The organism is Variovorax sp. TLI9-5A (assembly GCF_056867935.1).
Window position 1 is genome coordinate 3462789 of sequence record NZ_CP200310.1, and the last position, 54693, is coordinate 3517481.

At 68.2% G+C, this 54693-nt stretch carries 55 protein-coding genes (2 of these 55 running past the window's edge); 28 read left to right on the forward strand and 27 right to left on the reverse strand.

The features are described 5' to 3' along the window. The 4 genes in view from AC1VNX_RS16395 to AC1VNX_RS16410 are tightly spaced (at most 11 nt apart) and all read right to left on the reverse strand, a layout consistent with a single transcriptional unit that may run on beyond the window. Positions 1-86, reverse strand: the start of a protein-coding gene (locus AC1VNX_RS16395; RefSeq protein ID WP_093202265.1) for a Trm112 family protein. Its footprint begins 97 nt before the window's first position; only the first 86 of its 183 coding nucleotides appear in the window; the start codon lies at positions 84-86; its stop codon lies beyond the left edge, outside the window. Next, the gene (gene lpxK / locus AC1VNX_RS16400) at positions 67-1092 is read right to left on the reverse strand and encodes a tetraacyldisaccharide 4'-kinase (protein ID WP_483157645.1); all 1026 of its coding nucleotides are present in this window, start codon (positions 1090-1092) and stop codon (positions 67-69) included. The genes AC1VNX_RS16395 and lpxK overlap by 20 nt, the downstream gene beginning before the upstream one ends. Beyond that, the gene (locus tag AC1VNX_RS16405) at positions 1093-1518 is read right to left on the reverse strand and encodes an ExbD/TolR family protein (protein ID WP_483161964.1); all 426 of its coding nucleotides are present in this window, start codon (positions 1516-1518) and stop codon (positions 1093-1095) included. A gap of 11 nt (positions 1519-1529) precedes the next feature. After that, the gene (locus tag AC1VNX_RS16410) at positions 1530-2162 is read right to left on the reverse strand and encodes a MotA/TolQ/ExbB proton channel family protein (protein WP_126024055.1); all 633 of its coding nucleotides are present in this window, start codon (positions 2160-2162) and stop codon (positions 1530-1532) included. 313 nt (positions 2163-2475) lie between these two features. On the opposite strand from AC1VNX_RS16410, the gene xseA reads away from it, so the two are divergent. Beyond that, the gene (gene xseA / locus AC1VNX_RS16415) at positions 2476-3789 is read left to right on the forward strand and encodes an exodeoxyribonuclease VII large subunit (RefSeq protein ID WP_483157646.1); all 1314 of its coding nucleotides are present in this window, start codon (positions 2476-2478) and stop codon (positions 3787-3789) included. Positions 3790-3838: 49 nt separating this feature from the next. Next, on the forward strand, positions 3839-4420 hold the full coding sequence (locus AC1VNX_RS16420) for a superoxide dismutase (protein WP_483157647.1): 582 nt from the start codon (positions 3839-3841) through the stop codon (positions 4418-4420). 196 nt (positions 4421-4616) lie between these two features. Here the strand turns inward: AC1VNX_RS16420 and AC1VNX_RS16425 are convergent, their stop codons facing one another. The 3 genes from AC1VNX_RS16425 to AC1VNX_RS16435 all read right to left on the reverse strand — a co-directional run bounded on the left by AC1VNX_RS16425 (position 4617) and on the right by AC1VNX_RS16435 (position 5837). Beyond that, on the reverse strand, positions 4617-5075 hold the full coding sequence (locus tag AC1VNX_RS16425; RefSeq protein ID WP_483157648.1) for a DUF192 domain-containing protein: 459 nt from the start codon (positions 5073-5075) through the stop codon (positions 4617-4619). An 85-nt stretch (positions 5076-5160) separates the two neighbouring features. Beyond that, a complete protein-coding gene (locus AC1VNX_RS16430) occupies positions 5161-5361 on the reverse strand; it encodes a hypothetical protein (RefSeq protein ID WP_483157649.1) in 201 nt (66 codons plus the stop codon). A 152-nt stretch (positions 5362-5513) separates the two neighbouring features. Continuing rightward, on the reverse strand, positions 5514-5837 hold the full coding sequence (locus AC1VNX_RS16435) for a cell envelope biogenesis protein TolA (RefSeq protein WP_126020304.1): 324 nt from the start codon (positions 5835-5837) through the stop codon (positions 5514-5516). A 219-nt stretch (positions 5838-6056) separates the two neighbouring features. Here AC1VNX_RS16435 and icd point away from each other — a divergent pair, with 219 nt between their 5' ends. The 7 genes from icd to AC1VNX_RS16470 all read left to right on the forward strand — a co-directional run bounded on the left by icd (position 6057) and on the right by AC1VNX_RS16470 (position 14564). Next, on the forward strand, positions 6057-7316 hold the full coding sequence (icd, locus tag AC1VNX_RS16440; protein WP_483157650.1) for an NADP-dependent isocitrate dehydrogenase: 1260 nt from the start codon (positions 6057-6059) through the stop codon (positions 7314-7316). A gap of 248 nt (positions 7317-7564) precedes the next feature. After that, positions 7565-7924 (forward strand): ATP-dependent Clp protease adapter ClpS, encoded by a 360-nt coding sequence (gene clpS, locus AC1VNX_RS16445; protein ID WP_042674481.1) that lies wholly within the window; start codon positions 7565-7567, stop codon positions 7922-7924. A gap of 67 nt (positions 7925-7991) precedes the next feature. After that, a complete protein-coding gene (gene clpA, locus AC1VNX_RS16450) occupies positions 7992-10313 on the forward strand; it encodes an ATP-dependent Clp protease ATP-binding subunit ClpA (protein ID WP_483157651.1) in 2322 nt (773 codons plus the stop codon). A 109-nt stretch (positions 10314-10422) separates the two neighbouring features. Further along, positions 10423-11868, forward strand: a complete 1446-nt coding sequence (gene cls, locus AC1VNX_RS16455) for a cardiolipin synthase (protein WP_483157652.1) — start codon at positions 10423-10425, stop codon at positions 11866-11868. Next, positions 11869-13308, forward strand: coding sequence for an exodeoxyribonuclease I (gene sbcB, locus AC1VNX_RS16460; protein WP_483157653.1), 1440 nt, complete (start codon positions 11869-11871; stop codon positions 13306-13308). A 32-nt stretch (positions 13309-13340) separates the two neighbouring features. Then, complete coding sequence (locus tag AC1VNX_RS16465; protein WP_483157654.1) at positions 13341-14075, forward strand: CatB-related O-acetyltransferase; 735 nt, start codon at positions 13341-13343, stop codon at positions 14073-14075. Between the two features lie 27 nt (positions 14076-14102). Continuing rightward, positions 14103-14564, forward strand: coding sequence for a DUF3574 domain-containing protein (locus AC1VNX_RS16470; protein WP_483157655.1), 462 nt, complete (start codon positions 14103-14105; stop codon positions 14562-14564). A 27-nt stretch (positions 14565-14591) separates the two neighbouring features. On the opposite strand, the gene AC1VNX_RS16475 is transcribed toward AC1VNX_RS16470, so the two are convergent. After that, on the reverse strand, positions 14592-15569 hold the full coding sequence (locus AC1VNX_RS16475) for a Bug family tripartite tricarboxylate transporter substrate binding protein (protein WP_483157656.1): 978 nt from the start codon (positions 15567-15569) through the stop codon (positions 14592-14594). Positions 15570-15638: 69 nt separating this feature from the next. Between AC1VNX_RS16475 and AC1VNX_RS16480 the strand changes: the two genes are divergently transcribed. Next, entirely contained in the window at positions 15639-16481 is an 843-nt protein-coding gene (locus AC1VNX_RS16480; RefSeq protein ID WP_483157657.1) for an NAD-dependent protein deacetylase, read from the forward strand. Here the strand turns inward: AC1VNX_RS16480 and AC1VNX_RS16485 are convergent. The 4 genes from AC1VNX_RS16485 to AC1VNX_RS16500 are packed head-to-tail and all read right to left on the reverse strand — an operon-like array spanning position 16478 to position 18970. Beyond that, positions 16478-17356 carry an alpha/beta hydrolase gene (locus AC1VNX_RS16485; protein ID WP_483157658.1) on the reverse strand — a complete coding sequence of 293 codons (879 nt, stop codon included), beginning with the start codon at positions 17354-17356 and terminating at the stop codon, positions 16478-16480. The genes AC1VNX_RS16480 and AC1VNX_RS16485 overlap by 4 nt on opposite strands. Beyond that, positions 17353-18213 carry a sterol desaturase family protein gene (locus AC1VNX_RS16490; protein ID WP_483157659.1) on the reverse strand — a complete coding sequence of 287 codons (861 nt, stop codon included), beginning with the start codon at positions 18211-18213 and terminating at the stop codon, positions 17353-17355. Before AC1VNX_RS16490 ends, AC1VNX_RS16485 begins: the two co-directional genes overlap by 4 nt. A gap of 4 nt (positions 18214-18217) precedes the next feature. Continuing rightward, entirely contained in the window at positions 18218-18508 is a 291-nt protein-coding gene (locus tag AC1VNX_RS16495; RefSeq protein ID WP_483157660.1) for an EF-hand domain-containing protein, read from the reverse strand. Positions 18509-18526: 18 nt separating this feature from the next. After that, complete coding sequence (locus AC1VNX_RS16500) at positions 18527-18970, reverse strand: hypothetical protein (protein ID WP_126020282.1); 444 nt, start codon at positions 18968-18970, stop codon at positions 18527-18529. Between the two features lie 193 nt (positions 18971-19163). On the opposite strand from AC1VNX_RS16500, the gene ompR reads away from it, so the two are divergent. Together ompR and AC1VNX_RS16510 are read left to right on the forward strand one after the other, a co-directional pair. After that, the gene (ompR, locus tag AC1VNX_RS16505; protein WP_301511472.1) at positions 19164-19886 is read left to right on the forward strand and encodes an osmolarity response regulator transcription factor OmpR; all 723 of its coding nucleotides are present in this window, start codon (positions 19164-19166) and stop codon (positions 19884-19886) included. Positions 19887-19896: 10 nt separating this feature from the next. Continuing rightward, on the forward strand, positions 19897-21234 hold the full coding sequence (locus AC1VNX_RS16510) for an ATP-binding protein (protein WP_483157661.1): 1338 nt from the start codon (positions 19897-19899) through the stop codon (positions 21232-21234). 9 nt (positions 21235-21243) lie between these two features. Here the strand turns inward: AC1VNX_RS16510 and AC1VNX_RS16515 are convergent, their stop codons facing one another. The 11 genes from AC1VNX_RS16515 to AC1VNX_RS16565 all read right to left on the reverse strand — a co-directional run bounded on the left by AC1VNX_RS16515 (position 21244) and on the right by AC1VNX_RS16565 (position 32809). Then, positions 21244-22530: an amidohydrolase family protein gene (locus AC1VNX_RS16515; RefSeq protein WP_483157662.1), complete on the reverse strand. Its 1287-nt coding sequence runs from the start codon at positions 22528-22530 to the stop codon at positions 21244-21246. 45 nt (positions 22531-22575) lie between these two features. Continuing rightward, a complete protein-coding gene (locus AC1VNX_RS16520) occupies positions 22576-23043 on the reverse strand; it encodes a hypothetical protein (RefSeq protein ID WP_483157663.1) in 468 nt (155 codons plus the stop codon). Then, positions 23043-23966, reverse strand: coding sequence for an ABC transporter permease (locus AC1VNX_RS16525; RefSeq protein ID WP_483157664.1), 924 nt, complete (start codon positions 23964-23966; stop codon positions 23043-23045). Before AC1VNX_RS16525 ends, AC1VNX_RS16520 begins: the two co-directional genes overlap by 1 nt. Beyond that, positions 23963-25027 (reverse strand): ABC transporter permease, encoded by a 1065-nt coding sequence (locus AC1VNX_RS16530; protein WP_483161965.1) that lies wholly within the window; start codon positions 25025-25027, stop codon positions 23963-23965. The genes AC1VNX_RS16525 and AC1VNX_RS16530 overlap by 4 nt, the downstream gene beginning before the upstream one ends. After that, positions 25027-26631 (reverse strand): ABC transporter ATP-binding protein, encoded by a 1605-nt coding sequence (locus tag AC1VNX_RS16535; RefSeq protein WP_483157665.1) that lies wholly within the window; start codon positions 26629-26631, stop codon positions 25027-25029. The genes AC1VNX_RS16530 and AC1VNX_RS16535 overlap by 1 nt, the downstream gene beginning before the upstream one ends. Continuing rightward, entirely contained in the window at positions 26628-27323 is a 696-nt protein-coding gene (locus AC1VNX_RS16540; protein WP_483157666.1) for an alpha/beta fold hydrolase, read from the reverse strand. Before AC1VNX_RS16540 ends, AC1VNX_RS16535 begins: the two co-directional genes overlap by 4 nt. Positions 27324-27367: 44 nt before the next feature. After that, positions 27368-28321: a 5'-methylthioadenosine/S-adenosylhomocysteine nucleosidase gene (locus AC1VNX_RS16545; protein ID WP_483157667.1), complete on the reverse strand. Its 954-nt coding sequence runs from the start codon at positions 28319-28321 to the stop codon at positions 27368-27370. An 8-nt stretch (positions 28322-28329) separates the two neighbouring features. Next, entirely contained in the window at positions 28330-29331 is a 1002-nt protein-coding gene (locus AC1VNX_RS16550) for a BMP family protein (RefSeq protein ID WP_483157668.1), read from the reverse strand. A gap of 80 nt (positions 29332-29411) precedes the next feature. Next, complete coding sequence (gene upp, locus AC1VNX_RS16555; RefSeq protein ID WP_013541661.1) at positions 29412-30041, reverse strand: uracil phosphoribosyltransferase; 630 nt, start codon at positions 30039-30041, stop codon at positions 29412-29414. Positions 30042-30083: 42 nt separating this feature from the next. Beyond that, positions 30084-31493 carry a URC4/urg3 family protein gene (locus AC1VNX_RS16560; RefSeq protein ID WP_483157669.1) on the reverse strand — a complete coding sequence of 470 codons (1410 nt, stop codon included), beginning with the start codon at positions 31491-31493 and terminating at the stop codon, positions 30084-30086. Continuing rightward, on the reverse strand, positions 31490-32809 hold the full coding sequence (locus tag AC1VNX_RS16565) for a GTP cyclohydrolase II (RefSeq protein ID WP_483157670.1): 1320 nt from the start codon (positions 32807-32809) through the stop codon (positions 31490-31492). Before AC1VNX_RS16565 ends, AC1VNX_RS16560 begins: the two co-directional genes overlap by 4 nt. A 132-nt stretch (positions 32810-32941) precedes the next feature. Between AC1VNX_RS16565 and AC1VNX_RS16570 the strand changes: the two genes are divergently transcribed. The 3 genes from AC1VNX_RS16570 to AC1VNX_RS16580 all read left to right on the forward strand — a co-directional run bounded on the left by AC1VNX_RS16570 (position 32942) and on the right by AC1VNX_RS16580 (position 34549). Beyond that, on the forward strand, positions 32942-33250 hold the full coding sequence (locus AC1VNX_RS16570) for a hypothetical protein (protein WP_483157671.1): 309 nt from the start codon (positions 32942-32944) through the stop codon (positions 33248-33250). Between the two features lie 70 nt (positions 33251-33320). Next, entirely contained in the window at positions 33321-33911 is a 591-nt protein-coding gene (locus tag AC1VNX_RS16575) for a sigma-70 family RNA polymerase sigma factor (RefSeq protein ID WP_483157672.1), read from the forward strand. Next, positions 33908-34549, forward strand: a complete 642-nt coding sequence (locus AC1VNX_RS16580; protein ID WP_483157673.1) for an NrsF family protein — start codon at positions 33908-33910, stop codon at positions 34547-34549. The genes AC1VNX_RS16575 and AC1VNX_RS16580 overlap by 4 nt, the downstream gene beginning before the upstream one ends. A 24-nt stretch (positions 34550-34573) precedes the next feature. Here AC1VNX_RS16580 and AC1VNX_RS16585 read toward each other — a convergent pair whose 3' ends face one another. Beyond that, positions 34574-36091, reverse strand: a complete 1518-nt coding sequence (locus AC1VNX_RS16585) for a helicase HerA-like domain-containing protein (protein ID WP_483157674.1) — start codon at positions 36089-36091, stop codon at positions 34574-34576. A 100-nt stretch (positions 36092-36191) separates the two neighbouring features. On the opposite strand from AC1VNX_RS16585, the gene AC1VNX_RS16590 reads away from it, so the two are divergent. From AC1VNX_RS16590 to fabG, 10 genes are all read left to right on the forward strand, one after another. After that, the gene (locus AC1VNX_RS16590) at positions 36192-36503 is read left to right on the forward strand and encodes a phosphopantetheine-binding protein (RefSeq protein WP_093194980.1); all 312 of its coding nucleotides are present in this window, start codon (positions 36192-36194) and stop codon (positions 36501-36503) included. A gap of 4 nt (positions 36504-36507) precedes the next feature. Then, entirely contained in the window at positions 36508-37152 is a 645-nt protein-coding gene (locus AC1VNX_RS16595; RefSeq protein ID WP_483157675.1) for a COG4648 family protein, read from the forward strand. A 16-nt stretch (positions 37153-37168) separates the two neighbouring features. Continuing rightward, complete coding sequence (locus AC1VNX_RS16600; RefSeq protein WP_483157676.1) at positions 37169-38881, forward strand: AMP-binding protein; 1713 nt, start codon at positions 37169-37171, stop codon at positions 38879-38881. 606 nt (positions 38882-39487) lie between these two features. Next, entirely contained in the window at positions 39488-39892 is a 405-nt protein-coding gene (locus AC1VNX_RS16605; RefSeq protein ID WP_483157677.1) for a hypothetical protein, read from the forward strand. Then, the gene (locus AC1VNX_RS16610; protein ID WP_483157678.1) at positions 39864-40496 is read left to right on the forward strand and encodes a LolA-related protein; all 633 of its coding nucleotides are present in this window, start codon (positions 39864-39866) and stop codon (positions 40494-40496) included. Before AC1VNX_RS16605 ends, AC1VNX_RS16610 begins: the two co-directional genes overlap by 29 nt. Further along, a complete protein-coding gene (locus AC1VNX_RS16615; RefSeq protein WP_483161966.1) occupies positions 40496-42913 on the forward strand; it encodes an MMPL family transporter in 2418 nt (805 codons plus the stop codon). The genes AC1VNX_RS16610 and AC1VNX_RS16615 overlap by 1 nt, the downstream gene beginning before the upstream one ends. A gap of 17 nt (positions 42914-42930) precedes the next feature. Continuing rightward, positions 42931-43755 carry a polysaccharide deacetylase family protein gene (locus AC1VNX_RS16620; RefSeq protein WP_483157679.1) on the forward strand — a complete coding sequence of 275 codons (825 nt, stop codon included), beginning with the start codon at positions 42931-42933 and terminating at the stop codon, positions 43753-43755. An 8-nt stretch (positions 43756-43763) separates the two neighbouring features. Beyond that, a complete protein-coding gene (locus tag AC1VNX_RS16625; protein ID WP_483161967.1) occupies positions 43764-44522 on the forward strand; it encodes a class I SAM-dependent methyltransferase in 759 nt (252 codons plus the stop codon). Then, on the forward strand, positions 44519-44980 hold the full coding sequence (locus AC1VNX_RS16630; RefSeq protein ID WP_483157680.1) for a hotdog family protein: 462 nt from the start codon (positions 44519-44521) through the stop codon (positions 44978-44980). Before AC1VNX_RS16625 ends, AC1VNX_RS16630 begins: the two co-directional genes overlap by 4 nt. 25 nt (positions 44981-45005) lie before the next feature. Next, entirely contained in the window at positions 45006-45737 is a 732-nt protein-coding gene (gene fabG / locus AC1VNX_RS16635; RefSeq protein ID WP_301511806.1) for a 3-oxoacyl-ACP reductase FabG, read from the forward strand. 27 nt (positions 45738-45764) lie between these two features. On the opposite strand, the gene AC1VNX_RS16640 is transcribed toward fabG, so the two are convergent. From AC1VNX_RS16640 to AC1VNX_RS16650, 3 genes are all read right to left on the reverse strand, one after another. After that, positions 45765-46475, reverse strand: a complete 711-nt coding sequence (locus AC1VNX_RS16640) for a DUF4339 domain-containing protein (RefSeq protein ID WP_483157681.1) — start codon at positions 46473-46475, stop codon at positions 45765-45767. Positions 46476-46575: 100 nt separating this feature from the next. Then, entirely contained in the window at positions 46576-47268 is a 693-nt protein-coding gene (locus AC1VNX_RS16645; protein ID WP_126020235.1) for a P-loop NTPase family protein, read from the reverse strand. A 133-nt stretch (positions 47269-47401) separates the two neighbouring features. Then, positions 47402-48115: a hypothetical protein gene (locus AC1VNX_RS16650; protein ID WP_483157682.1), complete on the reverse strand. Its 714-nt coding sequence runs from the start codon at positions 48113-48115 to the stop codon at positions 47402-47404. Positions 48116-48286: 171 nt separating this feature from the next. On the opposite strand from AC1VNX_RS16650, the gene smc reads away from it, so the two are divergent. The 3 genes in view from smc to ligA are tightly spaced (at most 26 nt apart) and all read left to right on the forward strand, a layout consistent with a single transcriptional unit that may run on beyond the window. Then, positions 48287-51802, forward strand: coding sequence for a chromosome segregation protein SMC (gene smc / locus AC1VNX_RS16655; protein ID WP_483157683.1), 3516 nt, complete (start codon positions 48287-48289; stop codon positions 51800-51802). A gap of 18 nt (positions 51803-51820) precedes the next feature. Beyond that, the gene (locus AC1VNX_RS16660; protein ID WP_483157684.1) at positions 51821-52924 is read left to right on the forward strand and encodes a cell division protein ZipA C-terminal FtsZ-binding domain-containing protein; all 1104 of its coding nucleotides are present in this window, start codon (positions 51821-51823) and stop codon (positions 52922-52924) included. 26 nt (positions 52925-52950) lie between these two features. Next, positions 52951-54693, forward strand: partial view of an NAD-dependent DNA ligase LigA gene (gene ligA, locus AC1VNX_RS16665; RefSeq protein ID WP_483157685.1) — the 5' portion only. The gene runs 345 nt beyond the window's last position; 1743 of the gene's 2088 nt are visible here — the first part of the coding sequence; the start codon lies at positions 52951-52953; the stop codon falls past the right edge of the window.

Sequence of the window (54693 nt, forward strand, 5' to 3'; positions counted from 1 at the left end):
GACCACAGCTCCTGCTTCTCGGGGGTCCAGGTCAGCGGCCCCTTGGTGACGGGGCAGACGAGCAGTTCAAGCAGCTTGGTATCCATCGAGCGATGATAGCTTTGCGTCGAGCGCGGCGAAGAATTCCGCGGACGGCACGAAGTCAAGCGGCACGGCCAGCGCATCGGGCGCCTTGCGCCACAGCTTGACGGCGTCCTTTTCGGTACAGACGAGGGTTTGCTGCGTGCCCGACGGGCGTTGCCAGCCCTCGAAATCGAAGTGATCGGGCAGCGCGACGGTGTCGGCGAGCGTCAGGCCGCGAGCGCGCAGCATTTCGAAGAAGGCTTCGGGCCGGGCGATCGCCGCCAGCGCGGTCAAGGGCTTGCCAGCCAGGGCGGCCAGCGGTACGCGTCTTCCGTCGCTGTCGAGCGCTTCGTTCGCGAGGGTCCGCGTGGCGGTATGGCCGCCCGCGAAGGCCGGCCGCGATCCGCTGTGCAGCACCAGATCGCAACGGCGTGGCCAGGCTTCGCGCAGCGGGCCGGCAGGCAACCGCCAGCCGTTGCCGATGCCCCGGTCGTCGAACACGCAGATCTCGATGTCGCGCCCGAGCGCCAGATGCTGCAATCCGTCGTCGCTGACGACGACCTGCGTGGCCGGGTGCCGCTCGAGCAGGGCGCGCGCGGCATCGATGCGCCTGCGCGCCACGAACACCGGCGCCTTGGTTGCGTGGTGAATCAGCGCAGGCTCGTCGCCCACATCCCGCGGATCGCTGTTGCCGAGCACTTCTCGGCAGTCATCGGTGCGGCGGCCGTAGCCACGCGACACCACGCCGACCTGGATGCCGCGCGCCTGCAGATGCCGGACGACGGCCATCACCACCGGCGTTTTGCCCGCACCGCCCGCAATCACGTTGCCGACCACGATCACCGGCACGCGCACGCGCTCGGTCCGCAGCCATCCCATGCGATAGAACAAGCCGCGCACGGCGAACAGCGCGGCATAGACGAGCGAGAGCGGCCACAGCAGGCAGGCCAGGGGGCCGCGGTGCAGCCAGGCCTCCCGCAGGCGCGAACCCGTATTGCCGTTGTCGATGCTGCCGCCGCCGGAAGGCACTCAGTGCCCGGCTTGCGCCGTCGACTGGGCCGCGAAGGTGATCTGCATCAGGCCGGCGCGGCGCGCGGCCTCCATCACCGTCACCACGGCCTGGTGCGGGCTGGTCGCGTCGGCGCTGATGATCACCACGCTGTCCTTGCCGCCGGTGGCCGCGGCGGCGAGGGCGGCCGCCACGGCTTCCACGCTGCGGTCGGCCACGGCATTCTTGTTGACCGAATAGCGGCCGTCGGCCGACACCGCCACGATCACTTCCTTCGGATAGTCGCGTTGCGCATCGACGTCCGCCGTGGGCAGCCGCAACTGCATCTCGGTGAACTTGCTGTAGGTGGTCGACAGCATCAGGAAGATCAGGATCACCAGCAGCACGTCGATGAACGGGATCAGGTTGATCTCCGGCTCGTCGCGCGCGCCGTGGCGGAACTGCATGCGGGCGCGGGTCATTTGCGCAGGGCGTTCAGGTGGCGGGCAAAGCGCTCGCCGGAGAGTTCGAGGTTCAGCAGGTACTCATCGACCCGGCTGCGGAAGTAGCGCCAGAAGATCAGCGTCGGAATGGCCACGATCAGGCCGAAGGCGGTGTTGTAGAGCGCGATCGAGATGCCGTGCGCCAGTTGCGCCGGATTGCCCGAGCCCACCGCGCCGCTACCGGGCGACTGCGAGCCGAAGATTTCGATCATGCCGATCACGGTGCCCAGCAGACCCAGCAGAGGAGCGGCCGAGGCGATGGTGGCCAGCGCGGGCAGATAGCGCTCCAGCTTGTGGGCCACTGTGCGGCCCGAGGCCTCCATGGCTGCGCGCAGGTCGTCTTCGGTGCAGCGCGGATTGGCGTTCAGCGCGCGCAGGCCGGCGGCCAGAACCTGGCCGAGCATCGAGTTGCGTTCGAGTTTGGTCACGACATCCGGACCGGGAATGGCTCCGTGCGACGCGGTGATGGTTTCGTCGAGCAGCTTCGGCGGCAGCACTCTCACGGTCTTGAGACTCGTGAAACGTTCTATAACCAGCGCGAGCGCAATGATCGAACAAGCAAGCAAGGGCCAGATCGGCCAACCCGCGGCAACTATGATGGAAAACAAGAAAATCCTCCGGCCCGTAGACTGCAAATGCGCGGCGATTATCCACTGAGCACACCATCGTCACGCGCCTTGTTTTTGTGTCGGCAAGGACGCACAGATTCTGTGGATAACTTTGTGATTAACCCGCTGCGCAACGCGTCCGGACCCGCATGGGACGGCCTTTTCGCTGGAACGACTGAATTTTGAGCAGCACTTTTTTCAATGAAATCAACAGGTTGCACGAGAAACCGTGCGCCTGTCCTGCCCTGGGGGCCGAAGATCGGCCCGGCGCCGCCCGTTGTGGAAGAGTGGCATCTGGCCGAGCGTGCACTTTGTGAACTCGCGTGAACCGAATTCCGCGCCGGGGCCGCGCGTCTGGGCCGTCGGCGCCTTGTGCCGCGCGGTGGCCGACGCGCTCGACGCGCGTTTCAACCCAGTTTCCGTGCGCGGCGAGATTTCCGGTTTTTCCCGCGCCTCAAGTGGACATTGTTACTTCGCGCTCAAGGACGAGTCCGGCCAACTGCGCTGCGCGATGTTCCGCCGGGCCGCCGGCTTGCTCGATTTTTCACCGCGTGATGGCGACCAGGTCGAGGTGCGCGGGCGCCTCGCCGTCTACGAACCGCGCGGCGATCTGCAACTGGTGGTCGAGAGCCTGCGGCGGGCTGGGCAGGGCGCCTTGTTCGAGCAGTTCCTGCAGCGCAAGGCGCGCCTCGAAGCCGAAGGCCTCTTCGATCCGGCGCGCAAGCGGGCGCTGCCGACCATGCCGCGCTCGATCGGCATCGTCACCTCGCTCGGCGCGGCTGCATTGCACGACGTGGTCACCGCGCTGCGAAGGCGTGTTCCGCACATTCCGGTCGTGCTTGCCCCGGCGGCGGTACAGGGGGCCAATGCGCCGGGCGAGTTGGTGCGGGCGCTGCAGTCGCTGTATGAACTCACGCCTGCGGTCGACGTGATTCTTCTGGTGCGCGGTGGTGGCTCCATCGAAGACCTCTGGGCCTTCAACGACGAGACGCTGGCGCGCACCATCGTGCAGAGTCCGGTGCCGCTGGTCAGTGGAGTGGGGCATGAAACCGACTTCACCATTGCCGACTTCTGCGCCGACCTGCGCGCGCCCACGCCCACGGCCGCGGCGGAACTGGTGAGCGCGCCACGCGACGTGTGGCTGGGCGCGCTCGACCTGATCGACGAGCGGCTCGGCGATGCGCTGGGCGGGCGCATCGACGTACTCGGGCAGCGTCTCGACCAAGCGGCGGGGCGCCTCGGTCGCCCTTCGGGTCTGGTGACTCGGCAGCAGCTGCGTCTGGCACATCATGCACAGCGCCTTCGCTACACGGTGCTGACCCGAAGGGAGCGCTTGACGCAGGCGCCGCGTCTGATCGCTGCCGACTTTCCGCAGAAGCTGGGGCGTGCGGTGGTTCAGCGGCGTGATCGGCTGGAGCGCGTGGCCTTGCGCATGCGGTTGCTCGATCCGGCACTGGTCTTGCAACGCGGCTATGCGTGGCTGACCGATACAGACGGTCATGCGATCGTCAGCGCAACGCAACTTGCGCCCGGCGACGCCGTCAAGGCGCGGCTGGCCGATGGCGAAGTCGAGCTGACCGTCGCGCCGGGCGGCGCGACGGGAACGCGTCCGACGCCGCCTCAATAATTACTTCCTAGAATCCTTGATTCCCACAACCAACCCACGAGAAAAAACCATGGAACATGTGCTCCCACCCCTGCCGTACGCCCTCGACGCGCTGGCACCCGAGTATTCGAAGGAAACCCTCGAGTACCACTACGGCAAGCACCACAACGCCTACGTGGTGAACCTCAACAACCTGCAAAAGGGCACCGAGTTCGAGTCGATGACGCTCGAAGAGATCGTCAAGAAGTCCAGCGGTGGCATCTACAACAACGCCGCGCAGATCTGGAACCACACCTTCTTCTGGAATTGCATGAAGCCCCAGGGCGGCGGCGCTCCCACCGGTGCGCTGGCCAAGGCCATCGAGGCCAAGTGGGGCAGCTTCGACGCGTTCAAGGAAGCCTTCGTGAAGTCGGCCGTGGGCAACTTCGGCTCGGGCTGGACCTGGCTGGTGAAGAAGGCCGACGGCTCGGTGGACATCGTGAACACGGGCGCAGCCGGCACGCCGCTGACCACCGCCGACACCGCGCTGCTGACGGTGGACGTCTGGGAGCACGCCTACTACATCGACTACCGCAACCTGCGCCCGAAGTTCGTCGAGACCTTCCTGGCCAAGCTGGTCAACTGGGACTTCGTCGCCAAGAACTTCGGCTGATTCCGGGGTCCCTCAACGCCGACCCATGCAGTTTGTGTAAATAGTCTGCTGGCCGCTTGGATCGAAATGCCCCGCAAGAGCGGGGCATTTTCATTGGGCGAGCGATTGCCCCCAGGGACTCAGCCCTGCAGCGCCTGGAGCATCGTAGTTGAGGTGGTGGTTTGCACAGTGCCGCCAGCGAGCTTGCGGCAGGCGATCAGCGCTTGCCGGCCGCGAACAGTTCGCCGCCGAGCTTCGCGCCTTTCTTGATGTTCTTCTTGGCGAACCAGCCCTGGTTCATTTCGAGCACGTAGCGCACCGGCTCCTGGGAGCAGTGCGTGCTCTCGGTCATGGGCTGCATGTCGGCGAGGTTGACAATGCGGCCGTCGTCGGCAACGAAGGCGGCGGTCAGCGGCAGGATCGTGTTGCGCATCCAGAAGCACTGCGTGGCGGGCTGCTCGAACACGAAGATCATGCCCTCGGCCTGGGGCATTTCCTTGCGGAACATCAGGCCAATCTCGCGTTGAAGAGGGGTTTGCGCGACCTGCGCGTCGATCTTGTACAGGCCTACCGACAGTTGCGTGCGCGGCAGGTCGGTCTGGGGTTGCTGCTGGGCATGCGCCTGCATCATGAACGATGCGGATACGAGAAGAAGGGCGGCGAGACGCTTGAGCATCGGACGACTCTTTCAGGGCGGGGCCAGGGCCCAGCCTGGATAAAAAATGCCCGCTGATGCGGGCATTGCGGGTGAGCTTGGAAGCTTACACCTTCTTGGCAGCGGCCGTGTGGGCCTTGGCCACGTGGCGAACCTTGTGCTTCTTGGCGGCTGCATGCTTCTTGACCGAAGCGTGCTTGGCGGCCTTGGCAGCGGGGGCGGGAGCAGCCGTGGTGGGTTCGGCTTGTTGAGCGAAAGCGCCGACTGCGAAGAGACCGGCGACCAGGGCTGCGAGCAGCTTGTTCATGAACATATCCTTTGAAATTCGTTGATCTGGATTGCCCTCCCTGCGGAAGGTAGACATTCAACGGAGGCCGTCTCGCGCGGTTGACAGCCAGGCGGACGCCGCAGGCGAAAAAAAGCGCTCCGAAGAGCGCTTCTTTTGCGGGGCAGGCCGAATTACTTCGGGGTGCCGCCTTGGGTCGACTTGCGCTTGACGCTGCCGTCCTTGTTGCGACGGCGCTGGTCGCGGGTTTCAGCGCGCTTCTCGCCAGAGGCTGCAGCCTTGTCGGCACCGATGGCGCCGCCTTCGGGGGTCTTGGCTTCGTCGCCAGCCGGAGCCTTGACCTGGCCAGCGGGCTTGGCAGCCTTCTTGGCTTCGGCGCGTTGCTGCGACTTGCTGTTGGTGGCGTTGCCTTGCTCGGGCGTCGTGCCGGCCGGGTTCTGGGCGTAGGCGCCAGCGGCGAACAGGCCAGCGATCATGACTGCGAGAATTTTGCTCATTGATGATTCCTCTATCGAGAATTGGTTGGAAACGCCTCCCGGCGAGCAGAAGGTCAGCCACTAACGAGGCCATTGGCCCGTCGGTTGACAAACGCTTGCTGATGGGTTGCGTCTAAAATGTACAGCGATTTGTTAACCGGCTGTACAGCGGAATGCGCGCTGTGTCTGAATTCGCTGACAGTCGTCAAAATTACGTCAATCCCGGAGCCGTCCCCTCTCATGACCAGTTATCAGCACATCAAAGTCCCGACCGAAGGTCAGAAGATCACGGTCAACGCCGACAACTCTCTCAATGTGCCTGACCAACCGATCATCCCCTTCATCGAGGGCGACGGAACCGGACTGGACATCACGCCGGTGATGCTCAAGGTGGTGGACGCTGCCGTGGCCAAGGCCTACGGCGGCAAGAAGAAGATCCACTGGATGGAGGTCTACGCGGGCGAGAAGTCGACCAAGGTCTATGGCCCCGACGTCTGGCTTCCCGAGGAAACGCTGCACGCCGTGCGCGACTACGTGGTTTCCATCAAGGGCCCGCTGACCACGCCCGTCGGCGGCGGTATCCGCTCGCTGAACGTCGCGCTGCGCCAGGAACTCGACCTCTACGTCTGCCTGCGCCCGATCCAGTATTTCGAAGGCGTTCCGAGCCCGGTGCGCGAGCCGCACAAGACCAACATGGTGATCTTCCGCGAGAACTCGGAAGACATCTACGCCGGCATCGAGTTCGAGGCCGAGAGTGAAAAAGCCAAGAAGCTCATCAAGTTCCTGCAGGACGAGATGGGCGTCAAGAAGATCCGCTTCCCCAATACCTCGGGTATCGGTGTCAAGCCGGTGTCGCGCGAAGGCACCGAGCGCCTCGTGCGCAAGGCGTTGCAATACGCGATCGACAACGACAAGCCCAGCGTGACCCTGGTGCACAAGGGCAACATCATGAAGTTCACCGAAGGTGGCTTCCGTGACTGGGGCTACGGCCTGGCCGCCAAGGAGTTCGGCGCCGAGCTGATCGACGGCGGCCCGTGGATGAAATTCAAGAACCCGAAGTCGGGCAAGGAGATCACCGTCAAGGACAGCATCGCCGATGCGTTCCTGCAACAGATCCTGCTGCGTCCTGCCGAGTACAGCGTGATCGCCACGCTCAACCTCAACGGCGACTACGTGTCCGACGCCCTGGCCGCGCAGGTCGGCGGCATCGGCATCGCCCCGGGCGCGAACCTGAGCGATACCGTCGCCATGTTCGAGGCCACCCACGGCACGGCCCCCAAGTACGCCGGCAAGGACTACGTGAACCCCGGTTCCGAGATCCTTTCGGCCGAAATGATGCTGCGTCACATGGGCTGGAAGGAGGCCGCCGACCTGATCATCAGCTCGATGGAAAAATCCATCGCCAGCAAGAAGGTCACCTACGACTTCGCCCGCCTGATGGACGGCGCCACGCAGGTGAGCTGCTCGGGCTTCGGTCAGGTGATGATCGACAACATGTAATTGCCGCGCGCTTCGACGCCTTGCGGCGTCGCGGCAACACATGGGGCCCTTGAACTTCCGGAAGGAATTCAAGGGCTTTTTATTGCTTCTTCGACCGGCGCGAAGCAGGCTTTTTTGCCTAAAACTCTTTGCTGATGCAGCCCGGTGCAATACTGTCGCAAGCGCCGCAAACCCCTTGAATTGTCGGATACGCGCCACCACTCTTTTTTGCTCGGCACGGCGCTTGCACGCTCTATAGAATGATTTTCATGGCAACGAGAATTCCAAAAACTCCCAGTACTCCGCCGGCCCAGAAACCGGCCGGGGACGACGGAGATTCGGTCGTTCTGGAGCGCCGGCCGCAAAAGACCGCGCCGCCCCAGATGTACCAGGTTGTGATGCTGAACGACGACTACACGCCAATGGAGTTCGTGATCGTCGTGCTGCAGGAATATTTCAGCAAGGATCGCGAAACCGCGACCCAGATCATGCTCAAGATCCACCTCGATGGCCGGGGCGTCTGTGGGGTCTATTCCCGCGACATGGCGGCCACCAAGGTCAACCAGGTAATGGAAGCCGCCCAGCAGGCGGGGCACCCGCTCCAGTGCGTCAGTGAACCTGTTGCATGAACCAGTTGAATTGCGCAAGCTCCAACCCATCTGAGAACTTATTTACAGCAAGGCAAAAGGAAATCACATGATTGCCCAGGAACTGGAAGTCAGCTTGCACATGGCCTTCGTAGAGGCCCGGCAGCAGCGCCACGAGTTCATTACCGTGGAACATCTGCTGCTCGCTTTGCTGGACAACCCGAGCGCCGCGGAAGTTCTGCGCGCCTGCTCGGCCAACGTCGACGACCTGCGGGCGTCGCTCACCAACTTCATCAAGGACAACACGCCCCAGGTGGCGGGTACCGACGATGTAGACACCCAGCCGACCCTGGGTTTCCAGCGCGTCATCCAGCGCGCCATCATGCATGTGCAGTCCACCGGCAACGGCAAGAAGGAAGTCACCGGCGCCAACGTGCTGGTCGCGATCTTCGGCGAGAAGGACTCGCACGCCGTGTACTACCTGCACCAGCAGGGCGTCACCCGCCTCGACGTGGTGAACTTCATCGCCCACGGCATCAAGAAGAGCGATCCGCCGGAAGCCGTCAAGGGCAGCGGTGAAGCTCCCTCGGGCGAAGGCGAGGAGGGCGGCGGCGAGCGCAACGAGAAGGCATCGCCGCTCGAGCAGTTCACGCAAAACCTCAACCAGATGGCCAAGGACGGCAAGATCGATCCGCTGATCGGCCGTGAGTACGAGGTCGAGCGCGTCATCCAGATCCTGTGCCGCCGGCGCAAGAACAACCCGCTGCTGGTGGGTGAAGCTGGCGTGGGCAAGACCGCCATCGCCGAGGGCCTCGCATGGCGCATCACGCAGGGCGACGTGCCGGAAATCCTGGCCGAGTCGAACGTGTTCTCGCTCGACATGGGCGCGCTGCTGGCCGGCACCAAGTACCGCGGCGACTTCGAACAGCGCCTGAAGGGCGTTCTCAAGTCGCTCAAGGACAAGCCGAACGCCATCCTGTTCATCGACGAGATCCACACCCTGATCGGTGCGGGCGCGGCTTCGGGCGGCACGCTCGATGCGTCGAACCTGCTCAAGCCGGCGCTGTCCAGCGGCCAGCTCAAGTGCATCGGCGCGACCACCTTCACCGAATACCGCGGCATCTTCGAAAAGGACGCGGCCCTGTCGCGCCGTTTCCAGAAGGTCGACGTGGTCGAGCCCTCGGTTCAGGAAACCGTCGACATCCTCAAGGGCCTGAAGTCGCGCTTCGAGGAACACCATGGCGTGAAGTACGCCGTGGCGGCCCTGCAGGCCGCGGCCGAGCTCAGCGCCAAGTACATCAATGACCGTCACCTGCCCGACAAGGCGATCGACGTCATCGACGAAGCTGGTGCTGCCCAGCGCATCCTGCCGCCGAGCAAGCGCAAGAAGACCATCAGCAAGACCGAAGTCGAGGAAATCGTCGCGAAGATCGCGCGCATTCCCCCGGCCAACGTCAGCAACGACGACCGCAGCAAGCTGCAGACCATCGAGCGCGACCTCAAGAGCGTGGTGTTCGGCCAGGACAAGGCACTCGAAGTGCTCGCCTCGGCGGTCAAGATGGCGCGTTCGGGCCTGGGCAAGGGCGACAAGCCGATCGGCTCGTTCCTGTTCTCCGGCCCCACCGGTGTCGGCAAGACCGAAGCCGCGAAGCAGCTCGCCTACATCATGGGCATCGAGCTGATCCGCTTCGACATGTCGGAATACATGGAGCGTCACGCGGTGAGCCGCCTGATCGGCGCGCCTCCGGGCTACGTCGGTTTCGACCAGGGCGGCCTGCTGACCGAAGCTGTCACGAAGAAGCCGCACGCGGTGCTGCTGCTCGACGAAATCGAGAAGGCGCACCCGGACATCTTCAACGTGCTGCTGCAGGTCATGGACCATGGCACGCTGACCGACAACAACGGGCGCAAGGCCGACTTCCGCAACGTCATCATCATCATGACGACGAACGCGGGCGCCGAGACCATGAACAAGGCGACCATCGGCTTCACCAACCCGCGCCAGGCGGGCGACGAAATGGGCGACATCAAGCGCCTGTTCTCGCCCGAATTCCGCAACCGGCTGGACGCCATCGTCAACTTCAAGGCGCTCGACGAACAGGTCATCCTGCGCGTGGTCGACAAGTTCCTGCTGCAGCTGGAAACCCAGCTCGGCGAGAAGAAGGTGGAAGTCACCTTCAGCGACAAGCTGCGCAAGCACCTGGCGAAGAAGGGCTTCGATCCGCTGATGGGCGCTCGCCCGATGCAGCGCCTGATCCAGGACACGATCCGTCGTGCACTGGCCGACGAGCTGCTGTTCGGACGCCTCACCGACGGTGGCCGCCTCGAAGTCGACCTCGACGACAAGGACGAAGTGCTGCTCGACATCCAGCCGATTCCGAAGAAGGAAGGCAAGCAGAAGCCCGAAGCAGAGGAAGCTGCAGCAGGCTGAATGAGCCCGCAGCGGTTTCTGGAATGAAGTCAAAGGCCGGTAGCATCGCTACCGGCCTTTTTCTTTTGGGCCGGCCCTCTCGCACAGCCATTCCAATCGCCTTTTCGCCTTGATCCTCCCCGAACTCAGCCACGAATGGAAAACCGGCCTCTCCCTGGCGTGGAGCGGCTACATCGCGGTGTTGTCGGTCTGGATCGTGATGCAGAAGCGCGCCCCGGTCTCGACGATGAGCTGGATTCTCTCGCTGGCGCTGCTGCCGTTCGCGGGCTTCGTCGTCTATTACTTTCTCGGGCCGCAGCGGCTGAAAAAGCAGCGCCTGAAGCGCCTGCGCAGCCGCGCCGGTGCCTCCGCCCAGGCCGACGTGGCTCGGCTGCGCGATGCGGCTCAGAACGCGCCGCCGGCGCTGCAGCAGATGGCCAAGCTGGGCACCGCGACCTGCGGCCTGCCGGTGTCCAGCGCGCTCGACGTCGAACTGCTCTCGGGCGGCGCACGCACCTTCGACGCGATCTTCGACGCCGTGCGCGCCGCGCGGAACCACATCCACCTCGAGTACTACATCTTCGAGCCCGACCGCATCGGCACCGCGCTGCGCGATCTGCTGATCGAGCGCGCGAAGGAGGGCGTGACGGTGCGCCTGCTGATCGATGCGCTTGGCTCCAAGCGCATCGGCCGCAAGTTCATGGCGCCGATGCTCGAAGCGGGCGTGAAGGTGGCGCTGTTCCACGACACCAAGATCGGCCGGCGCCTGCGCCCGGTGACCAACTACCGCACCCACCGCAAGATCGTGGTGTGCGACGGCCGCATCGGCTTCACGGGCGGCGTGAACATCACCGACGAAGAAGACAAGCGCACCAACCCCGACGCCTACCACGACGTGCACCTGCGCATCGAGGGCAGCGCTGTGCGCTGGCTGCAGACCACCTTCCTGGAAGACTGGACCTACGCCACCGGCGAAGACCCGCGTGGCATGGATGACGCGCTGAATGCCATGCTGCCGCAGCTGGAGGCCGGCGACATTCCGGTGCAGATCGTCACCAGCGGCCCCGACAGCCCGATGGAGGCCATCCACCGCATGCACGTCGAGGCAATCCATTCGGCCACGCACCGCGCCTGGCTCACCACGCCGTACTTCGTGCCGGGCGAGCCCGCGCTGATGGCGCTCACCAGCGCCGCGCTGCGCGGCGTCGACGTGCGCCTGTTGGTGCCGCGCCGCAGCGACTCGGCCATCGTGAGCGCCGCCGCGCGCTCGTATTTCGACGAGCTGATCGCCGCCGGCGTGAAGGTCTGGGAGTACAAGGCGCGCATGCTGCATTCCAAGACCCTGGTGGTGGACGACCATTGCGCGATGATCGGCACCGCCAATTTCGACAACCGCAGCTTCCGCCTCAATTTCGAGGTCTGCGCGGTGGTCTACGGTCCCGAGCTGACCCGCCCGCTGGCGGCGCAGTTCGAGGCCGACCTGCACAGTTCCGGCGCGGTGCGCGCCAACCGGCACCAGGGTTTCTGGCGCCGCCTCGGCGACGCCATCGCGCGCCTGTTTTCACCCTTGCTCTGAATGAACCACACCTTTCTCTGGCACGACTACGAAACCTTCGGCGCGGTGCCGCGCCGCGACCGCCCCTCGCAGTTCGCGGCCATCCGAACCGACGCCGAGCTCAACGAGGTCGGCGAGCCGCTGATGATCTACTGCAAGCCCGCGCCGGACTACCTGCCCAGTCCCGAGGCCTGCCTGATCACCGGCATCACGCCGCAGGTGTGCCTGGAGCGCGGCATTCCCGAGCACGAGTTCGCCGCGCACATCGAGAAAGCCTTCTCCCAGCCCGGCACCATCGGCGTGGGCTACAACACCATCCGCTTCGACGACGAGGTCACGCGCTTCCTGTTCTGGCGCAACCTGATCGACCCGTACGCGCGCGAGTGGCAGAACGACTGCGGCCGCTGGGACCTGCTCGACGTGGTGCGCCTGACCTACGCGCTGCGCCCCGACGGCATCGAATGGCCGAAGAAGGAAGACGGCAAGCCCAGCTTCAAGCTGGAGGACCTGGCGCGCGCCAATGGCCTGCTGCACGAATCGGCGCACGATGCCTTGTCGGACGTGCGCGCCACTATCGCGCTGGCCCGGCTCATCCGTGACAAGCAGCCCAAGCTGTTCGACTTTGCATTCGGCCTGCACAGGAAGGACCGCGTCGCCGCCGAGCTGGGCCTGCCCGCGACACGCGAGACTGCGAAGCCCTTCCTGCACGTCTCGGGCATGTTCCCGGTCGAGCGTGGCTGCCTCGCCGTGATGTGGCCGCTGGCCAGCCATCCCACCAACAAGAACGAGCTGCTGGCCTGGGACCTGGCTCATGACCCGAGCGAGCTGCGCGACATCGACGTCGAAACGCTGCGGCTTCGCCTCTTCACCCGCACGGCCGACCTGCCGGAGGGCGTGGTGCGCCTGCCGATCAAGGGCGTGCACCTCAACAAGTCGCCGATGGTGGTTGGCAATCTGCGCACGCTCGCGGCGCCCATGGCCGAGCGCTGGGGCGTCGACCTCGAGGCGGCGATGCGCCACGCGGCCATCGCGCGCGACCTGCCCGACATGAGCGCCATCTGGTCGCAGGTCTACGCCCGTCCCAAGGAGGCCACGCCCGACGTCGACGAAGACCTGTACGGCGGCTTCGTCGGCAACGCCGACCGGCGGCGCCTGAACCAGCTGCGCGGCCTGTCGCCCGAGGAGCTGGCCAAGGACCGCACAGGCTTCGACGATGGCCGGCTCGACGAAATCCTCTTTCGCTACCGCGCGCGCAACTGGCCGGAGCTGCTGAACGAAGACGAGACCGAGCGCTGGGAAGCCCTGCGTGTCGCAAAGCTCTTCAAGGGCGAGGGCGGGGCGCGCACCATCGAGATGCTGTTCAGCGAGGTCGACGCCCTCTCCGAGAACGCCGATGAGCGCGGAGAAGAGATCCTCGGCGCGCTCTACGAATACGCCGAGGCCATCGCGCCCGAGGCCTGATCGACGCAACGACACAGCGGAGCGCCCAGCCCATGAGCCTGACGATCAACGCCGAACTGTCGAAGGGGCTCGAAAGCTACGGGCTCTTCCTCTCGGAGAGCTGCCTGCTGCCGACGCCGTTTCGCTTCGAGACACCGGTGCGCATTTGGCACTCGGCGCAGCTGCATGCCGGCTGCTCCGTCGGCGCGTATACGAGCATCTCGCCCGGCGCGCTGCTCGTCGACGTGCGCATCGGGCGCTATTGCTCCATCGGCGATGGCGTGCAGACCCTGTCGGACCATCCGGCCGACTGGTTCACCACGCACATGCTGGCCTACGCGCCGAATTTTCCGGAGCCGTACCGGCACCAGTCCGTCGGGCAGTTCCCCTCGCACTCGCCGGTGACCATCGGCAACGACGTGTGGATCGGTTCGCGCGTCAGCCTCAAGAGCGGCATCACCATCGGCGATGGCGCGGTGATCGGCGCGGGTGCGGTGGTGACGCGCGATGTGGCGCCTTTCACTGTCGTGGGCGGCGTGCCGGCACGGGTGATCCGCCAGCGCTTTCCCGACGCGCTGGTCGAACGCATCCGCGCCTGTCCCTGGTGGGACTGGGACCTGCGCACGCTGGCGCTCGACTGGCAGAACCCCGGAGCCGCCCAGTCGAAGCTGGAGGAGGCCGTTGCCGAAAACCGCCTTTCGCGCTGGAATCCCGGCTGGCGGCTGCTCGAGCGTGGCCAGCCGCCCGCCGAGGGTCAGCCCGCGCCGCTGGTCTTTCTGCCGGGCTGAAAAAGATTGATGCAAGGAGGTGTGCGCATGACGACAACGACAGCCACTTTGTCTCCTGTCCGCGCAGCGCTGGCGGCCGCCGTGACGGCGCTGGCGCTGGCCCTGGCCGGCTGCGGCACCTTGCCGCCTCCGGGCTCCGGCGGCGCAAGGGCCTGCGGAAGCGGCTTCGAGACCTTCGAGCGCGACACGCTGTACTTCGGCCGAGCCATTCCCTCTGGCGGCCAGGTGTCGGACGCCGAGTGGACCGCCTTTCTGGACAGCACCGTGACGCCCGCCTTTCCGCAGGGCCTGACGGTGATCGATGCGGCCGGACAGTGGCGCGGCGTGTCGGGCGAGGTGGTGCGCGAGCGCTCCAAGCTGGTCGTGCTGCTGCATGCGCGCAGCGAGAAGGACGACGCGGCCATCGCCACCATCGTCGGCACCTACCGCCAGCGCTTCGCGCAGGAAGCCGTGCTGCAGGAGCGGCAGGCGGTCTGCGTGCGGCTTTGAGCAGGCGGTCCGCCCCCGCCCGTCGCCCTAGAGCTTGATGCCGGCGGCCTTGACCGTCGGCCCCAGCACATCGACCTGCTCCTTGACGAAGCCGTTGAACGCGGCCACCGATTCCGGCTTGGCGACGATGCCCAGCTCGGTCAGCTTCTTCTGGATCTCGGGCATGACCAGCACCTCGTTGCAGGCGGTGTTGAGCCGGGCTACAACGTCCGCCGGCAATCTGGCGGGGCCCGAAAGACCGAAGAAGTTCTCGAGCACCAGCTTCGGCTGATGCAGCTCGACCATCGTCGGCACATCGGGCATCAGCGGCGAGCGCTGCGCGCCAGTCACCGCGAGCGGCACCAGCTGGCCGCTCTTGAAGAAGGGCACATACGAGGTGATGACGTCGATGCCCACCGGAATGGTGTTGGCGATCAGGTCGGTGCTCATCGGTGCGCCGCCGCGGTAGGGCACGTGCACCATGTTGAGCCCGGTGATCTTCTTCAGCAGCTCGCCGTGGATGTGGCCGATGGAGCCCGGGCCGCCCGAGCCGAAGTCCAGGTGGCCCTCCTTGCGTGCCATCGCTTCCAGGTCGGCATAGCTCTTCAGGCCCGACTGTTTGCTCGCCATGATCACCAGCGGCGCGGCGCCCAGGTAGGCGACGTGGGTGAAGCCCGTCACCGGGTCGTAGGGCTGCTTGTCGAGCGTGAAAGGGCCGAGCGCCACCGGCGTGGTGTTCGACAGCATCAGCATGTAGCCGTCGGCCGGCGACGCCGCCACCTGCGCGCCGCCGATGGTGCCGCCGGCACCGGGCTTGTTGTCTACCACCACGGGCTGCCCGAGCTTCTTCGCGAGCTGCTCGGCCATCACGCGGGCCAGCACGTCGCTGGAGCCGCCCGGCGGAAAGGTCACGATGATCTTGATCGCCCTGTCGGGCCATTGGGCGAAGGCGGGCAGGGCGGCCGAGGCGACGCCCGCGGCAAGAATCTGCAATGCGCCGCGGCGCGTGGAGTGAAGGTGTGGCATGGCGTTCTCCGCTGACGGACAAGAATGAGGCCTTTAGCAGGAATCGGGCCGCCGGCTTATGCTGGGCGGATGCTCGCCACACCAGCCGCGCAAGATGCGCACGATGCGCTCGCCGACTTCGCCACGCGCCACCGCAAGCTCTTCGTGCTCACCGGCGCGGGCTGCAGCACCGAATCGGGCATTCCCGACTACCGCGACGTCGACGGCGAATGGAAGCGCCCGTCGCCCGTCACCTACCAGGCCTTCATGGGCGAGGAATCCACGCGCAAGCGCTACTGGGCACGCAGCCTGATCGGCTGGCCGACGATGGCGGGTGCGCGGCCCGGCGCCGCACACCGCGCGCTGGCGAAGCTGGGTGACGCGGGCCGCGTCGGCCTGCTGCTCACGCAGAACGTCGACGGCCTGCACGAGGCCGCCGGCAGCCGCGGCGCCATCGACCTGCACGGGCGCATCGACACAGTGCGCTGCATGGGCTGCGAGCGGCGCACGCCGCGCTCCGAGCTGCAGATCGAACTGCGGCGGCGCAACCCGCGCTGGGCCGAGCTGGAGGCCCGTGCCGCGCCGGACGGCGACGCCGACCTCGAAGGCCGCGATTTCTCCACCTTCGACGTGCCCGCCTGTCCGCATTGCGGCGGCCTGCTCAAGCCCGACGTGGTGTTCTTCGGCGAGAGCGTGCCGAAGGAGCGCGTCACCGCCGCCTTCGCCGCGCTGGAAGAGGCCGACGCGGTGCTGGTGGCCGGTTCGTCGCTGATGGTCTATTCGGGCTTCCGCTTCGTGCAGGCGGCAGCCGCGGCGGGCAAACCGGTGGCGGCGGTGAACCTGGGGCGCACGCGGGCCGATGCGCTGCTGTCGCTGAAGGTCGAGCAACCCGTCGGCGAGGCGCTGACGGCACTTGCGCAGGAGCTTGCCTAGCTTCGGCTGGGCGTCCCGATCAGGGAACGGATGAAGGCATCCACCGCCGAGGTGTACGCGCCGGGCAGCCCCAGCTCGTCGTTGATCTGCGCGTGAGAAAGATCTTCCGGAACCACCTCCGCTCGTCCACCCGTTGCCCCGATGCGTGCCGCGAACTGCCGGGCCTGCGTGCAAGAGCCGTCGCGGCGCTGGGTGGAGCACACCAGCAGCATCGGCGGCGCGCCGGGCGCGAGCGCGTCGGTGGGCGACACGCTGCGCCAGAAGGCGGGGTCGCTGCCGAACACGCGGTCGTAGAAGGGCATGTGACGGCGCTGCATCAGCTCGGCCGTGTCGAGCGCCGCACTGTCGAGTGCCACCGTGCCGAGCCAGGGGCGGGCGCCCTGCTGGCGTGCGATGGAAGGCGATGCGCTGAGCAGCGCCACGAGGTGTGCGCCGGCCGAATGGCCCATGAGCACGATGCGGCCGGGGTCACCGCCCCAGGCCGGCGCGTTCGCCTGCGCGGTGGCGACGGCACGCGCCACGTCCTGCGCCTGCTGCATCACATCGACCTGCGGCACGAAGCGATAGCCCACCGAAACCAGGATGAAGCCCTGCTCGCGCACCCAGTGCTCGACCTTCCGGTCGACCACCGATGCGGCGGCCTTGTCGCCAAGCATCCAGGCGCCGCCGTGGACCATCACGAGCACTGGCGCGCCTTGCTGTGCCTTCGGCGGCAGGTAGACGTCCATCCGCTGCCGTGCGTCGGGGCCATAGGGGAGGTTGGCGAGCCGGCGCACGCCGGATGGCGCGGCCGGCGAACCGGACGGCTGCGCCGTTGCGGGGAAGAAGGCCATAAGGCACAGCCAGGCGGCGCAGATCTGCAGCAGACGCGTCATGACAAAGCTCCCGGTGGACCGAAAAGGGTCGAGATCTTCGCGCGCAAACCCTTGGCTTGCCGCAGGTCGCGGCCCAGGTTCGCCCATTCGTGGAATGCGATGCGCAGCGGGTTGTGGGTGAGCAGCGGCGTGGTCAGGCCATAGCGCAGCTGCACGCCGTCTCTTTCCTGCGCGAAGGTGCCGAACATCCGGTCGAACACGATCAGCACGCCGCCGTAGTTGCGGTCGAGGTATTCCAGGTTTGATGCGTGATGCACCTTGTGGTGCGTCGGCGTGTTCAGCACCCATTCGAGCGGCCCCAGGCGCGGCATCCACGGCGCGTGCAGCCAGAACTGGTAGAGCAGGTTGGCGGCCAGCGTGGCCACCGCCGCCAGCGGCGGAAACCCCAGCCACACGAGCGGCGCGAAGAACAGGGCGGTGCCGGTGAGCTTGCCCGTCCAGCCCAGGCGCAGTGCGGCGGCCAGCGTGAGTTCGTTGGGCGAGTGGTGGACCGCGTGCGTGGCCCAGAACCAGCGCACCCGGTGCGCCGCGCGGTGGTACCAGTAGTAGCAGAACTCCTGCCCCACGAAGAGCAGTGCAAAGGCCGCTGGCGTCGACAGCGAAATGGTGTCGACCCGGTTCGCATGCGCCCATGCCAGCACCGGCGCGGCAATCGACAGGCCCAGCGCGTCGACCGCGCGCCGGCCCACCGCGTCGGCCAGCGAGGCGCCGTAGGCACGCCAGTCGTAGGCCCGGCGCCGCACGAAGCTCTGTACCAGGCCTTCCAGCGTGGCCGCGGCCAGCACGAAGACAAGCAGGCCAGTCAGCCAGGCCGTGGCGCCGGGGCCCATGGATTCACGGATCGCATCGAAGGACATGGTGCTATCTCTGCCGCGTGCCGCGTTGCTGGGTCATGGCATAGGCCTCTATCTGCTGGATCGTCACGCTGCCCGCACGGGCACTGTCGATGGCGTCGAAGTTGCGGTAGACCCACGGCATCTTGCCACGGGCTTCGTCGCGGGTGAGGCGGCCGTCGACGTCGATGTCCGCGGCGCCGAAGCGCTTGTGCAGCTCGGTGCGCATCTGCGCGGCGCGGCCTGCATCGGGCGTCCGGGCGCAGGCGGCGAAGGACGCCGTTGCCAGCGCCAGCAGGAGGGCGTGACTGGTCTTCATGGTTTCTCTCCCCCGGCATCAACGGCAGGGAATGACCGCGCCGGCCGCGCTGTAGCAGGTGGCGCTGTGCGTCAGGCCGCTGCCGCTGCTGTAGCTGGTGCTGCTCTGCACGCTGTTGCCGGTGACGGCGCTCGTGGCGGTGGAGCTGCGGGTCTGGGTCAGGTTGCCCGATGCGTCGCGGCTCGCGCTGCCGCTGCTGGTCACGCTGCCGCGTGCGCCGGTCGCCGCGAAGCCGCTGCGGTGGCTGGCCGAACCGTCGGGGTTGACGGAAGTCGTGCCCGCACGCGCGGCGTAGCCTCCGTAGGGGCCGCGCACCGCCCGCATGTTCGTGGCGGTGGTGCCGCCCGCAGAGTTGGGCCGCACCACGTGCCGGCTGGCCGCGCCGGCATCGGAGGCCGCGCTGGCCGCCAGCATCGCGCCGGCCAGCATGGCGGAGGTGGACAGGGAAAGAACGCGCTTCATGTTCGGAACTCCTCGCAGTACCGGCCCCGCACCTCGCGAGGCCATGGCGGCGACTGTGGCCGCGAGATGTGAGCCAGCCATGGCGCGGGCAGGTGCGTTCATGACAATCCGTGAGCGCTTCTCCGGATCGTGTCATCGTTTGTCATGATTTCCCGCGCGACCGGGCAGCGCGGCCGCCGTTACGATCCGCCGCATGACCGAAGCGCTGGCCCGTATCCTGATTGCCGACGACGAGGCCGACCTGCGCGCGCTGCTGCAGCGCTACCTGGGCGACCAGGGCTATGCCGTGCGCACCGTCGAGAGCGCACAGCCGCTCGACAAGCTGCTCGCGCGCGAGCGTTTCGACGTGCTGGTGCTCGACGTCATGATGCCGGGCGAGGACGGCCTGGCCGTGTGCCGACGGCTGCGCGCCCAGGGCGAGACTATTCCCATCCTCATGCTCACCGCGCGCGGCGACCCGGTCGACCGCATCGTCGGCCTCGAGATGGGCGCCGACGACTACTTGCCCAAGCCTTTCAACCCGCGCGAACTTCTGGCGCGCATCCAGGCGCTGGTGCGCCGCCAGCGCATGCTGGGCGCGCACGCCGGGCCCGTGCCCGCGCAGGAAAGCGTGCGCTTCGGCATGTTCACGCTGCACCTCGGAGAGCGGCGCCTCGAACGCGAATCGGACGGCATGAAGGAAAACATTCCGCTGACCACCGGCGAATTCGCCCTGCTGCAGGCGCTGGCGCTCAACGCCAACCGGCCGCTGGGCCGCGAGCGCCTGATCGAGCTGGCCCACGGCCGTGACCATGAAGCGACCGACCGCAGCATCGACGTGCAGGTGATGCGGCTGCGCAAGCTGATCGAGGCCGACTCCGCGCAGCCGCGCCACATCCGCACTGTCTGGGGCGTGGGCTACCTGTTCGTGCCATGAGAGGCGCGCCATGAAGTTCCTTCCCCGCAGCCTGTTCGGACGCAATGCGCTGCTGATCGTCCTGCTGATCGTGCTGGGCCAGCTCGGCGGTGCGCTGCTGCTTCGCGAGATGGTGCTCAAGCCCCGCCTGGACCAGATCGCCGAAAGCGTGGCGCGCAATGTGGACGCGATCCGCTCCGGCCTGCTGGCGCTGCCACCCGCGCAGCGGCCGGCCTTCGTCGAGGGTTTCAACCGCCAGGCGCTGGCTGGCCGGGCCGATCGTGCAAGGCGGGCGAGCGAGGCGGGTGAGGGCCTGCGCCCGATGCTCACGCCGCTGGAGCGCAGCTTCGTGCGCTCGGTGTCGGCGCGCATCGCCAGCCTCGGTGTCGAGGCCGTCTGGCGCCGCGAGGAGGACGGCGGCCTCGCCCTGAGGCTCACGCTCGACGGCAGCGAGCACTGGATCGTGATGCCGGGCGTGCTGCCGGCGCGCGAGTTCACGGGGGCGCTGGTGGCGGTGTCGATAGGCAGCGCGCTGCTCGCCCTGGCGGGAGCGCTGTGGTTCCAGCGCCGGCTCAACAGGCCGCTGGTGCGCGTGGTGCAGGCCGCGCAGACGCTGGCTGGGGGCCGCGAGCCCCTGCCGCTGCCCGAAGACGGCCCGACCGAAGTGGCGACCGTGAGCCGCAGCTTCAATCAACTGGTGAGCAGCCTGCGCCAGACTGAACGCGAGCGCGCCCTGATGCTGGCCGGCATCTCCCACGACCTTCGCACACCGCTCACCAAGCTGCGCCTGGGAGTGGAAATACTGCGCGAGCGCATGGAGCCTGAACTCGTGAGCAGCATGACGCGCAGCGTGGAGGAAATGGACGCCATCGTGGGCCAGTTTCTCGACTTTGCGCGAAGCGAGGGGGACGAGAGGCCGGTAGCGACGTCGCTCGACGACATGGCACGCTCGCTGGCGGCAGCCTGCGCCGACCATGGCCGCCCGGTGGCGCTGCAGTTGGGCGGCGTGCCCGCGCTCGCGTTGCGCCCGCAAGCCATGCGGCGCGCCATCGGCAACCTGATCGAGAACGCCTGGCGGCACGGCAGGCCGCCGGTCACGCTGTCGACCAGGGTGGATGGAAAAGAGGTGATCGTCGAGGTCATCGACCGTGGCGATGGCATCGATCCCCGCGAGGTCGACGAGCTCAGGCAGGCATTCCGTCGCGGTCAGGCTGACCGCAGCGGCGTGGCCGGCGCGGGTCTCGGCCTGGCGATCGTGCAGCGCGTCGCGCAGGCACACGGCGGGTGGCTCGAACTCGAGACGCCGCCCGGTGCGGGCCTGCATGCACGGCTGCGCTTGCCGATGCAGATCGTGCCGGGCGGCACGTAGCCTTCGGACTCAGCCCTGGCGCTTCGGCACCATCCAGCTCGTCGAGTCACTCCGGCCGGGAAGGTGCAGGCTGGCCGTGGCGGCCGGCGTCTCGGCCAGCAGGCGACCCTTGCGGAAGACCTTGAGCCGCGCGGCGCGCAGGCGGATCGCTTCGACCGCATCGCGCGCCTGCAGCAGCACGAAGCTGGCGTCGCACCCGGCCTCGAGGCCGTAGTTCTCCAGGTGCATCACGCGCGCGGCGTTGGTCGTCACCGCCTCGAAGCACTGGCGGATGCCTTCCTGGCTGGTCATCTGCGCCACATGCAGGCCCATGTGCGCCACTTCGAGCATGTCGCCCGAGCCCATGCCGTACCACGGGTCCATCACGCAGTCGTGGCCGAAGGCGACGTTCACGCCGGCCGCCATGAGTTCGGGCACGCGCGTCATGCCGCGGCGCTTGGGGTAGGTGTCGTGGCGGCCCTGCAGCGTGATGTTGATGAGCGGGTTCGACACCACCGACACGCCGCTTTCGGCGATCAGCGGCAGCAGCTTGCTCACGTAGTAGTTGTCCATCGAGTGCATCGAGGTGCAGTGCGAGCCCGTCACGCGGCCCTGCAGGGCCAGGCGCCGGGTCTCGAAGGCCAGCGTCTCGATGTGGCGCGAGAGCGGGTCGTCCGACTCGTCGCAGTGCATGTCGACCAGCTTGCCCCGGTCGGCCGCGATCTCGCACAGCAGCTTCACGCTCGCCGCGCCGTCCGCCATGGTGCGTTCGAAGTGCGGAATGCCGCCGACCACGTCCACGCCCTTGTCGAGCGCGCGCTCCAGGTTTTCGACGCCGCCGGGCGAGCGCAGCACACCGTCCTGCGGAAAGGCGACCAGCTGCAGGTCGAGATACGGCGCCACCTTGCGCTTGACCTCCAGCAGCGCATCGACCGCCAGCAGGCTGGGGTCGCTGGTGTCCACATGCGAGCGCACCGCCAGCAGTCCCTTGGCCACCGCCCAGTCGCAGTACGCCAGCGCGCGCTCGATGAGCGCGTCGGCCGTCAGCAGCGGCTTCAGCTCGCCCCACAGCGCGATGCCTTCGAGCAGCGTGCCGCTCTGGTTGACGCGCGGCAGGCCGTAGCTCAGCGTGGCGTCCATGTGGAAATGCGGATCGACGAAGTGGGGCGCGAGCAGCAGGCCTTGCGCGTCGAGCTTTTCGTGCGCCGGCGCATCGAGGCCGGGCGTGACTTCGGCGATGCACCCGTCCTGCACGGCGACCGACATGCCGGTGCGGCCGTCGGGGAGGGTGGCGTTGGTGATGAGGAGGTCGAGCATCGTGGCGGCCTTTGCGTGTTCTGTTGTCGATCGGGCGCGAGGGCTTCAGCGCGTGTTCTGCGCCCGGTACCGGTATTGCCCCGGCGCCGGCCCGACCTCGATGGTCACGCGGCGCAGCTTCTCGTCGTGCCCCGAATCGGCCTTGGCTGTCACCACGATGCCGCGTGGCGTGGCGCGGCAGGTGAGGTCGGACAGCGAGATTTCCGCGTGGTCGTTGTCGAGTTCTGCAATTGCCACCGTGTGCTCGGCGCGCAGGCCGCCGTTGGCGTCGCGCGTCATCCATTGCACGTAGAGGAAGGACTGGGCGTACTGCTCGGCGTGCACCACCCGGTAGGTGCCCTGGTGGTCCTTGCCCCAGGTGCCGCACATCTGCACCCAGGTCACGGCGTCGGCCGTGCTGAAGGCCTCGTAGCCGTAGTTCATGCCCAGTGCGCGCGCGGCGTTCGTGCCGCCCAGCGCCAGCAGCGCCGCGAGCAGGGCGCCTCGAGCGACGGTGGCGGTCCTGGTGGTCATCAGCGTTCCCCCTTGCGGTACGGTTTCATCAGCGCCTGCGGGTAGCTTGCCTTGCGTGCCACCAGCACCAGCGCCAGGATCGACAGCAGGTAGGGCAGCATCAGGTAAAGCTGATACGGCAGCACGGCGTCGCCGGATTGTTGCAGCCGCAGCTGGAGTGCATCGAAGAAGGCGAACAGCAGCGCGCCCAGCAGGGCCTTGCCCGGCCGCCACGAGGCGAACACCACCAGCGCCACGCAGATCCAGCCGCGCCCGTTCACCATGTTGAAGAAGAAGGCGTTGAAGGCCGACAGCGTGAGGAAGGAGCCCGCCATGCCCATCAGCGCCGAGCCCGCGACGATGGCGCCGGTGCGCGTGGCCGCGACCGTCACGCCCTGGCTTTCCGCCGCCTGCGGGTTCTCGCCGGCCATGCGCAGCGCGAGGCCCAGCGGCGTGCGGTACAGCACCCAGCCCACCACCGGCACCAGCAGCAGCGCGAACAGGGTGAGCGCTGTCTGCGCGTTGAGGATCGGGATGGGCAGCCAGTCCATCGGCGCGAAGGGCGTGATGGTCGGCGGCGTGTTCACCTTGGGAAAGCTCACTCGGTAGCCGAAGTAGCTCAGCGCGGTCGCCAGCAGCGTGATGCCCAGCCCCGAGACGTGCTGCGAGAGCGCCAGCCCGACAGTCAGGAAGGCATGCAGCAGCCCGAACACCATGCCCGCGAGCGCGGCCACGCCGACGCCCACCCACAGCGGCGCGCCCGCATACACCGCGAGCCATCCGGTGAAGGCGCCCGCGACCATGATCCCCTCGATGCCGAGGTTGAGCACCCCCGCGCGCTCGCACAGCAGCACGCCGAGCGTGCCGAGGATGAGCGGCGTGGCGATGCGCAGCACCGCGACCCAGAAGGCGGCGTTGGAAAGAATGTCGAGGAGGTCGCTCATTTCGTCATCCTCACCCGGTACTGCGTGAGCAGCGTCGCCACCAGCACCGCGATCAGCGAGGCCGCGACGATCACGTCGGCGATGTAGGTCGGCACGCCCACCGCGCGGCTCATGGTGTCGGCGCCGACCAGCACGCCCGCCACGAACACGGCGGCGGCGATCACGCCCAGCGGATGCAGCCCCGCCAGCATCGCGATCACGATGCCGGTGTAGCCGTAGCCCGGCGACATGTCGAGCGTCACGTAGCTCGTGCGGCCCGCCACCTCTATGGCTCCCGCCAGCCCGGCAAGCGCGCCCGAGAGCAGCGCCACCATCACCACCGTGCGCGTCACCGGCACGCCCGCGAAGGCTGCGGCGCGCGCGTTCGCACCCACGGCGCGGATGTCGAAGCCCAGCACCGTGTACTTGAAGATCGCCCACACCATCACCGCGAGCGACACGGCCCACAACAGGCCGGTGTGCACCCGCGTCTGCGCGACGAGCTTGCCCAGCTCCAGGTCGGACTGCAGCGACACGCTCTGCGGCCAGCCCATGGCGCTCGGGTCTTTCATGGGCCCGTCGAGCAGCGCCGACACGCCCAGCAGCACGATGAAGTTGATCAACAGCGTGGTCACGACCTCGTCCACGCCGAGCCGGTTCTTCATGAGCGCCGGGCCCAGCAGCATCAGCGCCCCCGCGATGGCGGCGGCCAGCATCATCAAGGGAAACAGCAGCCACGGCGACAGTTCGAAGCCGGTGCCGCCATGCATGCCGCCCACGGCGACGGCGGCCAGTGCGCCGGCATAGAGTTGCCCCTCGGCGCCGATGTTGAAGAGCCGCGCCTTGAAGGCGACCGTGGCCGCCAGCCCGGTGAGGATCAGTGGAATGGCGCGCGTCAGCGTCTCGCTCCAGGCGAACACCGAGCCGAAGCCGCCCTGAAGCAGAAGCGCGTAGGTGCGGCCGACCGGCGCACCGGCCCACAGCACGAGCAGCGCGCTGATCGCCATCGTGAAGACGATCGCGCCGATAGGCGCGAGCACCAGCGCCGTGCGCGAGGTTTCATGGCGTCGTTCGAGCCGCATCATGACGAGGCTCCCTTCGCGGGAGTCGCTGCCGCGCCGGCCATGGCCAGCCCGATGGCCTCGCGCGTCCATGCAGAGGCCGGGCGCGCTTCGCCCAGCCGGCCGCCGTGCATCACGGCCACGCGGTCGCCCAGCGCGAGCACTTCGTCGAGGTCGTCGGAAATCACCAGCACCGCCGCGCCGGCATCGCGCGCGGCGATCAGCTGCTGCTGCACGTAGGCGACGGCGCCGATGTCCAGGCCCCAGGTGGGCTGGTGGGCGACGATAAGGCGCGGTGCGCGGTTCGGGTGCTTCCTGTCGGCCTTGTCCTGGCTGGAGTCCGGCTCGGGTTGTTCGGGCGCGAGCAGGGCACGTCCAAGAATCAGCTTCTGCATGTTCCCGCCCGAGAGCGAGCGAGCCGGCGCCATCAGGCCGGCACCGCGCACGTCGAAGGCCTTTTCGATGCGCCGCGCATGCAGACGTGCGGCGGCGCGCTTCACGAGCCATGACCAGCGCGAGAACACAGGGCTGCGCAGCCGCTCCGACACCGCGTTCTCCCACACCGGCAGGTCGCCGACCACGCCGACCGCATGCCGGTCTTCGGGAATGCGCGCGACGCCGCGCTGCACCAGCCGGGCAGGCGAGGGCGGCAGCGCGCGGCCCATCAGCTGCGCGGTGCCCGATGCGGCGCGGCGCGTGCCGCACAGCAGCTCGGCGAGCGCGACCTGTCCGTTGCCGGAAACACCGGCGATGGCGGTGATCTCGCCCGCGCGCAGCGTCAGCGACACCTCGCGCAGCCGGTCGCGCCCGTCGCCCTTGGCGGAGGCCGCCGTGCTCACGTGGTCGAGCACGCAGACTGCATCGCCCACCGATTGGGCGGGCCGGCGATGCGGCGGCTCGACCGCATGCCCGACCATCCACAGCGCGAGCTGCGCCTGCGTGGTGTCGGCCGTGCGTGCTTCGGCCACCAGCTTTCCGCCGCGCAGCACTGCGATGCGGTGCGACACGCGCAGCACCTCGTCGAGCTTGTGGCTGATGAAGATCACCGACAGCCCCTGCGCCACCATCTGCGCGAGCGTGGCGAACAGTGCCTCGCTCTCCTGCGGCGTGAGCACGGCGGTGGGCTCGTCGAGGATCAGGATGCGCGCGCCGCGGTACAGCGCCTTCAGGATTTCCACGCGCTGGCGCTCGCCCACCGAGAGGCTGCCCACCAGCGCGTCAGGCTGCACCGGCAGGCCGAAGCGCCTTGCCACGTCGAGCAGCCGCTCGCGTGCGGCCGAGCGGCGCGACACCGGGCGCCACAACGGCTCGGTGCCCATCAGCACGTTGTCGAGCACGCTCAGGTTGTCGGCCAGCGTGAAGTGCTGGTGCACCATGCCAACGCCCGCCGCGAGCGCCGCCTTGGGGTTGCCCGGCGGCAGCGGCGAGCCGAAGACTTCGATACCGCCCTCGTCGGCGACATAGTGGCCGAACAGGATCGACATCAGCGTCGACTTGCCCGCACCGTTCTCGCCAAGCAGCGCGAGCACTTCGCCGGCCTGCAGGTCGAGGGAAATGGCGTCGTTGGCCACCAGCGGGCCGAAGCGCTTGGTGATGCCGGTGAGCCGGAGCACAAGAGGGTTCATGGGGTGGCGGGCTCGGGGCTTCCGAGTCCGCGGCAAAAGTCTTCGATGGCCTGGGCGGCAGCGACGGGCGCGGCCTGCAGCAGGCCGTGCGGACCTTCCAGCCGGACGATGCGAAGGCCCGGCAGCGCGCGCTGGATGGTACGGGCTGCCTGGCCGGGAACTATTCGGTCCTCGATGGCCTGCAGGTACATCGCGGGCACGCGCACCTGCGAAAGCCTGTCGACGACATTCACGCGCTGCACTTCTTTCATGCGGCGCGTCATGACGGCGGTCGACACCTGCCGCAGCGAATCCTGCAGCGAGGCCGCAAGGCGCGGCGTGGCAAAGCGGCCCAGCAGCATCCGGCGCATGGGTCCGCGCATCAGGCCGGAGTGCATGAACTTCATCGACAGCTCGAGCAGCCCGCCGCGCAGCAGCGCCAGCCCCGGCTTGGGGCTGCGGGCAAAGCTGCAGCACAGGATCAACCCGCGCAGCCCCGGCGGCGGGGCGGACGCGATGGAGATCGCCAGCGGGCCGGAGAAGGATTCGCCCAGCAGCACGAAGGGTTGGCCGGCGGGGAGTTGCACGCGCACCAGCCGTTCGAGTTCGTCATAGCCCAGTGGCTCGGTGCCGGGGTAGCGCACCACGTCGATGGTGTCGCGCCGCCCCATGGCCTGGGCCAGGGGCTCGAACAGCTCGCCGGTGCCGTCCATGCCAGGAAGCAGAACAAGGCGGATGGAACCAGCGGGCGCCGCCGTCACTTCCAGGCGGCCAGGAAGGCCAGCATGACCTTGGCGGAGTTGTCCGCCGCGATGCCCATGAAGGTGCCCATTTCGTTCTCGCCGTCGCCGCCGCCCGCGAGGTCGCTGAGCGAGCGGAAGGCGATGAAAGGCACGCCGTTGCTGTAGGCGACCATGCCCACGGCCGCGGTCTCCATGTCGAGCACGTTGGCCTGGAAGGTCTTGTAGGTGTATTCGCGGTAGGCCTTGTTGTCCATGAAGGCCTGGCCCGAGACGCCGTTGCCGCCCACCACCAGCTGCGGCTTGCGCGGCAGGCACTTGCCGGCGCTGCAGTTGGCGAGGTCGACGTTGCGGATGCTGCGTGCCACCTCGAGCATCTTCGGGTCGGCCTCGAACCAGAACTTGCGCACGATCTGCGGGTTGGCCGCCGAGCGCACCTCGACCGGACGCGGGAACATCATGCCGAAGTTGGGCAGCGTGGCGTCGGTGATGAAGGGCGGTGCGCTGTACTTGCCGGGCGCGGTCTCGCGCGCCATCAGCACTTCGAGGTACTGGCCCCATTGCGCCGGCACGGTGACGTCGCCCACGTGCAGCGACGGGTTCACGCCGCCCGCGATGCCGCTGAACACGATGTTCGTCACGCGGAAGCGGTTGAGCACCAGCTGCGTGTTCATCGTCGCGTTGGTCATGCTGATGCCCGAGAGGAACAGCACGACCGGCTTGCCTTCGAGCGTGCCGGTGGTGAACTCCACCCCGTTCACGCTGTGCTTCACCGGCCCCTGCAGCCGCGTGAGCAGCAGCTTCAGCTCGGGCTCGAAGGCCGACAGCACCGCGATGCGCGGCGTGTCGTCCAGGCGCGTGCTGCTGTTGATGGCGACGGCGCCGCCCTTGTAGACACCCACGCAGCCGCTCAGGCCGAAGGCCAGCGCGCCGGCTGCGAGAAGGGAACGCCAGCGGATCGTCGTCCTCATCGGCTTCCTCACTTTGCCGTCGACTTGGGCTGCGAGTCGTCGACCTTCACAGTGAACTTGCCCGAGAGAATGTCGGCCTGCTTGGCCTTCACCTTGGCGACGATGTCGGCCGGGACCTTCTTCTCGAAGGTGCCCAGCGGCGCGAGTTCGGAGCCCTTGTGCTTCATCTGCGCGTACACGCCGTAGTCTTCGGCCGCGAACTTGCCTTCCTTCACGAGCTTGATCGCGCGGTCGGCCGCCGGCTCGAAATTCCACAGGGCCGAGGCGACCACCGTGTCGGGGTACTGGCTCTGCGTGTCGATCACGTTGCCGATGGCTAGCTTGCCTTTTTCCTTGGCCGCGTCGGAGACGCCGAAGCGCTCGGCGTACATCACGTCGGCGCCCTTGTCGATCATCGCGAAGGCTGCTTCCTTGGCCTTCGGCGGGTCGAACCAGCTGTTGATGAAGCTCACGCTGAACTCCACTTTCGGGTTCGTTTCCTTCGCGCCGGCCATGAAGGCGTTCATCAGGCGGTTGACCTCCGGAATCGGGAAGCCGCCGACCATGCCGATGCGGTTGCTCTTCGTCATGCCGCCGGCCACCATGCCGCTGAGGTATGCGGGCTCCTGGATGTAGTTGTCGAACACGCTGAAGTTGGGCGCCTGGGGCTTGAGCGAGGAGCCCATCAGGAAGGCGACCTTGGGGAAGTCCTTCGCGACCTTGCGCGCCGCCGCCTCCACGCCGAACACCTCGCCCAGGATCAGCTGGTTGCCGCCGGTGGCGTACTCGCGCATCACGCGCTCGTAGTCGGCGTTGCTGACGTTCTCGGTGGCCTTGTATTCGATTTCGCCGCGCGCCTCGGCCGCCTTCAGCGCCTTGTGGATGCGGCCCACCCATTGCTGCTCGAAGGGAACGGTGTACACCGCCGCCACCTTCAGCTTGGCCTGCGCGAGCGCGAGGCCGGGTGCGCCGGCCGCAAGTGCTGCGGCAATGGCGACGGAACGGATGATCAACTGGCGGCGTGCTGTCACGGTGCTTCTCCTCGAGGTATGGAAATCTTCTTGTCGCTGCCGGGGGGCAGCGCGGCGCCCTTCAATCGGACGCCGGGGCGTTACTTGGTGCCGAAGATACGGTCGCCTGCGTCGCCCAGACCCGGCAGGATGTAGCCGTGGCTGTTCAACTCGCGGTCGATCGCGGCGGTGTAGATCGGCACATCCGGGTGAGCCTTCTGCATCGTCGCCACGCCCTCGGGGCAGGTCAGCAGGCAGACGAACTTGATCGACTTCGGATTGAGTTCCTTCAGCCGTTCGACGGCCGCCACGGCCGAGTTGCCGGTGGCCAGCATCGGGTCGACCACGATCACGTCGCGGTTCTCCATCTCGCCGGGCATCTTGAAGTAGTACTCGACGGCCGTCAGCGTCTTCGGGTCGCGGTACAGGCCGATGTGGCCGACGCGGGCGCCGGGCACCACGGTGAGCATGCCGTCCAGGATGCCGGTGCCGGCGCGAAGAATGGATACCAGCACCAGCTTCTTGCCGTCGATGACCTTGGCCTGCATGGTCTCGAGCGGGGTTTCGACCTCGATGTCCTGCATCGGCATGTCGCGCGTGACCTCATATGCCATCAGCATGCTGATTTCGTTGAGGAGCCGACGGAAGCTGTTGGTGGACGCGTCCTTGCGGCGCATCAGCGTGAGCTTGTGCTGGACGAGGGGATGGTCGACGAGATGGACGTTGCTCATTTTTGAATTGTGTGTGGCGTTGCTGAAAGAGAACCCGAGAGTCTAAAAGACGGTGCCGTCGCTCTCGATCAGCAGAGGCGGAGCACCGTCTCGCAAGCGCTGTGCCAGCGCGCGGCCCGCGGCCCAGGTGCCGCCTTCGAGCACGCAGGCCAGCGGAAGCTCCTCCTCGGTGCGGTCGAGCACCTTGCGCACGCGCGGCGCCACCTCGTCGAGCAGCGCCACGGTGAGCGCGCGCCATTCGACGATGAATTCGTCGCCCACCTTCCAGCGGCGTGTGAGGAAGGCCGGGTCCTTGGGCACGATCACGCCGCTGTCGATCAGCAGGCCGCCGTTGCGGTACTCGGGCAGGGCGGTGAGCGCGTCGAGATGGCGCACCTTCACGCCGGCCCACTCGAAGGGTTCCAGCAGCGAATACGTGAGCCACTGCGAGAGCTTGTGGAAGGGCATCCAGCCGTTGGTGAGGCCGGGGCCGCGCACCGCGCTGTGGCGCCAGCAGTCGCCCAGCGCCAGCGCCGGGTCGCCCGAGCCGATGCCGCCGGCGTTGTCGCTGCCGTCGGCCGCGATGCTGTCGACCGAATTGGCCGCCGGCCAGATGCGCGAGAGTGTCTCCAGCAGAAGCGAAAGGATCTGGTGTGCGGTGATCTCGGCGGTAGGCGGCGCGGCGGGGCCATAGGGGCCGACGAGCGCGTCGAACAGACCGCCGGGCCGGCCGTCGTCGCCGAAGGTCTCGGGCTGCTCGCTCATGGCCTCGCCGAGCCGCCGCAGCAGCGTGGCTCGGCCGGCAAGGCCGACCAGCGGATTGACTTCGTTCACCTGGAAGGCGTCGCCGAGCCGGTCGGTGACCAGGCCGCGCAGCCCGGCCGCGTCGACCTGGCAGGGATGGTCGGGGTTGGACGAGAAAAGCCCGCTCGTGAATGCATGGAAGCTCGCCACGCCCAGCCCCTCGGAGCGCGTGAAACGCTGGCCGGTGGCCGATTCGGTGTAGTGCCAGCCGGCTCCGGCACCGGCGTCGAGCAGCACGCTCACCAGCACGAGGTCGATGTGGGCGCGGGCGCGCTGCCGAGCGTCGGCGCTGCCGAGCAGGGCGTCGAGTTGTTCGAGCCGGTCGACGCCGCCTGCCTCGAAATGGCGCCAGCGGCTGTGGTACGGGATGGTGTCCCACGGATAGCGCTCGCGCGTGACCTCGGCCACGGTGCGCGCAGCGTCTTCGAGCGCGTCGTCGCCGCCGATGCGGAACCACTGCGATTCGCCGCGCCGCGCGCGTGCAAGCAGGGCGTTTGCGCGCTGGCGGATGGCGGCGGTGGTGCGCAGCAGCGTGGCCGCGCCAGCCGGATGGGCGGTGTCGGCGGTGAATTCGATGGACGGGTCCACGTCGCCCGCGCCGCCGGGCGGCAGGCTGCCGGAGCCGTCGACCGGCAGGTTCGGGTCGTCGTTGCTGCTGTTCTTGCTCATTCGCTCAGTCCCCGGCCCTTGGCCTTCTTCAGTTCGTCGGCGTCCGGCACCGGGCCGGGCGTGAAATAGCCCGCCGCCATCTTGGCGTCCATCTCGACGCGGGCATCGGCAGGAATCAGTTCATCGGGAATGTTCACGCGTTCGCCGATCTCGATGCCCGAGCCGGTGATGGCGTCGAACTTCAGGTTGCTCATCGACACCAGCCGATGGATCTTTTTGATGCCGAGCCAGTGGAAGACGTCGGGCATCAGCTCCTGGAAGCGCATGTCCTGCACGCCGGCCACGCACTCGGTGCGCGCGAAATACTGGTCGGCCGTGTCGCCGCCCACCTGGCGCTTGCGCGCGTTGTAGACCAGGAACTTGGTCACCTCGCCGAGCGCGCGGCCTTCCTTGCGCGAATAGGCGATGAGGCCGACGCCGCCGCGCTGCGCGCCCTGGATGCACTCCTCGATGGCGTGCGTCAGGTAGGGCCGGCAGGTGCAGATGTCGGAGCCGAACACGTCCGAGCCGTTGCACTCGTCGTGGATGCGCGCGGTGAGTTCCACTTCGGGGTTCGCCAGGTCGCGCGGGTTGCCGAAGATGTAGAGCGTCTGCCCGCCGATGGGCGGCAGGAACACTTCGAGGTCGGAGCGCGTGACCAGCTCGGGGTACATGCCGCCGGTTTCCTCGAAGAGCGTGCGGCGCAGGTCGGTCTCGGAGCAGCCGAAGCGGCGCGCCACCTCGGGCAGGTACCACACGGGCTCGATGGCGGCCTTGGTCACCATCGCGGCGCCGCCCGCGGTGAGGAACTTGCCGTCGGCCTTGAGCCGGCCCTTCTGCAGCGCCTCGATCACCTCGGGCAGGATCACGTGCGCCTTGGTGATCGCGATGGTGGGGCGGATGTCGTAGCCCGCCGCCAGCTCGGTGGCGAACACGTCCGCCACCTGAGCGCCCCACGGATCGAGCGACACGATGCGCCCCGGTTCGCCCCACTGCGGATACGGGCCGATCGCGTCGGTGGGCGCGGTGTTGGTCAGGTCAGCCTTGTGCTCGCGCTTGAGCGCCCCGGCCGCCACCGCGAGCGCGCGGTAGACGCTGTAGGAACCGCTGTGGGTGCCGATCACGTTGCGGTGCGCCCGCTTGGTGGTGGTGCCGACCACCGGCCCGCGCTCGGCCGCCGTGGCAGCGCCCCAGTGAATGGGCAATGCGCCGAAGCCGCCGGCGTGCGAGGTCAGCCGGATGTGGCCGGTCGACGTCGAGGGGTGGAGTGGGGGGAGGGGCGTGGCGCCGGTGACGCCGCCGGGAGCGGAAGGGATCGTTGTGCTGTCAGCAGACATTGGTAGCCCTCAAAAAATGCAATGTACCGATCACTCGTGCGGCTTGCAAGCAACGGGCCACGCACGAGCAGGCGCGCGGATGGGGAACAATGTGCGAGGACGGATGGACCGGACCTGATGGAGGAAAGAACTATGCGTGCGCTTCCCTGTGTGTTTCTCGCCCTGGGCCTCCTGAGCCTGTCTGCCTGCGACAAGGCCAAGGAGGGTTTCTCCGAAGGCTTCGACGCCGCCTTCAGGACCAGCTTCAGGGAAAGCTTCATCAGCAGCTGCGTCAAGAGCGCGGGGGAGCGCGGGAGCAGGTCGGAGGAAGACCGCAAGAAGCTTTGCACCTGCGCTGCCGACGGCGTCATGAAGGACACCCCGCTGGCCGACCTGCAGGACGTGGAGAAGATCAGGAGCCGTAGCGGCCCGATCATCCAGCAGTGCCTGAAGCAGCTCTGAGACCCCGCAGCCGCCGGCCCCGGCACAATCCGCCGGAACTTTTTCGACAAGGCTGTAACCAGCCAGCCCGATGGAACGAAACACCGTAGGCAGCAGGAAGAACCCCGGCGACGTGGAAGCGGCGCTGCGCGGCCTGTTCCTTCGCGGCCTCGACGGCGACGCGAAGGCCTACCGCGACTTCCTGCAGCAGCTCAGCGCGCACCTGCGCGCCTTTCTGGGCAAGCGCCTCTTTGGCTGGCCCGATGAAGTGGAAGATCTCGTCCAGGAATGCCTGCTCGCCATGCACAACCAGCGCCACACCTACCAGAGCGACCAGCCGCTGACGGCCTGGGTGCACGCCATCGCGCGCTACAAGATGATCGACCTGCTGCGCGCCAAGTCGGTCCGCGAAGATTTGCATGACCCGCTGGACGACGACCTGGCTGTGTTCGCCGAATCCGCCGAAGAGGCCAGCGACGCCAGGCGCGACCTGGGTGGCCTGCTCGAGACCCTGCCCGAGCGCCAGCGCCTGCCTATCGTGCACGTCAAGATCGAGGGCCGCTCGGTGGCCGAGACCGCGAGCCTGACGGGCATGTCCGAGTCGGCCGTGAAAGTCGGCATCCACCGGGGGCTGAAAGCGCTGGCCGCCCGTTTCGGCAACGGCTGGGGAGCTGCGGCATGAAGACCGACGACCTCGTCTCCATGCTGGCCAACGGCGAGGTGGCAGTCTCGCGCCGGCGCGCCAGCTCGCGCATCTGGCTGGCGCTGCTGCTGGGGCTGCCGTTCTCGTTCGCGATCCTGTTCGCCGGCTACGGCGTGCGGCACGACATCGTGCAGGCCATGTTCTGGCCGATGTTCTGGGTCAAGGTGCTGTTTCCGCTGTGCATTGCGGCGGCCGGCTTCGTGGCCGCCGAACGGCTCGCGCGGCCGGGCGTCAAGCCCCGTCATACCTTGATGGGCGCGGTGCTGCCTGTGATCGGGGTGTGGATGCTGGCGGTGATCGCCTGGTTCACCATGCCCGCCGACGAGCGCTTGCCCGCGCTGATGGGCCAGTCCTGGCGCATCTGCGCGGGAAGCATCGGGCTGATGGCGCTGCCGGTGTTCGCCGCAGCGCTGGTGGTGCTCAAGGGCATGGCGCCCACGCGGCCCGCGCTGGCGGGTGCGGCAGCCGGCGCGCTGGCAGGTGGCGTGGGGGCCTCGGTCTATGCGCTGCACTGCATGGAGCTGGCCGCGCCGTTCCTCGCCGTCTGGTACGTGAGCGGGATCGCGGTGCCCGTGCTGGTGGGGGCGCTGCTGGGGCCGCGCCTGCTGCGCTGGTAGGCAGGCGGGCCTGTTTCTGGCTTCTTAGCGCTTCTTGCTGCCGAAGATCCCGCCCAGCACGCCGCGCAGGATCTCCTTGCCCACCGAGGTGCCCATGGTGCGCACCGCCGACTTGGCCATGGTCTGCACCAGCCCGTCGTGCTTGGCTCCGCGCGGGCCGGTGGTGCCGAAGAGCATGTCGTTGAGCATGCCGCCCATGCCCGAACCCGAGGATTCGGCCGTGCCCTTGGCACCGGGCACCGCGGCGGCAGGAGCGTCGGGTGCGCTTTCGGCGCGGCCTTTGAGTTTTTCGTAGGCCGATTCGCGGTCCACCGACTTCTCGTAGACACCCGCGACCAGCGAGCCGGCGACAAGCGCCTTGCGCTGCTCGGGCGTGATGGGGCCGAGCTGGCTGGCCGGCGGCAGCACGAACACGCGCTCGGTCACGCTGGGGCGGCCCTTTTCGTCGAGCAAGCTCACCAGCGCCTCGCCGACCGCGAGTTCGGTGATGGCTGTCTCGATGTCGAGGCCCGGCTTCTGGCGCATGGTGCTGGCGGCCGCCTTCACGGCCTTCTGGTCGCGCGGGGTGAAAGCGCGCAGCGCGTGCTGCACGCGGTTGCCGAGCTGGGCCAGCACGGTGTCGGGAATGTCCAGCGGGTTCTGGGTGACGAAATACACGCCCACGCCCTTGGAGCGCACCAGCCGCACCACGAGCTCGATGCGTTCCACCAGCGCCTTGGGCGCCTCGTTGAACAGCAGGTGGGCCTCGTCGAAGAAGAAGGCCAGCTTGGGCTGCTCGGGGTCGCCGACTTCGGGCAGCTGCTCGAACAGCTCCGAAAGCATCCACAGCAGGAAGGTGGCGTACAGGCGCGGCGAGTTCATGAGCTTGTCGGCCGCGAGGACGTTGACCACGCCCTTGCCGCCCACGGTCTGCATGAAGTCGGCGATGTTGAGCATCGGCTCGCCGAAGAACTTGTCGCCGCCCTGGGTCTCGATCTGCAGCAGCCCGCGCTGGATCGCGCCCACGCTGGCGGCGCTGATGTTGCCGTACTGGGTGGTGAACTGGCTAGAGTTCTCGCCCACGTACTGCAGCATGGCGCGCAGGTCCTTCAGGTCGAGCAGCAGCAGTCCGTTGTCGTCGGCGATCTTGAACACCAGGTTCAGCACGCCGGCCTGGGTTTCGTTCACGTCGAGCATGCGGCCCAGCAGCAGCGGGCCCATGTCGGAGACGGTGGCGCGCACCGGGTGGCCCTGTTCGCCGAACACGTCCCACAGCGTGACGGGGCAGGCCGAGGGCTCGGGCAGGTCGATGCCGCGCTCCTTCAGCGTGGCGGCCAGCTTGTCGCCGATGCTGCCCTTCTGGCTGATGCCGGTCAGGTCGCCCTTGACGTCGGCCATGAACACCGGCACGCCGATCGAAGAGAGCTTCTGCGCGATGGTCTGCAGCGTGACGGTCTTGCCAGTGCCGGTGGCGCCGGTGATGAGGCCGTGGCGGTTGGCCAGGCCGGGGAGGAGGCTGCACTCGATGGTGTCGTGCCGTGCGATCAGAAGAGGGTCGGCCATGGGGCGCTCCGTCGTATGGGAAGCGGGCAGTCTAATCAACCAGCACTCCTATAATCCACGGCCCGCACGGTGGTTCAGGAAAAAGTTTTAGGAGGTTTTTTTGTCATCGACTGCCCAGCCCCCCATTCCCGCCAACGGCGACGCCTCCGAACAGTCGCCGATCGAAAAAGAGCTGGCCGTGCTGCTCGTGAACGCGCTGAACCTCGAGGTCGCTCCCGAGGACATCGTGCCGACCGAACCGCTGTACGGCGAAGGTCTTGGCCTCGACTCGATCGACATCCTCGAAGTCGCGCTCGAAGTCTCGCGCCGCTATGGCTTCCAGCTGCGTTCCGACGACGAACGCAACCAGCAGATCTTCCAGTCGCTGCGTACGCTCGCGGCTCACGTTGCGCAGCATCGCGTAGCCACCTGATCCCATGTCCCGATGGCGAATAGCGCTCCTGCTGGTGGTGGGGGTCGCATATGCCGGCCTCTCCCACTGGATGACGCTGTTCCACGCGAACCAGCCGTGGGCGGTGGTCGTGCTGCTGGGGCCGCTCTGGATCGCCGCCATGGGCCTGGCCGGCAGCTGGTTCGGGCGTTGGGGCGTCGCCATCGCGGCGGCGGCCGGTATCGGCGGCTTCTCGCTCGTCTTCCTGGGTGAGGCGGGCGATCCCAACCGGCTTTACGTGATGCAGCACGTGGCCATCAATGGCGCGCTGTGCGGCTGGTTCGGTTCCACGCTGCGCGGCAAGGGCCTGCCGTTGATCACGCAGTTCGCGCAGCGCGTGCATCCGCTGCGCGGCCACATGCTGTCCTACACCACGCAGCTCACACGCATCTGGACCGGCTTCTTCGCGGTGATGGTGGTGGCCTCGGTCATCATCTACCTGACGCGGCCGTTCTCCGACTGGTCGCTGTTCGCCAATGTGCTGTCGCCGGTGATGGTGACGCTACTCTTCGTGGGCGAGCACCTGGTGCGCTACCGGCTGCATCCCGAATTCGAACGTACGCGCCTCGTGGACGCGGTGCGCGCGTTCTACGGCACGTCGACGGTTGACACCAGCCCCGGCGGCCAATGACACAGGCCCCGCCCGCGTGACGACTGACGACATCCGCCTCCTGCCACTGCTCGCGAACCGCGACCCCGACGCCCCCCTCGCATGGCGTGCCGGCGTGCCCGTGAGCACGCGCCAGTTTCTGGCCGACGTGGCCCGCTTCGCGCCCACGCTTCCGGCCGAGGGCGCCGCCGTCAATCTCTGCGGTGACCGCTATGCCTTCGCGGTGAGCCTCGGCGCGGCGCTGGTGCGCGGCCACGCGAGCATGCTGCCGCCCGATGCGCGGCCCGACACACTCGCGCGCCTGCTCGAATCCAGCGGTTCGCCGCTTTTCGCACTCACCGACGACCCGAAGCTGCAGACGCCGGGCATGCAGCGCGTGCTGGTCGAAGGCCTTGCCGGTCCGGCGGGTGATGCTGGCGCAACCGTGCCGGTCATCGACGCCGCCATGCACGCGGCCAGCCTCCTGACCTCCGGTTCCACCGGCGTTCCGCAGCCGCACGCCAAGACCTGGCAGACGCTGGTGGGCGACGTGGCCGTGGCCGTCAAGCGCCTGTGCCGGGTGCTGGAGCGCCCGACGCTCGAGGGCCTGACCCTGGTTGCGACCGTGCCGGTGCAGCACAGCTACGGGCTGGAGTCGTCGGCGCTGCTGGCCATGCTGGGCGGCGCGGCCTTCGAGAGCGGCCGGCCGTTCTTTCCGGCGGATGTCGCGAAGACGCTGGCCTCGGTGCCGCGGCCGCGCGCGCTGGTGACCACGCCGTTCCACCTCAAGACGCTGCTGCTCTCGGGCATCGAGCTGCCGCCGGTCGACCTGATCCTGTCGGCCACCGCGCCGCTGTCGCCGCAGCTTGCCCAGCAGGCCGAGCAGGCGATGGGCGGCGTGCTGCTCGAGATCTACGGCAGCACCGAGTCGGGCCAGGTCGCCACGCGCCGCACCACCGACAACGAGATCTGGGAAACCTTCGGCGAGATCCGCGTGCACGCCGAGCCCTCGGCCGACGGCGGCCCCGAGCGCTTCATCTTCAGCGGCGACTTCATGCCCGGGCCCACGCCCATGGCCGACGTGCTCGAGCTGCTGGACGAGCGCCGCTTCCGCCTCTTCGGCCGCGCCAACGACCTGATCCACGTGGCGGGCCGGCGCAGTTCGCTGGCGCACCTGAACTTCCACCTCAACAGCATTCCCGGCGTGGACGACGGCGCCTTCTGGCTGCCCGACGAGGTGGCGGACGGCGTGGTGCGGCCGGTGGCCTTCGTGGTCGCGCCCACTCTGTCGGCGGGCGAGATCATCGCCGCGCTGCGCCAGCGGCTGGAGGCGGTGTTCGTGCCGCGCCGCGTGGTGCAGGTGAAGTCCTTCCCGCGCGAGGGCACGGGCAAGCTCACCGTGCGGGCGCTGCGCGAGTTCGCGCTGGCGCAACTGGCCGAAGACGACACGCCGGTGCAGATGGCCCATGCGGTGCCGGCCGATCACCCTGTGTTCGCCGGCCATTTCCCGGGCCAGCCGCTGCTGCCGGGGGCGCTGGTGCTGGCCGAGGTGATGGAAGCCATCCGCCGCGTGCCGGCGCTGGTGGCGCGGCTGGGCGAGCAGCCCACGCTGGCGGCCGCCAAGTTCCTCGCGCCCGTGCGGCCGGGTGCCGTGCTCTCCATCGAGCTGAATCCGGAGGCCGGCGCCTCCCGCGGCGTGCGATTCGACGTTCGCTGCGACGGCGTGGTGGCTGTCACCGGCCGCTGGACGGCCGTGCAAGAGTCGGGCTGATGAAGCACACCGACGTCGAGAGGCGCGCCGTGGACGAGGCTTCCCGCAACGGCCAGACGGAACCCAAGGGCGAGAGCGGCGACTGGGCGCACGCGCCCGAGCGCAGCAACATGCTCGCCCTGCGCTTCATCGTGATGATGGCGCTGGTGTTCGGCCGCCACATCACGCGGCTGCTGCTGCCGCCGATCGCCCTGTACTTCTTGCTGTTCGCGCCTGCGCAGCGCCGGCACATCAAGCGCTACCTCTTCCGGGCCATCGGGCCGAAGGCTGGCTGGGTCGACGGTTTCCGCCTGTTGCACGCCTTCGCGTCGACGGTGCTCGACCGGGTGTATTTCCTGCGCGGGCGCATGGACCTGTTCAAGGTGAAGATCGAAGGCAACGAGCCGCTCGACGTCGAGCTGGCGAATGGGCGGGGCGCCTTCCTGCTCGGTGCCCACGTCGGCAGCTTCGAGGCCCTGGGCGCCTGCAAGCAGCAGACGCACCAGCGCCACATGCGCCTCGCGATGCTGATGTATCCGGACAACGCGCAGCGCATCACGGGCATCCTCAACGCCATCGCGGTGCCGGAGTTGCGCCCATGTCATCGCGCTGGGCCGGCCGCACTCGATGCTGGAGCTGCGCGACTGGCTCGACGGCGGTGGCCTGGGCGGCATGCTGGCCGACCGCACGCTGCCGGGCGGCGAGGACCAGCCCGCGCACCAGCGCGGCAACAACATCGTGCTGCCCTTCCTCGGGCAGCCCGCCGTCTTCAACGACGGCCCCTTCCGCCTGGCCGCGCTGCTGCGCCGCAAGGTGTTCTTCATGGCGGGTCTGTACGGCGGTGGCGCGCGCTACGATGTCCGGTTCGATCCGCTGGCCGACTTCGGCGAGCGGGCATCCAGCCCCGCGGAGCGCGAGCAGCGCATCCGCGCGGCTGTCGAAGCCTACGTGGCGCGCCTGGAGGCGATGTGCCGTGCGTACCCCTACAACTGGTTCAATTTCCATGATTTCTGGCTCGAAGATGCGGCTTGACCGGCTTTGCAGGGCATTCGTGCTCGCACTGGCCTTCTGCGCCGTACCGGCCTGGGCGGCGTTCGACCTGCCCGAGCTGATGACGCTGCTGGCCAAGCAGAAGAGCGGGGAGGCCCGCTTCACCGAACAGCGCTTCGTGCACGGCCTCGAAGGTCCGCTGGACGCCAGCGGCACGCTGAGCTTCGACGCGCCCGACAAGCTGGTGCGCCGTACGCTGTCGCCGCGCGCCGAGACCATGGCGGTCGAGGGCAACACGCTCACGCTCTCGCGCGGCGGTCGCAACCGCACGCTGGCGCTCGACAGCATGCCCGAGCTGCTGGGCCTGGTCGAAGCCATGCGCGGCACGCTGACGGGCGACGGCGCCACGCTGCAGCGTTATTTCCGCAGCACCGTGTCGGGCTCCACCGCCAGGTGGACGCTCGACCTCGCGCCGCTGGACAGCCGCCTCGCCGCGCAGGTGCGCAGCATCCGCATCAGCGGACGCGCCAGCGACGTGCTGGGGCTGGAGATGGAGTTCGTCGGCGGCGACCGCTCCGTCATGAACATCACGCCGGGCGCCGCCGCGGCCGTGCCGACCGGCGCTGCCGGACGCGCCACGCCGTGATGCAGCCGGGGCAGCAACAGCAGGCGGGCGGCGGCCCGCCGGGCTGGGGGCGCAGGGCGGTCGTGCTGCTGGCATGGCTGCTGGTGCTGCTGTGCGGCGTGGTGGTCATCGCGCGCACGCAGATCGGCGCGGACCTCTCGGCCTTCCTGCCCAAGAGCCCCGACCTGCGCCAGCGCGTGCTGATCGAGCAGCTGCAAAGCGGCGTCGCCTCGCGCACGCTGATGCTGGGCATCGAAGGCGGCAGCGCGGCGCAGCGGGCCACGGTGTCGCGCGCGGTGGCCAGGGAAATGCGCGAGAGCAAGCTCTTCGAGCTGGTGCAGAACGGCGACGTGAGCGACTGGAGCGACAGCGGCACCTGGGTGTTCCAGCACCGCTACCAGCTCTCGCCGGGCGTGAACCCGGGGCATTTCACCGTCGAAGGTCTGCGCGACGCGATCAACGAAACCCTGTCGATGCTGGGCACGCCCGCCGGCAATGTGATCAAGCCTTTCCTCGACCGCGACCCGACCGGCGAGACGCAGCGCATCGCCATGGAACTGGTGCCCGCCAGCTCGCCGCGCAGCGAGGACGGCGTGTGGATGTCGCGCACCGCGCCGCGCGCGCTGATGATCGCCACCACGCGCGCCGCCGGCAGCGACCTCGACGCGCAGGCCGTGGCCATCGCCCGCGTGCATGCCGCCTACGAGGCCGCGACGCGCAGCATGGGCGCCGAGGCTCCCAAGCTGCTGCTGAGCGGCCCGCCGGTGTTCTCGGTGATGAGCCGCGACAAGATCAAGACCGAGGCGATCCATCTCGCCGTGGTGGGCGGCATCGTCATGGGCGGGCTGCTGTTGCTGGCCTTCGCCTCGCCGCGCGCGCTGGTGATCGCCTTCCTGCCGGTGGCCACCGGCGTGGTGATCGGCACCGCGAGCGTGAGCCTGGTGTTCGGCTCGGTGCACGGCCTCACGCTGGGCTTCGGCAGCACGCTGATCGGGGAGACGGTCGACTACGCCATCTACTACCTGATCCAGGCGCGCCAGGTCGGCGCGGGCGCCGTGGCCGGCACCGGCTGGCAGCGCTGGCGCGACCTGAACTGGCCCACCGTGCGGCTGGGGCTGCTGACCTCGGTGTGCGGCTTCGCGGCGCTGGTGTTCTCGGGCTTTCCGGGGCTGGCGCAGCTGGGCGTGTTCTCCATTGCCGGCCTGGTCGCGGCCGCGCTGGCCACGCGCTACGTGCTGCCGGTGCTGGCGCCCGATGGCGCCACCGGCATGGGCATGCGCCGCTACATGGCGCAGCTGGCCGGCGCGCTGGTGCGCGGCCTGCCGCGCCTGCGCTGGCCGCTGGCCGCGCTGGGCGTGGCCGCGCTGGCGCTGGTGCTGTGGCAGGGCGGCCACCTGTGGCGCGCCGACCTCGGCGCCATGAGCCCGGTGCCCAAGGCCTCGCAGCAGCTCGACGAGATGCTGCGCAACGACATCGGCGCCAGCGATGGCGGCGTGCTGGTGGTTGCCTTCGGCGACGACGAACAGGCCGCGCTGCGCCACACCGAGGCTGCCGCCGCGAAGCTGGACGCGCTGGTCGACAGCGGCGAGCTGGTCGGCTACGAGACCGTCACGCGCGTGCTGCCCAGCCTGGAAGTGCAGACCGCGCGCATCGCGGGCCTGCCCGATGCCGCAACCCTGCGCGCCAACCTGACCGAGGCCACCAGGGGCCTGCCGCTGCCGGCCTCGCGGCTCGAGCCCTTCCTGGCCGACATCGAGGCTGCGCGCAAGCTGCCGCCGGTGCAGCGCGCTGAGCTGGCCGAAGGGCCGCTGGGCCCGATCCTGAACACGCTGATGTACCAGCGCCCCGGCGGCGGCTGGGGCACGCTGCTGGTGCTGCACCCCGGCGCGAAGTTCGACCAGGCCCGGCTCGAAGCGGCGCTGTCGGGCCTGCCTGAAGTGCAGGTGGTCGACGTGGGGCGCGAGCTTGCGAGCCTGTACCAGCGCTACCTGCACGAGGCCTTCGTGCAGGTGCTGCTCGGCGCGCTGGCGGTGGTGGTGCTGCTCGGCATCTACCTGCGCTCGTGGCGCCGGCTGCTGGCCGTGTGCCAGCCGCTGGTGTTCGCGGTGGTGCTCACGCTGGGCGGCATGGCCGTGCTGCAGGCGGCGCTGGGCATCCTGCACCTCGTGGGGCTGCTGCTGATCGTGGCGGTGGGGTCGAACTACGCGCTCTTCTTCGACCAGCTGCGCACCACAGGGCGGGCCGACGAGGACACGCTGGCCTCGCTGATGCTGGCCAACCTGACGACCGTGGTGTCCTTCGGGCTGATCGCGATTTCGGACATTCCGGCGCTGTCGTCCATCGGCCGGGTGGTCGCGCCGGGGGCGTTGCTGGCGCTGCTGCTGTCGGCGGCTTTCGCACGACGAGTGGGGCCTTCGAAGGCTTCGCGCGGCGCATGAGGGGAAAATCCGGGTCCATGTCCTCCGCTTCCGCGTCCACCGACGAGTCCTGGCCCTGGCCGCCGGCCATCCGCGCCAGCGCCGCCTGGCATGTCGCCGCCATCGGCGCGGGCGTGCTGGTGCCGGGCGCCTTGCCGTGGGCGGTCGGCGCGATCGTGCTGAACCACGCGCTGATCACCGGTGCCGGCCTCACGCCGCGGAGCAGCCTGCTGGGCCCGAACGTGACGCGGCTGCCCGAGGCGGCCGGGGCGAGGCGCGAAGTCGCCATCACCATCGACGACGGCCCGGAGCCCGAAGTCACGCCGCGCGTGCTCGACCTGCTCGACGGGCACGGCCAGCGCGCCACCTTCTTCTGCATCGCCGAGCGCGTGCTGGCGCAGCCCGCGCTGGCGCGCGAGATCGTCGCGCGCGGTCACAGCATCCAGAACCACACGGCGCGACACCGGCACAATTTTTCGTTTCTCGGCCCGCGCGGTTTCGCCGCCGAGATCGCGCGGGCGCAGGACATCCTCACCGAGGTCACCGGCCAGCGCCCGACCTGCTTCCGCGCGCCGGCCGGCCTGCGCAACCCCTTTCTCGAACCTGTGCTGCACCGCCTCGGCCTCTCGCTCGTGAGCTGGACGCGGCGCGGCTTCGACACCCGCGAGGGCGACGCCGCCAAGGTGATGGCGCGCCTGAGCCACAACCTGCAGGCGCGCGACATCCTGTTGCTGCATGACGGCAACGCCGCGCGCACCGCTGCCGGACAACCTGTTTTGCTGGAGGTATTGCCCTTGTTGCTCGAACGCCTGCGCGCCGGCGGACTGCGCTCCGTGACCCTGCCGGAAGGGATGAAGTCGTGAACGCCGCGATGTTGCCTTCACTGTCGACCGAGGCCGCCTGGCGCGAGCTGCACGAGGCCGCCACCATTCCCTACAAGAAGGGCGGCAGCTTCGCCTGGCACTTCGCGCGCGGCAAGCTGGGGCGCGATCCGGTGTTCCGCGGGCTGCTCGAGCGCGGGCTCTTCGGCGCGCAGCATCACCGCGTGGTCGACATCGGCTGCGGCCAGGGCCTGTTCGCGAGCCTGCTGGCCTCGATGAGCGCGATGCAGAAGCAGGGGCGCTGGCCTTCGTCGTGGCTCGCCACGCCGCACGGCGCCGACTACACCGGCATCGAGCTCATGCCCAAGGACGTGGCGCGGGCCGAGGCCTCCATCGGCCACCTGGAGCCGGCGCCTCGGCTGGTCTGCGCCGACATGTGCAAGGCCGACCTGCCCGACTGCGATCTCGTCGTGATTCTCGACGTGCTGCACTACGTGAACCTCGAGGCGCAGGAGGGCGTGCTGCTGCGCGTGCGCGACGCGCTGCGCCGTGGCGGCAACCCGCACGCCCGGCTGCTGCTGCGCGTGGGCGATGCGTCGAGCCGCCGCGGCTTCGCCATCAGCCAGTGGGTGGACCGCACGGTCACGCGCATCCGTGGGCACAAGGTTTCGCCGACCTGGGGCCGGACACTGGCCGAGTGGACGGCGCTGCTGGATCGCCTGGGTTTCCGCGTGCGCAGCATTCCGATGAGCGAAGGCACGCCCTTCGCCAACGTGCTGCTGGTGGCCGACCTGGAGCCGGCCGCTTGACCGCGCCGCAGACGCTGGACCGCGCGGGCATCGCCCTGCGCATTCCGCACAGCGGCAGCATGTGCCTGCTGGAGCGGCTCGAAGGCTGGGACGCCGACTCCATCCGCTGCAGCACCACGACCCACGCGCAGGACCACAACCCGCTGCGCACCGAAAGCGGCCTGCTGGCGCCGAACGCCATCGAATACGCCGCGCAGGCCATGGCTCTGCACGGCGGGCTGCTGGCCGAGGAGGGCAGCGCGCCCTCGGCCGGCTTTCTCGCGAGCGCGCGCAACGTGAAGCTGGCGGTGGCGCGGCTGGACGACGTGGCCGGCGCCCTGCAGATCGGAGCCCGGCGCCTGTCGGGCGACGACCGGCAGATCCTCTATGAATTCACGGTGAAGGCCGAGGACGGCCGCATGCTGGCCGAAGGCCGCGCCGTGGTGGTTCTGAACACGCCGCTCGTCGCGGCGGCATGAATAAACAAGAAAGCACGGCGTCGCCATGAGTCTCGAAGGAAAACGCGCACTGATCACGGGCGCGAGCGGCGCGCTCGGCGCCGCCATGGCCGAGCGCCTCGCGCGCGACGGCGCCACTGTGCTGCTGCATGCCAATTCGCGGCCCGAGGCGGTCGAGCAACTGGCGGCATCGATCACGGCCGCGGGCGGCAAGGCCGAATGCCACGTCTTCGACCTGTGCAGCGACGAGGCGGCCGCGGCGGCATGCGCGCGCATCCTCGAAGGCGGGCCGGTACAGATCCTCGTCAACAACGCGGGCGTGCACGACGACGCCGTGCTGCCCGGCATGCGCGCCGACCAGTGGCACAAGGTGATCGACGTGTCGCTCAACGGCTTCTTCCGCGTCACGCAGCCCTTGCTGCTGCCGATGATGCGCACGCGCTGGGGGCGCATCCTGAACATCTCGTCGGTGGCCGCGATTGCAGGCAACCGGGGGCAGGTCAACTACGCCGCGGCCAAGGGCGCGCTGAACAGCGCAACCAAGGCGCTGTCCCTCGAAGTGGCCTCGCGCGGGGTTACCGTGAACGCCATCGCGCCGGGGATCATCTCGTCGCCGATGGCGGATGCGGTGTTCGACCCCGCGGTCATCAACCAGATGGTGCCGGTGAAGCGGGCCGGGACGCCGCAGGAAGTGGCTGCGCTGGCTTCGTTCCTCGCGAGCGAGGAGGCCGGCTACATCACGGGGCAGGTGATCTCGATCAACGGCGGGATGATCTGAGCGGCTGCGTCCGGAGCGTGGTGCCGGCTATTGCGGGTCGATGTGCCCGGTCTGCTTCCACCTGGCGATCCGCGTCATGTGGTACTGCAGGTAGAGGATGCTGAAGAAGAAGGTCATGGCGCCGGACAGCCTCAGCCCGATCGATTCGACGCTGTTGTAGTGGTCGAGCATCGAGCGCCGCATCGAGTAGTACCCGCAATAGAAGAGCACGAACGCCAGGATCTGAAGCAGCCCCCCGACCCCCTGGATGCCTTCGGAGCCCGAGGCATCCATCACATTCCCGATGACCGCCAGGGCGACATTGCCGGCCAGGTACAGGGTCGCATTGGATCGGGGATCGATGTTGCGGCGCACCCACGTGGAGTGGAAGAACGGCCAGACGATGGCGAAGATGCCGAAGGTCAGTACCGTGAACAGCAGGACCAGCGCCCAGTGCAGCTTCGGTGGCAGGCTTTCCTGCGATACCGGCGACTGTTGCCCGTAGGAGGACGGCGGCGCGGCATAGCCCGGCACCGGGGGCACCTGGTGGGGCGGGAAAAGGGGCGGGGGTGCAACGGGAGGCGGCGTGGACTGCGCCGTGCGCTCGCCGAACAGTTGCAGGGCCGTCTGCCATTCGGCCATGCCTTCGCGCCAGACCATGTCTGTCGGGGCGATGTTTCCCCGGGCGTACAGCGACCTGGCTTCGCTCTCTTCATAGGGGCCGAAGGCCTGGCCGTTGCGGTTGACGTGGATGTCCAAGATGAATCTCCCTCGATCTGGTGTTTCTGGTGTTCTGGGGGGCGTCGGGGTCGAGTGTGCCTCGGGCGGTCTCCCGGCCGCCCGGATCAGGCACGTTCACTCAAAGAGGCAGCGTATCGAAGGCGGCGTAAGCGGTGGCCAGCCACGACTTCACCCGCTGGCGCTCCAGCAGCCCCAGCGCATGCGGCCCGTCGCGGTCGTTCACGGCCTTCCAGAAGCTGGTGTTCTGCGCGTCGATCTTGCGCATGCTCGCGTCATGCAGGCGGGGCAGGGCGATCACGCGGGCGCCGTTCGCAGTCGCCTTCGAGAGCGACTGCGAGCCCAGCAGCATGCCGAAGTCGCTGCCGCGTCCGTAGTTCTGCACCACGATGTAGTTGGGCCGGTTGCCGAAGGTGTCGATCAGCGTGCCGAGCAGGTCGGTCGAGTCCTTGCCGTCGTCCAGCACGTGCCAGAAGTTGACGGTGACGCCGATCTCGGCGAACACGTCGAAGAGGTCCGATTCCTTGATCCAGCGCGCCAGCGGCGCCAGCGTCTGCGCCGCGAGGTCGACGATCACGCTCTGCTGCGGGTTCGTCTCGAAGCCGTTGACCACCGTGTCGAGGCCTTCGAAGCTGTCGACCACCACCGGCGAGGCGAAGCCTTCGTAAAAGCGGGTGAACGAACTGTGGGAGCGGTCGGTGTCGAAGCCGGTGAAGGGCCGGCTGTGGTCGATGAAGTACTGGGCCAGCACCCGCGCGGTGACCGACTTGCCTACACCGCCTTTTTCGCCGCCGATGAAGTTGATGGAGCTCATGAGTTGCTGCTGCTTCGAATGGGTTGAGGAAGGGAGGGGAGGGCCGGATCATTCTAGGGGGCGGTTTTCCGCTTCGATTCGCCGCCTCCTTCGATCGGGTAACTGCATGCAGCAAGAGCCGCGCCCGCCGGGTTCACTTGGGCACCAGCGTGAAGAGCGGCATGACCACGCCCATCACCCAGTTCTGGCCGAAGTCGAGCGCTGCCCGGCGGTATTTCTCGTCGGCCTGCGCGGCCAGCAGGTCGAGGCGCGCCACCACCTTCGACAGCTCGCGGTCGGCCACGAGGTTGCGGCCGCGGTCGCTGATCTCGGTGGCCAGCAGGAGGGGCTGGCCGTCGGGGCCGGTCTTGGAGGAGATGAGCCACAGCGAGATTTCGAAGTTGCGCGCGGCCCGGAAGCTGTTCTCGGCGTTGACGCCGTCGAGCATGGTCTGGTCCCAGGTGTCGCCGTTGGCCTGCTTGAGCATGGTGGCCCAGCCGTAGACCAGCGCCGCCACGCGATCGCCCTGGTAGCCCTGCGGGGTGGTGTCGAAGGCCATGCGGATGGCGTCGATGCCGCTGGCGCCCTTGAGCTCGGGCAGCGGCGGGCCCTTGAGCACGGCGTCCCAGGCGCGCTGGGTGGCTTCGTCCATGCTGGCCGCCGACTTGCGCCATTCGCGCGGGTTGCGCTTGTAGAGCGTGCTCTGCACGCGGCGCACCGACTGCAGGTTGTCGCGCAGCGAGAGGTTGGCGATGCGGTTGGCGCCGGACTGCAGCCATTCCTGGTTGTTGTAGGGTTCGGCGCGCTCGGTGTCGCGCATCGACGAGCAGCCCGTGATTCCGAGCAGAACAGCCAGCGGGACCGCCATGCCCGCCAAGCGGCAGGCCCATCGTGCGGCGAGGGGTGAAACCGGGGAATCGTGCATGCCCTGACGTTATCATCCACGGCTGGGGCGGCGGCCTGCTGCAAGCTGCGGGCCCGTGCAATTTTCCTTACAAATCAATACCTTGGCTCTACAGCCAAGGCAGGCCGACAAGTCGTGCGTCTTAATTCCATCAAGCTATCGGGCTTCAAGTCGTTCGCCGAACCCACCAACTTCATGCTGCCGGGCCAACTGGTGGGCGTTGTCGGGCCCAACGGTTGCGGCAAGTCGAACATCATGGATGCGGTGCGCTGGGTGCTCGGCGAATCGCGCGCCTCGGAGCTTCGCGGCGAGTCGATGCAGGACGTGATCTTCAACGGCACGACCACCCGCAAGCAGGCCAGCCGTTCGAGCGTGGAACTGGTGTTCGACAACGCCGACCACCGCGCCGGCGGCCAGTGGAACCAGTTCGGCGAAATCGCGGTGCGCCGCGTGCTCACCCGCGACGGCACCAGCAGCTACTACATCAACAACCAGCCGGTGCGCCGCCGCGACGTGCAGGACGTGTTCCTCGGCACCGGCCTCGGCCCCCGCGCCTACGCCATCATCGGCCAGGGCACGATCAGCCGGATCATCGAATCCAAGCCCGAGGAACTGCGCCTCTTCCTCGAGGAGGCCGCTGGTGTCTCCAAGTACAAGGAGCGCCGCCGCGAAACCGAGAACCGCCTGGGCGACACCCGCGAGAACCTCACGCGGGTCGAAGACATTCTTCGCGAACTCAACGCCAATCTCGAGAAGCTCGAGAAGCAGGCAGAGGTGGCCGCGCGCTACAACGCGCTGCAGGGCGATGCCACGAAGAAGCAACACCAGCTGTGGTTCCTGAAGCGCAGCGAGAGCAATGCCGACCAGGCCAAGATCAAGGCCGATTCGGAGCGCGCCATCAACGACCTCGAATCGCGCACGGCCGACCTGCGCCACATCGAGGCAGAGCTCGAAACGGTGCGCCAGGCCCACTACGGCGCCGGCGACCAGGTCAACCAGGCACAGGGCAAGCTCTACGAGGCCAGCGCCGAAGTCGGCCGGCTCGAAGGCGAGATCCGCTTCGTGGTCGAGGGCCGCCAGCGCGTCGAGCAGCGCCTCATCCAATTGCGCGAGCAGATGGGCCAATGGGGGCGCCGCCGCGAAGAAGCCGAGGCCGAGATCGAGACCCTGGCCGGCGCGGGCGTCGATGCGGAAGAGCAGGCCATCATGCTGGCCGCCCAGCTCGAGGAACACGACGCGCGCATGCCCGATCTCGAAGAGGCTGTGCAGCGCGCCCAGGAAGAGGCCAACGCCCAGCGCACGACCGTGTCGCAGGTGCAGCAGCAGATCCAGGTGCTGGCCGCAGACCAGCGCAACATCGAGGAGCAAAGCCGCCAGCTCATGCAGCGCAGCGAACGCCTGCGCACCGACCAGAACGCGCTGGCCGCGCCCGACGAAGCCCGCCTGCTCGACATGCAGGAGCAGCACGCCATGGCGCAGGAGGCCGCGAGCGAAGCCGACGCGCGCCTGCAGGAGCTGCAGGAAGCCGTGCCCCAACTCGACGACGACCGCCGCGCCAAGCAGCTGGCCGTGAACACCGAGGGCGCACGCCACGCCGAGTTCTCGGCCCGTCTCGAAGCGCTGCGCGCGCTGCAGGAAAAGGTCAAGACCGACGGCAAGCTGGCCCCCTGGCTTGCCAAGCATGGCCTCGATGGCCTGCAGGGCCTGTGGAGCCGCATCCACATCGAGCAGGGCTGGGAAAACGCGCTCGAAGCCGCGTTGCGCGAGCGCCTGGGCGCGCTCGAGGTCAGCCGCCTGGAGATGGTGCGCGCCTTCGGCAACGACGCGCCGCCCGCCAAGCTGGCCTTCTACAGCCCGCCGGCCGCCGGTGCGCCCGAGAGCTCGGCCTCGCTGCCGCGCCTGTCGAGCCTGCTGCGCCTGAACGACGCCGGCCAGCAGGCGCTGCTGAACGACTGGCTGCATGGCTGCTACACCGCCGCGAGCTTCGAGGAAGCGCTGGCCCAGCGCGGCTCGCTGCAGCCGGGCGAGGTCATCTACGTGCAGAGCGGCCACGCCGTGTCTGCGCACAGCGTCAATTTCTACGCGCCCGATTCCGAACAGGCCGGCCTGCTGGCCCGCCAGCAGGAAATGGAAAACCTGGAGCGCCAGTTGCGCGCCCAGACGCTCATCACTGAAGAAGCGCGTACCGCGCTGGTCCGCGCCGAAGCCGCGTACGCCGATGCCGCTTCGCGCCTTGTGACCGCACGGCGCGAAGCCGCCGAAACGCAATCGCGCGCGCACGAGCTGCAGGTCGAGACCCTGCGCATGACGCAGCTCGCCGAGCAGACCCGTGCCCGCAGCCAGCAACTGGCCGCCGACATTGGCGAAGTCGATGCGCAGCTCGAAGAACTGCAGGAAAGGCGCATCGCCGCCGAAGGCCGCTTCGAGGAACTCGACATGCAGCTGGCCGATGCCCAGGAGCGCCACGCCGAGCTCGACGAGCGCGTGATCGAGGCCGGCCGCGCGCTGGCCGCGAGCCGCGAGCAGCACCGCAGCCTCGAACGCCAGGCGCAGGAAGCCACCTTCTCGCAGCGCACGCTCGAAGCCCGTCGCGCGGAGCTCAACCGCTCCATCGAAACCGCCGCGCAGCAGACCGTGGCGCTGACCGACGAGGACGAACGCGCCCGCGCCGAATTGGGCCGCCTGTCCGACGCCGCCGCGCAGGCCGGCCTGCAGGACGCGCTGTCGCTCAAGCTCGAACGCGAAGCCGCGCTGGGTTCTGCACGCAGCCAGTACGACGACCTCACGCTCAAGCTGCGCGCCAGCGACGAGCGGCGCCTGCAGCTCGAACGCGAGCTCGATCCGCTGCGCCAGCGCATCACCGAATTCCAGCTGAAGGAACAGGCCGCGCGCCTGGGCGTCGAGCAATACCAGCAGCTGCTGGACGACGCCGGTGCCGATCTCGAAGCCGTCGAGCAGTCCATCGAGGCCGACAAGGTGAAGCTCACCGGACTGCAGAGCGAAATCGACCGGCTCAACCGCGAAGTGGTCGCGCTCGGCGCGGTGAACCTGGCGGCGCTGGACGAACTGGCCATTGCCAGCGAGCGCAAGATCTTCCTCGACGCCCAATCGGCCGACCTGAACGAAGCCATCGGCACGCTGGAAGACGCCATCCGCAAGATCGACGCCGAAACGCGCGACCTCCTCGGCGGCACCTTCAAGATCGTCAACGAGCATTTCAGCCGCATGTTCCCCGAGCTCTTCGGCGGCGGCAACGCCAAGCTCATGATGACCGGCGACGAGATCCTCGATTCCGGCGTGCAGGTGATGGCGCAGCCCCCGGGCAAGAAGAACCAGACCATCCACCTGCTCTCGGGCGGCGAGAAGGCGCTCACGGCCATTGCGCTGGTGTTCGCCATCTTCCAGCTGAACCCGGCGCCTTTCTGCCTGCTCGACGAAGTTGACGCGCCGCTGGACGACGCCAACACCGAGCGCTATGCCAAACTCGTCTCCGCCATGAGCCGCGAAACCCAGTTCCTCTTCATCAGCCACAACAAGATCGCCATGGAAATGGCCGAACAGCTGATCGGCGTGACGATGCAGGAGCAGGGCGTGTCGCGCATCGTGGCGGTCGACATGGAGTCGGCGGTCTCGATGGTCGAAGCCGCATAAGCCGGGCGGCAACGATCCATGAGCAATCTCACACTCGCCCTGGCAATCTTCGGCGGCCTCGTTCTCGCGGCCGTCGTCGGCTACGAGGCCATGATGTCGCGCCGCAATGCGCCCCGCCAACCCGACGCGGTCGACGTCGCGCTCGACGAAGCCGAGCGTGCCCTGGCCGCAGGTGATGACGGCGTGGAGCCGGTGCTGCACGCCGATCCGAACAAGGTGCAGGGCTCCGACCGGCATGAGCCGCTGTTCGATCCCGACCTTCCGGCGCCCAGCGGCGTGCCCGTGCCCACGGCCGAGCGCCGCGGCGGGCTCGATCCGCTGATCGACGTGATCGCGCCGATCTCGCTCGACGGCCTGGCCTCGGGAGACGCAGCCATCGCAGCCATGCCGCCCACGCGCCGCGCGGGCAGCAAGCCGGTGGCCATCGAGGGCCTGAACGAACACACCGGCCAGTGGGAGCCGCCCGTGCCCGGCCAGCGCTACAGCGCCTTCCAGGTCGGCGTGCAGCTGGCCAACCGCACCGGGGCACTCAACGAGATCGAATACTCCGAGTTCGTGGTCAAGGCCCAGGCCTTTGCCGATGCCGTCAACGGCGCGCCTGAGTTTCCCGAGATGCTTGACGAAGTGGCGCGCGCCCGCGAGCTCGACCAGTTCGCCAGCGCGCACGACGCGCAGCTGGGCTTCGTGCTGCGGGCACTGCATGCGGCGTGGAGCCCGGGCTACGTGCAGCAGAACGCCGCGCGGCTGGGCTTCGTGGCCGGCATCATCCCCGGACGAATGGTGCTGCCGACCAGCGAGGCGGGCCTGCCGCCGGTGCTCGGGCTGGCCTTCGACACCCAGGCCGCGCTGGCCGACGATCCGGCCCAGTCGGCCATCCGCGAACTCAGCCTGAGCCTGGACGTGCCGCAGGTCGACCGTGGCGAAGAGCCTTTCCGCCGCATGCGCGAAGCCGCCGCCACGCTGGCGCGCGAGATGGACGGCGTGGTCACCGACAGCGATGGCCAGCTGCTGCGCGACGAGACCATGGACGTGATCGGCGCCGACCTCGAACAGCTCTACGACACGCTCGACGGGCGCGACCTTGCGGCGGGTTCTCCGCTGGCGCGGCGGCTCTTCAGCTGAATCCGATTCCTCCTCGGGAGACACCCATGACGACGCGCGACGAAGCGGCACGCGAAGCCGCCGCACTGAGCGAACAGCTCCACAGGCACGCCCATCTGTATTACGTGCTCGACACGCCCGAGCTGCCGGACGCGGAGTACGACAAGCTCTTCCAGCGCCTGCAGGCCATAGAGACCGAATTTCCCGATCTGCGCACGCCCGATTCGCCGACGCAGCGCGTGGGCGGCAAGGTGCTCGACGGCTTCGTCAAGGTGCGCCACAAGGTGCCGATGCTGTCTATTCGCACCGAGACCGACATCACACCCGGCGGCGCAAGCGCCTTCGATGCGCGCGTGCGCCGCGAGCTGGGGCTGGCCGAGGACGGCCCGCAGGTGAGCTACGTCTGCGAGCTGAAGTTCGACGGCCTTGCCATGAACCTGCGCTACGAGAACGGCGTGCTGGTGCAGGCCGCGACGCGTGGGGACGGCGAGGTGGGCGAGGACGTCACGCAGAACATCCGCACGGTGCGCGAGATCCCGCTGCGCCTCAACGGCAAGGCGCCGCCCGTGGTCGAGGTGCGCGGCGAGGTCTATATGAAGCGCGCGGACTTCGACTCGCTCAACGAGCGCCAGCGCCAGAAGATCGCGGACGGGCAGAAGAACGAGAAGGTGTTCGTCAATCCGCGCAACGCGGCGGCTGGGGCGGTGCGTCAGCTCGATCCGGCGATTGCCGCGGCGCGGCCGCTGAGCTTCTTCGCCTATGGGCTGGGCGAGGTCACGCCGGTGGCGGAAGGTGGGCCCGACTGGCCGACTCAGTTCGACTGGCTGCAGCAGTTCCATGAATGGGGCTTTCCTGTGGCCACGCAGACTGCGCGGGCTACCGGCGCTATCGAACTAATAGCATTCCACGAGAACATCGGGCGTCAGCGCGATGCCTTGCCCTATGACATCGACGGCGTGGTCTACAAGGTCGACAGCATCGAGCTGCAGCGGCAATTGGGCTTCGTCTCGCGCGAGCCGCGCTGGGCCGTGGCCCACAAGTACCCGGCGCAGGAGCAGCTGACCGAGGTGGTCGGCATCGAGATACAGGTCGGGCGCACCGGCAAGCTCACGCCGGTGGCCAAGCTGGCGCCGGTGTTCGTCGGTGGCGTGACCGTGACCAACGCGACGCTGCACAACGAGGACGAGGCGCGCCGCAAGGACGTGCGCGTGGGCGACACGGTGATCGTGCGCCGCGCGGGCGACGTGATTCCAGAGGTGGTCGGCGTGGCGCCGGACAGCCTGGCCAAGCCCGACGAGCAGCGCGGCGAGATCTTCACGATGCCGCACAAGTGCCCCGTGTGCGGCTCGGAGGCCGTGCGCGAGGAGGGCGAGGTCGACTACCGCTGCACCGGTGGCCTGTTCTGCGCGGCGCAGCGCAAGGAGGCCATCCTGCACTTCGCGGCGCGGCGCGCCGTGGACGTCGACGGGCTGGGCGACAAGCTGGTCGAGCAGCTCGTGGATTCGAACCTGATCCGTACCTTGCCTGATCTCTACAAGCTGGGCTTCACCACGCTGGCCGGGCTGGATCGCATGGCGGAGAAATCGGCGAAAAACCTTGTCGATGCGCTGGAAGCTTCGAAGAAGACCACGCTGCCGCGTTTTCTGTTCGGGCTGGGCATCCGGCATGTGGGCGAGTCCACCGCAAAGGACCTGGCCAAACACTTCGGCAGGCTGGATTCGATCATGGACGCGACCGAAGAACAGCTGCTCGAAGTGAACGATGTCGGCCCGGTGGTGGCGCAGAGCCTG

What these genes read in the sequence shown, in the direction of transcription:
- clpS (WP_042674481.1), top strand. Translation starts at nt 7,565, where the DNA reads ATGGCAACGAGAATTCCAAAAACTCCCAGTACTCCGCCGGCCCAGAAA.
- AC1VNX_RS16645 (WP_126020235.1), bottom strand. Translation starts at nt 47,268, where the DNA reads ATGAGCTCCATCAACTTCATCGGCGGCGAAAAAGGCGGTGTAGGCAAG.
- AC1VNX_RS16405 (WP_483161964.1), bottom strand. Translation starts at nt 1,518, where the DNA reads ATGCAGTTCCGCCACGGCGCGCGCGACGAGCCGGAGATCAACCTGATC.
- AC1VNX_RS16650 (WP_483157682.1), bottom strand. Translation starts at nt 48,115, where the DNA reads ATGGCGGTCCCGCTGGCTGTTCTGCTCGGAATCACGGGCTGCTCGTCG.
- AC1VNX_RS16525 (WP_483157664.1), bottom strand. Translation starts at nt 23,966, where the DNA reads ATGAGCGACCTCCTCGACATTCTTTCCAACGCCGCCTTCTGGGTCGCG.
- upp (WP_013541661.1), bottom strand. Translation starts at nt 30,041, where the DNA reads ATGAGCAACGTCCATCTCGTCGACCATCCCCTCGTCCAGCACAAGCTC.
- AC1VNX_RS16595 (WP_483157675.1), top strand. Translation starts at nt 36,508, where the DNA reads ATGTCCCGATGGCGAATAGCGCTCCTGCTGGTGGTGGGGGTCGCATAT.
- AC1VNX_RS16435 (WP_126020304.1), bottom strand. Translation starts at nt 5,837, where the DNA reads ATGAGCAAAATTCTCGCAGTCATGATCGCTGGCCTGTTCGCCGCTGGC.
- AC1VNX_RS16580 (WP_483157673.1), top strand. Translation starts at nt 33,908, where the DNA reads ATGAAGACCGACGACCTCGTCTCCATGCTGGCCAACGGCGAGGTGGCA.
- ompR (WP_301511472.1), top strand. Translation starts at nt 19,164, where the DNA reads ATGACCGAAGCGCTGGCCCGTATCCTGATTGCCGACGACGAGGCCGAC.
- AC1VNX_RS16545 (WP_483157667.1), bottom strand. Translation starts at nt 28,321, where the DNA reads ATGAGGACGACGATCCGCTGGCGTTCCCTTCTCGCAGCCGGCGCGCTG.
- AC1VNX_RS16500 (WP_126020282.1), bottom strand. Translation starts at nt 18,970, where the DNA reads ATGAAGCGCGTTCTTTCCCTGTCCACCTCCGCCATGCTGGCCGGCGCG.
- AC1VNX_RS16585 (WP_483157674.1), bottom strand. Translation starts at nt 36,091, where the DNA reads ATGGCCGACCCTCTTCTGATCGCACGGCACGACACCATCGAGTGCAGC.
- AC1VNX_RS16575 (WP_483157672.1), top strand. Translation starts at nt 33,321, where the DNA reads ATGGAACGAAACACCGTAGGCAGCAGGAAGAACCCCGGCGACGTGGAA.
- AC1VNX_RS16475 (WP_483157656.1), bottom strand. Translation starts at nt 15,569, where the DNA reads ATGCCACACCTTCACTCCACGCGCCGCGGCGCATTGCAGATTCTTGCC.
- AC1VNX_RS16520 (WP_483157663.1), bottom strand. Translation starts at nt 23,043, where the DNA reads ATGACCACCAGGACCGCCACCGTCGCTCGAGGCGCCCTGCTCGCGGCG.
- AC1VNX_RS16515 (WP_483157662.1), bottom strand. Translation starts at nt 22,530, where the DNA reads ATGCTCGACCTCCTCATCACCAACGCCACCCTCCCCGACGGCCGCACC.
- AC1VNX_RS16620 (WP_483157679.1), top strand. Translation starts at nt 42,931, where the DNA reads ATGTCCTCCGCTTCCGCGTCCACCGACGAGTCCTGGCCCTGGCCGCCG.
- fabG (WP_301511806.1), top strand. Translation starts at nt 45,006, where the DNA reads ATGAGTCTCGAAGGAAAACGCGCACTGATCACGGGCGCGAGCGGCGCG.
- AC1VNX_RS16615 (WP_483161966.1), top strand. Translation starts at nt 40,496, where the DNA reads ATGCAGCCGGGGCAGCAACAGCAGGCGGGCGGCGGCCCGCCGGGCTGG.
- AC1VNX_RS16430 (WP_483157649.1), bottom strand. Translation starts at nt 5,361, where the DNA reads ATGAACAAGCTGCTCGCAGCCCTGGTCGCCGGTCTCTTCGCAGTCGGC.
- AC1VNX_RS16605 (WP_483157677.1), top strand. Translation starts at nt 39,488, where the DNA reads ATGCTGGAGCTGCGCGACTGGCTCGACGGCGGTGGCCTGGGCGGCATG.
- AC1VNX_RS16610 (WP_483157678.1), top strand. Translation starts at nt 39,864, where the DNA reads ATGATTTCTGGCTCGAAGATGCGGCTTGACCGGCTTTGCAGGGCATTC.
- AC1VNX_RS16660 (WP_483157684.1), top strand. Translation starts at nt 51,821, where the DNA reads ATGAGCAATCTCACACTCGCCCTGGCAATCTTCGGCGGCCTCGTTCTC.
- AC1VNX_RS16425 (WP_483157648.1), bottom strand. Translation starts at nt 5,075, where the DNA reads ATGCTCAAGCGTCTCGCCGCCCTTCTTCTCGTATCCGCATCGTTCATG.
- AC1VNX_RS16510 (WP_483157661.1), top strand. Translation starts at nt 19,897, where the DNA reads ATGAAGTTCCTTCCCCGCAGCCTGTTCGGACGCAATGCGCTGCTGATC.
- AC1VNX_RS16490 (WP_483157659.1), bottom strand. Translation starts at nt 18,213, where the DNA reads ATGTCCTTCGATGCGATCCGTGAATCCATGGGCCCCGGCGCCACGGCC.
- AC1VNX_RS16485 (WP_483157658.1), bottom strand. Translation starts at nt 17,356, where the DNA reads ATGACGCGTCTGCTGCAGATCTGCGCCGCCTGGCTGTGCCTTATGGCC.
- AC1VNX_RS16480 (WP_483157657.1), top strand. Translation starts at nt 15,639, where the DNA reads ATGCTCGCCACACCAGCCGCGCAAGATGCGCACGATGCGCTCGCCGAC.
- AC1VNX_RS16540 (WP_483157666.1), bottom strand. Translation starts at nt 27,323, where the DNA reads ATGGACGGCACCGGCGAGCTGTTCGAGCCCCTGGCCCAGGCCATGGGG.
- AC1VNX_RS16535 (WP_483157665.1), bottom strand. Translation starts at nt 26,631, where the DNA reads ATGAACCCTCTTGTGCTCCGGCTCACCGGCATCACCAAGCGCTTCGGC.
- AC1VNX_RS16565 (WP_483157670.1), bottom strand. Translation starts at nt 32,809, where the DNA reads ATGTCTGCTGACAGCACAACGATCCCTTCCGCTCCCGGCGGCGTCACC.
- AC1VNX_RS16420 (WP_483157647.1), top strand. Translation starts at nt 3,839, where the DNA reads ATGGAACATGTGCTCCCACCCCTGCCGTACGCCCTCGACGCGCTGGCA.
- AC1VNX_RS16470 (WP_483157655.1), top strand. Translation starts at nt 14,103, where the DNA reads ATGACGACAACGACAGCCACTTTGTCTCCTGTCCGCGCAGCGCTGGCG.
- AC1VNX_RS16495 (WP_483157660.1), bottom strand. Translation starts at nt 18,508, where the DNA reads ATGAAGACCAGTCACGCCCTCCTGCTGGCGCTGGCAACGGCGTCCTTC.
- sbcB (WP_483157653.1), top strand. Translation starts at nt 11,869, where the DNA reads ATGAACCACACCTTTCTCTGGCACGACTACGAAACCTTCGGCGCGGTG.
- AC1VNX_RS16530 (WP_483161965.1), bottom strand. Translation starts at nt 25,027, where the DNA reads ATGCGGCTCGAACGACGCCATGAAACCTCGCGCACGGCGCTGGTGCTC.
- clpA (WP_483157651.1), top strand. Translation starts at nt 7,992, where the DNA reads ATGATTGCCCAGGAACTGGAAGTCAGCTTGCACATGGCCTTCGTAGAG.
- icd (WP_483157650.1), top strand. Translation starts at nt 6,057, where the DNA reads ATGACCAGTTATCAGCACATCAAAGTCCCGACCGAAGGTCAGAAGATC.
- AC1VNX_RS16465 (WP_483157654.1), top strand. Translation starts at nt 13,341, where the DNA reads ATGAGCCTGACGATCAACGCCGAACTGTCGAAGGGGCTCGAAAGCTAC.
- AC1VNX_RS16560 (WP_483157669.1), bottom strand. Translation starts at nt 31,493, where the DNA reads ATGAGCAAGAACAGCAGCAACGACGACCCGAACCTGCCGGTCGACGGC.
- AC1VNX_RS16625 (WP_483161967.1), top strand. Translation starts at nt 43,764, where the DNA reads ATGTTGCCTTCACTGTCGACCGAGGCCGCCTGGCGCGAGCTGCACGAG.
- AC1VNX_RS16570 (WP_483157671.1), top strand. Translation starts at nt 32,942, where the DNA reads ATGCGTGCGCTTCCCTGTGTGTTTCTCGCCCTGGGCCTCCTGAGCCTG.